Source organism: Pigmentiphaga sp. GD03639, from assembly GCF_029845405.1.
GTDB lineage: Bacteria > Pseudomonadota > Gammaproteobacteria > Burkholderiales > Burkholderiaceae_B > Pigmentiphaga > Pigmentiphaga daeguensis.
The window spans coordinates 166,223-220,646 of the sequence record NZ_JAOCLR010000002.1 but is presented as its reverse complement, the minus strand read 5'-3'; the positions used below and the strand labels follow the sequence as shown (position 1 = coordinate 220,646).

The 54,424-nt window shown below is 66.6% G+C and carries 62 protein-coding genes; 14 read left to right on the top strand and 48 right to left on the bottom strand.

Features of this window, described 5'->3' with window-relative positions:
* Positions 1-37: 37 nt before the first annotated feature.
* The 4 genes from N5K27_RS03050 to N5K27_RS03035 form a co-directional block, all read right to left on the bottom strand.
* Entirely contained in the window at positions 38-1,510 is a 1,473-nt protein-coding gene (locus tag N5K27_RS03050; RefSeq protein WP_279814598.1) for an aldehyde dehydrogenase family protein, read from the bottom strand.
* A 90-nt stretch (positions 1,511-1,600) separates the two neighbouring features.
* Positions 1,601-2,596: a TRAP transporter substrate-binding protein gene (locus tag N5K27_RS03045; protein WP_087838283.1), complete on the bottom strand. Its 996-nt coding sequence runs from the start codon at positions 2,594-2,596 to the stop codon at positions 1,601-1,603.
* Between the two features lie 38 nt (positions 2,597-2,634).
* Entirely contained in the window at positions 2,635-3,912 is a 1,278-nt protein-coding gene (locus N5K27_RS03040; protein WP_130356806.1) for a TRAP transporter large permease, read from the bottom strand.
* The gene (locus N5K27_RS03035; RefSeq protein ID WP_279814593.1) at positions 3,909-4,460 is read right to left on the bottom strand and encodes a TRAP transporter small permease subunit; all 552 of its coding nucleotides are present in this window, start codon (positions 4,458-4,460) and stop codon (positions 3,909-3,911) included. Before N5K27_RS03035 ends, N5K27_RS03040 begins: the two co-directional genes overlap by 4 nt.
* A gap of 111 nt (positions 4,461-4,571) precedes the next feature.
* On the opposite strand from N5K27_RS03035, the gene N5K27_RS03030 reads away from it, so the two are divergent.
* Complete coding sequence (locus N5K27_RS03030) at positions 4,572-5,519, top strand: LysR family transcriptional regulator (protein ID WP_279814591.1); 948 nt, start codon at positions 4,572-4,574, stop codon at positions 5,517-5,519.
* Positions 5,520-5,706: 187 nt separating this feature from the next.
* Positions 5,707-6,189 (top strand): cupin domain-containing protein, encoded by a 483-nt coding sequence (locus tag N5K27_RS03025; RefSeq protein ID WP_242621428.1) that lies wholly within the window; start codon positions 5,707-5,709, stop codon positions 6,187-6,189.
* On the opposite strand, the gene N5K27_RS03020 is transcribed toward N5K27_RS03025, so the two are convergent.
* The 4 genes from N5K27_RS03020 to N5K27_RS03005 form a co-directional block, all read right to left on the bottom strand.
* A complete protein-coding gene (locus tag N5K27_RS03020; protein ID WP_130356802.1) occupies positions 6,186-7,112 on the bottom strand; it encodes a LysR substrate-binding domain-containing protein in 927 nt (308 codons plus the stop codon). The two genes, N5K27_RS03025 and N5K27_RS03020, sit on opposite strands and share 4 nt — an antisense overlap.
* The gene (locus N5K27_RS03015; RefSeq protein WP_132979133.1) at positions 7,112-8,104 is read right to left on the bottom strand and encodes a tripartite tricarboxylate transporter substrate binding protein; all 993 of its coding nucleotides are present in this window, start codon (positions 8,102-8,104) and stop codon (positions 7,112-7,114) included. Before N5K27_RS03015 ends, N5K27_RS03020 begins: the two co-directional genes overlap by 1 nt.
* A gap of 121 nt (positions 8,105-8,225) precedes the next feature.
* Positions 8,226-9,806: a hydantoinase B/oxoprolinase family protein gene (locus N5K27_RS03010; protein WP_279814587.1), complete on the bottom strand. Its 1,581-nt coding sequence runs from the start codon at positions 9,804-9,806 to the stop codon at positions 8,226-8,228.
* Positions 9,806-11,896 (bottom strand): hydantoinase/oxoprolinase family protein, encoded by a 2,091-nt coding sequence (locus tag N5K27_RS03005; RefSeq protein ID WP_132979134.1) that lies wholly within the window; start codon positions 11,894-11,896, stop codon positions 9,806-9,808. Before N5K27_RS03005 ends, N5K27_RS03010 begins: the two co-directional genes overlap by 1 nt.
* A 104-nt stretch (positions 11,897-12,000) precedes the next feature.
* On the opposite strand from N5K27_RS03005, the gene N5K27_RS03000 reads away from it, so the two are divergent.
* The 3 genes from N5K27_RS03000 (at position 12,001) to N5K27_RS02990 (ending at position 15,277) form a co-directional block, all read left to right on the top strand.
* Positions 12,001-12,930 (top strand): LysR family transcriptional regulator, encoded by a 930-nt coding sequence (locus N5K27_RS03000; protein WP_132979135.1) that lies wholly within the window; start codon positions 12,001-12,003, stop codon positions 12,928-12,930.
* A gap of 90 nt (positions 12,931-13,020) precedes the next feature.
* Entirely contained in the window at positions 13,021-14,211 is a 1,191-nt protein-coding gene (locus N5K27_RS02995) for an aminotransferase class V-fold PLP-dependent enzyme (RefSeq protein ID WP_132979136.1), read from the top strand.
* The gene (locus N5K27_RS02990; protein ID WP_279814580.1) at positions 14,189-15,277 is read left to right on the top strand and encodes a GntG family PLP-dependent aldolase; all 1,089 of its coding nucleotides are present in this window, start codon (positions 14,189-14,191) and stop codon (positions 15,275-15,277) included. The genes N5K27_RS02995 and N5K27_RS02990 overlap by 23 nt, the downstream gene beginning before the upstream one ends.
* Here the strand turns inward: N5K27_RS02990 and N5K27_RS02985 are convergent.
* Positions 15,274-16,242 (bottom strand): LysR family transcriptional regulator, encoded by a 969-nt coding sequence (locus N5K27_RS02985; protein WP_279814579.1) that lies wholly within the window; start codon positions 16,240-16,242, stop codon positions 15,274-15,276. The two genes, N5K27_RS02990 and N5K27_RS02985, sit on opposite strands and share 4 nt — an antisense overlap.
* Before the next feature lie 125 nt (positions 16,243-16,367).
* Here N5K27_RS02985 and N5K27_RS02980 point away from each other — a divergent pair, with 125 nt between their 5' ends.
* The 6 genes from N5K27_RS02980 to N5K27_RS02955 are packed head-to-tail and all read left to right on the top strand — an operon-like array spanning position 16,368 to position 23,032.
* Positions 16,368-17,876: an FAD-dependent monooxygenase gene (locus N5K27_RS02980; RefSeq protein ID WP_279814577.1), complete on the top strand. Its 1,509-nt coding sequence runs from the start codon at positions 16,368-16,370 to the stop codon at positions 17,874-17,876.
* Complete coding sequence (locus N5K27_RS02975; protein WP_087838289.1) at positions 17,873-19,210, top strand: amidohydrolase family protein; 1,338 nt, start codon at positions 17,873-17,875, stop codon at positions 19,208-19,210. Before N5K27_RS02980 ends, N5K27_RS02975 begins: the two co-directional genes overlap by 4 nt.
* Positions 19,207-20,214: an alpha/beta hydrolase gene (locus N5K27_RS02970; protein WP_087838290.1), complete on the top strand. Its 1,008-nt coding sequence runs from the start codon at positions 19,207-19,209 to the stop codon at positions 20,212-20,214. The genes N5K27_RS02975 and N5K27_RS02970 overlap by 4 nt, the downstream gene beginning before the upstream one ends.
* Positions 20,211-21,194 (top strand): tripartite tricarboxylate transporter substrate binding protein, encoded by a 984-nt coding sequence (locus N5K27_RS02965; protein WP_087838291.1) that lies wholly within the window; start codon positions 20,211-20,213, stop codon positions 21,192-21,194. Before N5K27_RS02970 ends, N5K27_RS02965 begins: the two co-directional genes overlap by 4 nt.
* A gap of 10 nt (positions 21,195-21,204) precedes the next feature.
* Positions 21,205-22,158, top strand: a complete 954-nt coding sequence (locus tag N5K27_RS02960) for a VOC family protein (RefSeq protein ID WP_087838292.1) — start codon at positions 21,205-21,207, stop codon at positions 22,156-22,158.
* Positions 22,159-22,177: 19 nt separating this feature from the next.
* Entirely contained in the window at positions 22,178-23,032 is an 855-nt protein-coding gene (locus tag N5K27_RS02955) for a fumarylacetoacetate hydrolase family protein (protein ID WP_087838293.1), read from the top strand.
* Positions 23,033-23,063: 31 nt separating this feature from the next.
* Here the strand turns inward: N5K27_RS02955 and yghX are convergent, their stop codons facing one another.
* The 20 genes from yghX to N5K27_RS02855 all read right to left on the bottom strand — a co-directional run bounded on the left by yghX (position 23,064) and on the right by N5K27_RS02855 (position 34,703).
* The gene (gene yghX, locus N5K27_RS02950) at positions 23,064-23,951 is read right to left on the bottom strand and encodes a YghX family hydrolase (protein ID WP_087838294.1); all 888 of its coding nucleotides are present in this window, start codon (positions 23,949-23,951) and stop codon (positions 23,064-23,066) included.
* A gap of 127 nt (positions 23,952-24,078) precedes the next feature.
* Positions 24,079-24,465: a 50S ribosomal protein L17 gene (gene rplQ, locus N5K27_RS02945; RefSeq protein ID WP_087838295.1), complete on the bottom strand. Its 387-nt coding sequence runs from the start codon at positions 24,463-24,465 to the stop codon at positions 24,079-24,081.
* Between the two features lie 206 nt (positions 24,466-24,671).
* On the bottom strand, positions 24,672-25,658 hold the full coding sequence (rpoA, locus tag N5K27_RS02940; protein ID WP_087838296.1) for a DNA-directed RNA polymerase subunit alpha: 987 nt from the start codon (positions 25,656-25,658) through the stop codon (positions 24,672-24,674).
* A 179-nt stretch (positions 25,659-25,837) separates the two neighbouring features.
* Entirely contained in the window at positions 25,838-26,461 is a 624-nt protein-coding gene (gene rpsD, locus N5K27_RS02935) for a 30S ribosomal protein S4 (RefSeq protein WP_087838297.1), read from the bottom strand.
* A gap of 321 nt (positions 26,462-26,782) precedes the next feature.
* Positions 26,783-27,184, bottom strand: a complete 402-nt coding sequence (gene rpsK / locus N5K27_RS02930) for a 30S ribosomal protein S11 (protein WP_087838298.1) — start codon at positions 27,182-27,184, stop codon at positions 26,783-26,785.
* 29 nt (positions 27,185-27,213) lie between these two features.
* Positions 27,214-27,579 carry a 30S ribosomal protein S13 gene (rpsM, locus tag N5K27_RS02925; RefSeq protein WP_087838299.1) on the bottom strand — a complete coding sequence of 122 codons (366 nt, stop codon included), beginning with the start codon at positions 27,577-27,579 and terminating at the stop codon, positions 27,214-27,216.
* Between the two features lie 42 nt (positions 27,580-27,621).
* Entirely contained in the window at positions 27,622-27,735 is a 114-nt protein-coding gene (rpmJ, locus tag N5K27_RS02920; RefSeq protein WP_087780027.1) for a 50S ribosomal protein L36, read from the bottom strand.
* A 36-nt stretch (positions 27,736-27,771) separates the two neighbouring features.
* The gene (infA, locus tag N5K27_RS02915) at positions 27,772-27,990 is read right to left on the bottom strand and encodes a translation initiation factor IF-1 (RefSeq protein ID WP_087780026.1); all 219 of its coding nucleotides are present in this window, start codon (positions 27,988-27,990) and stop codon (positions 27,772-27,774) included.
* 7 nt (positions 27,991-27,997) lie between these two features.
* Complete coding sequence (gene secY / locus N5K27_RS02910; RefSeq protein ID WP_087838300.1) at positions 27,998-29,323, bottom strand: preprotein translocase subunit SecY; 1,326 nt, start codon at positions 29,321-29,323, stop codon at positions 27,998-28,000.
* A gap of 17 nt (positions 29,324-29,340) precedes the next feature.
* The gene (gene rplO, locus N5K27_RS02905; RefSeq protein ID WP_087838301.1) at positions 29,341-29,772 is read right to left on the bottom strand and encodes a 50S ribosomal protein L15; all 432 of its coding nucleotides are present in this window, start codon (positions 29,770-29,772) and stop codon (positions 29,341-29,343) included.
* Between the two features lie 10 nt (positions 29,773-29,782).
* Entirely contained in the window at positions 29,783-29,971 is a 189-nt protein-coding gene (gene rpmD, locus N5K27_RS02900) for a 50S ribosomal protein L30 (RefSeq protein ID WP_087838302.1), read from the bottom strand.
* Positions 29,972-29,974: 3 nt separating this feature from the next.
* A complete protein-coding gene (gene rpsE, locus N5K27_RS02895) occupies positions 29,975-30,496 on the bottom strand; it encodes a 30S ribosomal protein S5 (protein WP_087838303.1) in 522 nt (173 codons plus the stop codon).
* Between the two features lie 11 nt (positions 30,497-30,507).
* Positions 30,508-30,873, bottom strand: coding sequence for a 50S ribosomal protein L18 (gene rplR / locus N5K27_RS02890; RefSeq protein ID WP_087838304.1), 366 nt, complete (start codon positions 30,871-30,873; stop codon positions 30,508-30,510).
* 18 nt (positions 30,874-30,891) lie between these two features.
* A complete protein-coding gene (gene rplF / locus N5K27_RS02885) occupies positions 30,892-31,425 on the bottom strand; it encodes a 50S ribosomal protein L6 (RefSeq protein WP_087838305.1) in 534 nt (177 codons plus the stop codon).
* Between the two features lie 9 nt (positions 31,426-31,434).
* On the bottom strand, positions 31,435-31,830 hold the full coding sequence (gene rpsH, locus N5K27_RS02880; protein ID WP_087838306.1) for a 30S ribosomal protein S8: 396 nt from the start codon (positions 31,828-31,830) through the stop codon (positions 31,435-31,437).
* A gap of 11 nt (positions 31,831-31,841) precedes the next feature.
* On the bottom strand, positions 31,842-32,147 hold the full coding sequence (gene rpsN / locus N5K27_RS02875; RefSeq protein WP_087838307.1) for a 30S ribosomal protein S14: 306 nt from the start codon (positions 32,145-32,147) through the stop codon (positions 31,842-31,844).
* 11 nt (positions 32,148-32,158) lie between these two features.
* Positions 32,159-32,698, bottom strand: a complete 540-nt coding sequence (rplE, locus tag N5K27_RS02870; protein WP_087838308.1) for a 50S ribosomal protein L5 — start codon at positions 32,696-32,698, stop codon at positions 32,159-32,161.
* Between the two features lie 15 nt (positions 32,699-32,713).
* Positions 32,714-33,031 carry a 50S ribosomal protein L24 gene (gene rplX / locus N5K27_RS02865; RefSeq protein ID WP_087838309.1) on the bottom strand — a complete coding sequence of 106 codons (318 nt, stop codon included), beginning with the start codon at positions 33,029-33,031 and terminating at the stop codon, positions 32,714-32,716.
* 10 nt (positions 33,032-33,041) lie between these two features.
* Positions 33,042-33,410: a 50S ribosomal protein L14 gene (gene rplN, locus N5K27_RS02860; protein WP_087780015.1), complete on the bottom strand. Its 369-nt coding sequence runs from the start codon at positions 33,408-33,410 to the stop codon at positions 33,042-33,044.
* A gap of 315 nt (positions 33,411-33,725) precedes the next feature.
* Entirely contained in the window at positions 33,726-34,703 is a 978-nt protein-coding gene (locus N5K27_RS02855; protein WP_279814768.1) for a LysR family transcriptional regulator, read from the bottom strand.
* Between the two features lie 115 nt (positions 34,704-34,818).
* Between N5K27_RS02855 and N5K27_RS02850 the strand changes: the two genes are divergently transcribed.
* Positions 34,819-36,000 carry an MFS transporter gene (locus N5K27_RS02850; protein ID WP_279814563.1) on the top strand — a complete coding sequence of 394 codons (1,182 nt, stop codon included), beginning with the start codon at positions 34,819-34,821 and terminating at the stop codon, positions 35,998-36,000.
* Positions 36,001-36,010: 10 nt separating this feature from the next.
* Here N5K27_RS02850 and N5K27_RS02845 read toward each other — a convergent pair whose 3' ends face one another.
* The gene (locus tag N5K27_RS02845) at positions 36,011-36,961 is read right to left on the bottom strand and encodes a dioxygenase (protein ID WP_087838311.1); all 951 of its coding nucleotides are present in this window, start codon (positions 36,959-36,961) and stop codon (positions 36,011-36,013) included.
* Between the two features lie 40 nt (positions 36,962-37,001).
* Entirely contained in the window at positions 37,002-38,534 is a 1,533-nt protein-coding gene (locus N5K27_RS02840) for a glucan biosynthesis protein G (protein WP_243724397.1), read from the bottom strand.
* A gap of 482 nt (positions 38,535-39,016) precedes the next feature.
* On the opposite strand from N5K27_RS02840, the gene bglX reads away from it, so the two are divergent.
* Positions 39,017-41,278 (top strand): beta-glucosidase BglX, encoded by a 2,262-nt coding sequence (bglX, locus tag N5K27_RS02835; RefSeq protein WP_279814766.1) that lies wholly within the window; start codon positions 39,017-39,019, stop codon positions 41,276-41,278.
* A 33-nt stretch (positions 41,279-41,311) separates the two neighbouring features.
* On the opposite strand, the gene N5K27_RS02830 is transcribed toward bglX, so the two are convergent.
* Positions 41,312-42,277: a tripartite tricarboxylate transporter substrate binding protein gene (locus tag N5K27_RS02830; RefSeq protein WP_087838313.1), complete on the bottom strand. Its 966-nt coding sequence runs from the start codon at positions 42,275-42,277 to the stop codon at positions 41,312-41,314.
* 56 nt (positions 42,278-42,333) lie between these two features.
* The gene (locus tag N5K27_RS02825) at positions 42,334-43,122 is read right to left on the bottom strand and encodes an RraA family protein (RefSeq protein WP_087838314.1); all 789 of its coding nucleotides are present in this window, start codon (positions 43,120-43,122) and stop codon (positions 42,334-42,336) included.
* Positions 43,123-43,265: 143 nt separating this feature from the next.
* Between N5K27_RS02825 and N5K27_RS02820 the strand changes: the two genes are divergently transcribed.
* Positions 43,266-44,135, top strand: coding sequence for an IclR family transcriptional regulator C-terminal domain-containing protein (locus tag N5K27_RS02820; RefSeq protein WP_279814560.1), 870 nt, complete (start codon positions 43,266-43,268; stop codon positions 44,133-44,135).
* Positions 44,136-44,243: 108 nt separating this feature from the next.
* Here N5K27_RS02820 and rpsQ read toward each other — a convergent pair whose 3' ends face one another.
* The 15 genes from rpsQ to rpsL form a co-directional block, all read right to left on the bottom strand.
* On the bottom strand, positions 44,244-44,507 hold the full coding sequence (gene rpsQ, locus N5K27_RS02815) for a 30S ribosomal protein S17 (RefSeq protein ID WP_087838316.1): 264 nt from the start codon (positions 44,505-44,507) through the stop codon (positions 44,244-44,246).
* A 2-nt stretch (positions 44,508-44,509) separates the two neighbouring features.
* Complete coding sequence (gene rpmC / locus N5K27_RS02810) at positions 44,510-44,701, bottom strand: 50S ribosomal protein L29 (protein WP_087838317.1); 192 nt, start codon at positions 44,699-44,701, stop codon at positions 44,510-44,512.
* A 10-nt stretch (positions 44,702-44,711) separates the two neighbouring features.
* The gene (gene rplP / locus N5K27_RS02805) at positions 44,712-45,128 is read right to left on the bottom strand and encodes a 50S ribosomal protein L16 (protein ID WP_087780002.1); all 417 of its coding nucleotides are present in this window, start codon (positions 45,126-45,128) and stop codon (positions 44,712-44,714) included.
* A gap of 2 nt (positions 45,129-45,130) precedes the next feature.
* Positions 45,131-45,985 (bottom strand): 30S ribosomal protein S3, encoded by an 855-nt coding sequence (rpsC, locus tag N5K27_RS02800; protein ID WP_087838318.1) that lies wholly within the window; start codon positions 45,983-45,985, stop codon positions 45,131-45,133.
* 9 nt (positions 45,986-45,994) lie between these two features.
* Complete coding sequence (gene rplV / locus N5K27_RS02795) at positions 45,995-46,324, bottom strand: 50S ribosomal protein L22 (protein ID WP_087838319.1); 330 nt, start codon at positions 46,322-46,324, stop codon at positions 45,995-45,997.
* 5 nt (positions 46,325-46,329) lie between these two features.
* The gene (gene rpsS / locus N5K27_RS02790) at positions 46,330-46,605 is read right to left on the bottom strand and encodes a 30S ribosomal protein S19 (RefSeq protein WP_087838320.1); all 276 of its coding nucleotides are present in this window, start codon (positions 46,603-46,605) and stop codon (positions 46,330-46,332) included.
* Positions 46,606-46,617: 12 nt separating this feature from the next.
* Positions 46,618-47,445, bottom strand: a complete 828-nt coding sequence (rplB, locus tag N5K27_RS02785) for a 50S ribosomal protein L2 (RefSeq protein WP_279814552.1) — start codon at positions 47,443-47,445, stop codon at positions 46,618-46,620.
* Positions 47,446-47,745: a 50S ribosomal protein L23 gene (gene rplW, locus N5K27_RS02780; RefSeq protein ID WP_087779997.1), complete on the bottom strand. Its 300-nt coding sequence runs from the start codon at positions 47,743-47,745 to the stop codon at positions 47,446-47,448.
* Entirely contained in the window at positions 47,742-48,365 is a 624-nt protein-coding gene (rplD, locus tag N5K27_RS02775; protein ID WP_087838322.1) for a 50S ribosomal protein L4, read from the bottom strand. Before rplD ends, rplW begins: the two co-directional genes overlap by 4 nt.
* A 2-nt stretch (positions 48,366-48,367) precedes the next feature.
* On the bottom strand, positions 48,368-49,060 hold the full coding sequence (gene rplC, locus N5K27_RS02770) for a 50S ribosomal protein L3 (protein ID WP_087838323.1): 693 nt from the start codon (positions 49,058-49,060) through the stop codon (positions 48,368-48,370).
* A 258-nt stretch (positions 49,061-49,318) separates the two neighbouring features.
* On the bottom strand, positions 49,319-49,630 hold the full coding sequence (gene rpsJ / locus N5K27_RS02765; RefSeq protein ID WP_087779994.1) for a 30S ribosomal protein S10: 312 nt from the start codon (positions 49,628-49,630) through the stop codon (positions 49,319-49,321).
* A gap of 139 nt (positions 49,631-49,769) precedes the next feature.
* On the bottom strand, positions 49,770-50,960 hold the full coding sequence (tuf, locus tag N5K27_RS02760; RefSeq protein WP_087838324.1) for an elongation factor Tu: 1,191 nt from the start codon (positions 50,958-50,960) through the stop codon (positions 49,770-49,772).
* A 55-nt stretch (positions 50,961-51,015) separates the two neighbouring features.
* On the bottom strand, positions 51,016-53,118 hold the full coding sequence (gene fusA / locus N5K27_RS02755) for an elongation factor G (protein WP_087838325.1): 2,103 nt from the start codon (positions 53,116-53,118) through the stop codon (positions 51,016-51,018).
* 78 nt (positions 53,119-53,196) lie between these two features.
* Positions 53,197-53,667 (bottom strand): 30S ribosomal protein S7, encoded by a 471-nt coding sequence (gene rpsG / locus N5K27_RS02750; RefSeq protein WP_087838326.1) that lies wholly within the window; start codon positions 53,665-53,667, stop codon positions 53,197-53,199.
* Positions 53,668-53,819: 152 nt separating this feature from the next.
* The gene (rpsL, locus tag N5K27_RS02745) at positions 53,820-54,197 is read right to left on the bottom strand and encodes a 30S ribosomal protein S12 (protein ID WP_087838327.1); all 378 of its coding nucleotides are present in this window, start codon (positions 54,195-54,197) and stop codon (positions 53,820-53,822) included.
* Between the last annotated feature and the right edge of the window lie 227 nt (positions 54,198-54,424).

Here is a 54,424-nt window from a genome sequence, read left to right as displayed (position 1 = left end):
CGCCCCCCGGGGGGGCGCCCGAAGGGCGTAGGGGGGATTAATTCAGTTTCAGGTTGACGTTCTTGGTGTAGGTGAACTCCAGGAGCTCCTCGAAGCATTCCTCTCGGCCTATGCCCGATTGCTTCACGCCCCCGAACGGCGCGCCGATGAAGTGCTGGCTGGTGTTGTTGATCCAGACGTAGCCGGTATGGATGCGGCGAGCCGCCCGGTGCGCGGTGTCCAGGTCGCGGGTCCAGATCGAGCCAGTCAGGCCGAAGTCCACGGCATTGACGTCGGTCCACAATGCGTCCTCGTCGGACCAGCGGAACACCGACATGATGGGACCGAACACTTCCTCGCGCGCCAGCCGCATGTCGGGCCGCATGTCGGCGAAGATGGTGGGCTCGAAGAAGAAGCCGTCGCGCAGCGCGGGATCCTCGGGCTGCCGGCCGCCGGTCACCAGCCGTGCCCCCTCGTCCAGCGCGGATCGCACGAAGCCTTGCACCTTCTCGAGCTGCGCCCGGCTGACCAGCGATCCCATGGTCGTGGCGGGATCGGTCGGGATGCCCGGCCGGTGGCGCCTGGGCAGCAATTCCGCCACGCGCGCCAGGACCTCGTCGTGGATGCTTTCATGCAGGAACACGCGGCTGGTGGAGCCGCAGCTCTGGCCCGACCACGTGAAATTCATGCCGCCCACGATGCCGTCCACCAGCTTGTCGAGGTCCGCGTCCGGATAGGCCACCAGCGCATTCTTGCCTCCCAGCTCCAGCAGCACGGGCTTGAGCCCGTCGGCCGCGGTCTTCATGACCGACTTGCCGGTAGGCACGCCGCCGATCAACGTGATCTTGCGCACCAGCGGATGCTCGGCCAGGGCCTGCCCGCACTCGCGACTGCCGCACAGGAAGTTGACCACCCCCTTGGGAAACACGTGGCCGATCAGCTCGGCCAGCCGGATGATGGACAGCGGCGCCTGGTCCGGCGACTTGACCACCACCGTGTTGCCCGCCGCCAGCGGCGCCGCGAGGCGCATGGCGGCGAACATCAGCGGATGGTTGTAGGCGACGATGCGCCCCACGACCCCCAGCGGCTCGCGCACGGTGTAGTCCAGATAGCCGGGGCCCATCGGCAGGGTCTCGCCCTTGACCTCGGTCGCCAGGCCGGCGAAATACTCCAGGCTGTCGGCCGCGAAGTCCGCGTCCTTGGCCAGGATGGACACCGGATTGCCGTTGTTCAGCGCATCCAGCAGCGCCAGTTCCTGGGCATGGGCGCGCAGGATGTCCGCGGCCTGGCGCAGCATGCGGCCGCGCTCCCTGGGCGGCGTGGCCGCCCACGCGGGAAAGGCGACCTGGGCCGCCCGCACCGCGGCGTCGACGTCGCGCGCATCGGCGACCGGCGTATCGGCCAGGCGCTCGTCATACGCGGGATTGATGGTAGGCGCGTAGACGCCGGCCAGGGGTTCGTGCCAGGCTCCCCCATAGAAAAGCTGGCGGTGGGTCGGCAGGATGCCGGCGGGAATCTCGTGTGCGCGCATGGCGTCTCCGATAAGTCAGTACAGTCGGTTTTCATGGCCCTGTATCCCCGGGGCCGTCCCCTTGGGGGACGCCCGCAGGGCGTAGAGGGGTCAACTCCTGAGACGGACAGCGGCCGCTCGCAGCGCCTCGTAGTCCTTGCGAGCATCGGTCGACAGTTCCTTCATCGCGGCGGGGATCACCGCGTCCAGGTAGGCCTTGGCATCGGCCGGCGGCAGCTCGATCATCTCGCCGCCGCCCTTCTCCCAGATCGCGCGGGCCTCGGCCACGCGCGCATGCACGCGCGGACCGATCTCGGCGTCGGTCTTGCGGGCGGCCTGGCGCAGCGGCTGCTCCAGCGCACCTGCCGACTTCAGGAAGGTGGGGCTGACCAGCCCGACGATGGCGATATACGTGGACGGCAGCAGCGTCTGCGACTTGGCGACGTCGAAGTACTTCAGCGCCGAGGGAATGGGCGTGCCGGAATAGACGCCGTCCAGCGTCCCGTTCTGGAAGGCGGGCAGCACCTCGCCCAGCGACATCGACACCGGGTTGGCGCCCAGCTGCCGCAGCTGCGCGATCAGGATCGAAGAGCCGGGAACGCGGATCTTCTGCCCGGCCAGGTCCGACAGCTTGCGGATGGGCTTGCGCGAGACGATGCTGCACTGGGAATGCACCAGCGTGGTCAGCACCTCGACGCCCTTCTTCGAGGCGATGGACGCGAGCCTGGTCTTGACCTCGGGGTCGGCCAGCACCTTCATGCCATGGTCGATGCCGTCGAACAAGCCGGGCACGGCCAATGCGCCAAAGCGCGCGTCCAGGCCCTCGTACATGCCCGAGGCATTCAGCGCCATCTCGACGGTGCCCATGCTCACGCCCTCGATCGTGCGCTGCGCGGTGCCGAGCTGGCTGGCCGGGTACACCTGGCCCTTGACCTTGTTCTGCGTGGCCGCCTCCAGGTTGACCTTGTAGGCGTTCAGCCAGTCGACGCCCAGGTCGTCGGACGTGGTGGTGGTGAGCTTCATGACCAGGTTCTGCGCGCGGGCGACGGGCAGGAGCGCGAGCGCTCCCAGGCCGGCCAGATGCGCCAGGCATAGACGGCGATTCATGATGATGTCTCCAGTGGTGGGTGGCCGGCGGACGGCCTTCAGTTCAACAGCAAGCGCATGCCCCAGAGGGATATGTCCGGGATGTAGGTGATCAGCCCCAGCGCGATCAGGTAGATGACGACGAATGGCACGATCCCGCGGTAGATGCTTTCGAGCGGCAGCTTGAGCACGCTCTGCGCGACGAAGATGTTGATGCCGAAGGGCGGGTGGAACAGGCCAATGGACAGGTTCACCGTGATGATGATCCCGAAGTGCACCGGATCCACGCCGATGGCCGTGACCAGCGGCATCAGCAGCGGCGACAGCAGCAGGATGGCCGACAGCGGATCGATGAAGCAGCCCACCGCCAGCAGCAGCACGTTGATCGCCAGCAGCAGCGACCAGCCCGGCAGGTGCAGGTCGGTCAGCCACTGCACCAGCGCGGCGGGTACCTGGTGCACCGTCAGCAGCCAGCCGAACACGTTGGCGCAGGCCACGATGATCAGGATCTGCCCGGTGAACACCGCCGTCGTGCCGGCGCTAGCCAGGATGTCGCGCCAGGACAGCTCGCGGTAGAAGTAGCGCGCCACGACGATGGCGTACAGGCAGGCCACGGCGGCGGCCTCGGTGGGCGAGAACACGCCGCCGTAGATGCCGCCCAGGATGATCACGGGCGCGCCCAGCGCGCCCAGCCCGCGGGCCGCGGCGCGGCCGAAGGCCGCCCACGAAAAGCGCTCGCCGCCGCCGATGCGATGGCGCCGGGCATACCACATGACGTAGGCGCACAGCATGCCGGCCAGCAGCAGCCCGGGCAGCACGCCCGCGGCGTACAGCCGGGGAACCGACTGCTGCGCGGCCGCGCCATAGACGATCATCGGGATGCTGGGCGGGATGATGATGTCGATGGCCCCCACCGCCGTCAGCAACCCCGCCGAGAACTTCTCGGGATAGCCGTTGCGCCGCAGCGCGGGCAGCATCACCCGGCCGATGGTGGCGACGGTGGCCGCGCTCACGCCCGAGATCGCGCCGAACAGGGCCGAGGACCCGACGGTGGTCACCGCCAGGCTGCCGCGCACCGAGCCCACGCCCGCGTTGACGAAGCTCACCAGCCGGTCCGCCACCGATCCGCGGCCCATCAGTTCGCCGGCGAAGATGAAGAAGGGAATCGCCAGCAGCGCATAGGCGTCGATGGCGCCGAACAGGTTCTGGTGCAGGGCCGTGAGCGGCACGTCCATGAAGAACAGCAGCGCCACGCTGACCGACGCCAGCAGCACGAGGAAGATGGGAAAGCCCAGCAGGAGCAGGCCCAGGGGCAGGAAACCGAGCGCGAAACTCATGACAGCACCTCCTCGGCCTCGTCCACCGCCTCGGGCTGGCGCAGGCCGCTTCCGGCCACCCGCAACACCACGTCGAACAGGCCGACGACCACCATGGCGGCGAACGCCACCGCCACCAGTGAATGCGGGATCCACATCGGAATGTGGCCGTTCTCGCTCACGCTGCCGATCTGGTAGATGCGCCAGGCGTATTCCGACGAGATGAAACAGACGAAGCCGCACAGCACCACGGCCGCCAGCGCCTCCAGCGTCGACAGGAAGCGCCGCAATTCCATGGGAAAGTAGCGGTTCAGCACGTCCATGCGCAGATGCTGCCCGCGCACCGCCGCCACCGCCGAGCCGAAGAAGGCCAGCGCGGCCATCAGGTAGACCTGCAATTCGTCGGCGCCGGTGATCGAACGGCCGAACACATAGCGCGCCACCACATTGGCCACGTTGATCGCGACGGCCGCCAGCAGGGCGCTGGCCAGGGCCCGTTCGAGACTGGTGGCGGCGCCTTCCAGGCCGCGCAGGATGCGCCGCGCGCCGCCGGGCTGGGTACTGGACATGATGTCTCCTCTCGTTGTGGGGAGAGATCCTAGGTTGACGCCAACCATTCGTCTAATTCAAATATCTCCCTTATTGAATAGCCAATTGACTATGAATTGACGATCCCCCTCATGGCCCGCTTCGACCCCTACCTCACCTTGCAGAAACTCGAGGTCTTCTGCGTGGTGGCCGAACTGCAGAGCGTGACGCGTGCCGCGGACTACCTGTTCGTCACGCAACCCGTCGTCACCTCGCACATCCGCAGCCTGGAAGAAAAGCTGGGCACCACGCTGGTCCGCCGCGAAGGCCGGGGCATCGTGCTGACCGCCACCGGCCAGCGCGTCTACAAATGGGCGCAGGAGGTCGTCACCCGCACGCGCGAGCTGGAACGGGAACTGGGCGGCTCGACCGACCTCGCGCCGGGCCAGGCGGTGGTCGCCGCTTCAATGAGCGTGGGCACCTATCTGCTGAGCCAGTTAATCTGCGACTTCCAGGTACGGCGGCCCGACGGCCAGGTCCACGTATCGATCTCCAACCCGCAGGTGGCCCTGGAGGCCACGCGCGCAGGCGCCTGCGACTTCGCCGTCCTGATCATCGCGCCGACGCAGAACCTGGATGGCCTGGCGGTGCGCCCGCTGTGGGACGAGGACCTGCTGCTGGTCAGCGCTCCGGACAGCCGCTGGGTGGGCGACGAGGCGCGGCGCGAGGACATCTCGCGCCTGCCCTTCATCAGCACCGCCAACAGCACCGTCATGCAGCAGCTGGAGGAAGGGCAACTGCGCGCCAACGGCATCCCGTCCCGGCGCATCGTGCTCAACCTGGGCCACCCGGAAGCGCAGAAGGAAGCCGTGCGGCGCGACCTGGGCGTGTGCTTCTTCTCCAAGACCGCGGTGGAACGCGACCTGGCGCGCGGCGAGCTGCGCTGCGTACGGACACCCGGCCTCGCGCTGACATTGCCCCTTTACCTGGCCAGCCGCGAAGACAAGGAGTTCTCCGCCTTCCAACTGGCCCTGAAGCGGCACATCGAAGAAGCCCGACCGCCAGGACTCAAGCCTTTTCAGGGCAAGCCGGAACCTTAATTTGTTTTATATATAAGACGATGATTTATTAATGGAACATTTCTGATCCAGATCAAGGCACCGGCCGGCCGCCGCTCCTAGACTGGCAACTCCGTTTCCCACCATGCCGCAAGCAGGAGCTGCCATGAACGATCCCGTCGATACTCTGATCGATGCCGCCAAACCCACCCTCCGGCGCCCCGAGGGCATGAGCTTCGGCGACTGGATGAACTCGCGCTGCGTGCAGCGCTCCACCCGCAAGTACGACTGGAACGCCCTGAAGTTCCAGGCCGACCACGACCCCAAGTACGGCCGCGCCCAGATGCGCTATCTCGGCACCGGCGCCACCGGCGTCGCCAGCGATTCGAACACCGTGCCCGCCGTGCACTTCACCTTCTCGACCATGATCATCCCCGCCGGCCACGTCGGCCCGCTGCACCTGCACGAAGACACCGAGGAAGTCTTCTTCGTGCTGCGCGGCAAGGTCCGCATCATGTGCGAATCGAAGGAAGGCGAATACTGGGAGATCGAAGCCGGCGAACGCGACCTGATCTCGGTCCCGCCCGGCGTCTACCGGGGCGAGGTCAATATCGGCGACGAAGAGGCGCTGATGTGCGTGATGCTGGGCTCGCCCAAGCCGCAGACGCCGACCTACAAACCGGACGATCCGTTGTCGCGGATCAAGCGCTAGGAACGCGCCGGCCAAGCCGGCGCCACGCCCTCGACCCAGTCCAGGAACGCCTTGACGGCGGGTTTGCAATAGGCCCGCTCGGTGCACACCGCGTAGTAGTCCAGGCCATCGCGCGCCTCCCAGGACGTTGCGCGCACCAGACGGCCGATGGACTCGGCGTCGGCCACCAGCGATGAACGGCTGATGGCCACCCCCAGCGACGCCTCCGCGGCCGCGAGCATCGAGGCAGAGTCGTTGAAATCGATGCGCTGGTCGCCGTGCGGCAGTTCGTCCAGCCCCTCCACCCGCAGCGATGCGTCGTCCCGTTCGATATTGCGCAGCAGCGGTACGCGCGGGCGTGCCGCCGGATCGCGCAGTTGTTCGCGGATCGCGGACGTGCACACCGGTACGATGCAGTCCCGCGTCAGGCGCAGCGCGCGACAGTCCGGCCAATCGCCGCCCCCCAGCCGGACCGAGACGTCCACGCCCGAGCTGGCGATGTCGGCGAAATAGCGATGGATGTCCAGGCTCAGGTGAATGTGCGGATGGGCTTCGGTGAAACCCGCCAGGCGGGGAATCAGGACGCGCAGCGCAAAGCTGCGCGCCACCGAAAGCACCAGGGTCTGGCGCTCGGCCCGCAGCGTGAGCCGGCCTATGCCCGCGCCCAGCGTCTCGAAGCCGCGACGGGTGAAGTCATAAAGCAGCTCCCCTTCCTGCGTGAAACGCAGTCCGCGCGCGTGGCGCTCGAACAGGCGCACGCCCAGGTGGTCTTCCAGCGCGCGGATCTGGCGGCTCAGGGCCCCCTGCGTGATCCCGAGCTCCTCGGCCGCGCGCACCAGGTTCAGATGGCGCGCCGAGACGTCGAAGGCCAGCATGAGGCGCGTCGACGGCAGCCGTGCCAAGAGCGCGGAGGACGAGAGCGGGGAGGCGGAGCCGGAAGTCATCAGTGCAGCCGGATGTCGGCTTCCTTCAACAAGGTCTTGTACTTGGCGACTTCGCGGCCGACGAACTCCTTGGCCTGGGCCGGCGTCGTCTGCATGGGCACACCGGCCGTGTCGAGCAGTTTTTTGGCGATGTCCGGCTGCCGCATGGCCTGCTGGACCAGGGCGTTGACCTTCTGGATCACCGGCTCGGGCGTGCCGCTGGCGGCGAACATCCCGAACCAGCTTTCGACGTTGAACGACGACACCTCGGGAGCTTCGCGAATCGTGGGCACCTGCGGCAGCGGCGGATAGCGTTCGGGCAACGCCATGCCCAGCATCTTCAGTTCGCCGCGGTCGACGAAGCCGCGGATGGAGCCCGGACTGGCATAGGTCATGGTCACCCGTCCCGTCGCCACTTCCAGGGTGGCCTGCGGCGCGCCGCTGTAGGGCACGTGCCGGGCCTCGATGCCGGCCATCTTGTTGAAGACCTCGCCGGTCACGTGCTGGATGGTGCCCACGCCACTCGAGGAAAAGGTCAGTTCGCCCGGATGCTTGCGAGCGTAGGCAATCAACTCGGAGACGCTGTTCGCCGGAAAATCCCGCTTCACGACCAGCACGTTGGGCGCGGTGGTAACCATGCTGACGGGCGTCAGGTCCCGGCTGGTGTCGTAGTCGACTTCCTTGTTGATGACGGGATTGATCACGATCTCGCCTGCGGCACAGACCAGGAAGGTATAGCCATCGGCGGGAAAGCCCAGCACGTGCTTGATGGCGATGATGCCCCCCGCGCCCGGCTTGTTCTCGACCACGACCTGCTGGCCCAATTGCTCGGACACGTAGCGTCCGATCATGCGCGCGGCCACGTCCACCGCGCCGCCGGCGGCATAGGGAACGACAAAACGCAGCGGCCGGGTGGGATAGGCGTCCGCCGCCATCGAGGGGAAGGCCGCCAGCGCGATGGCCATGGCCGGCAGCCACCGCGCCAGCCGGTAAACAGTCTTGATCGGGTACATGAGGATTCCTCTGCCTTGTATGTATTGGAAAAACTCGCGGCAACCGCCGCGCTGCCTGACTGTGTCTCCCTGCTCTTCGATGCGCGGCCAAGGCCTCCAGAAGGCCCCGGCCGCGCCGGATTCACGCGAGCGTCCCGTAGCCGCCCGCTCCCGGCGTGCACACCCGCAGGACGTCGTTCCTGCGCAGCCGGATTTCCGCCGCCGCCGGCGGCAGGCGCCGCTCTCCGGACGTACCCGGATTCAGGATGAATTCCCCCAGGGCGCCGTCGGCCCCGCCGGCCATGCCGGCGGCCGGCACGTTCTGGCGCTCGGACGACAGGCTCAGCACCGTATCGTCACCCAGCGCGCGATAGTCGCGCACCACGCCCTGGCCGCCGCGGTGGCGTCCCGCGCCGCCCGAGCCCCTGCGCAGCGCATAGCGCTCGATCAGAAACGGGTAGGCGTGTTCCAGCGCCTCCACCGGCAGGTTGGACGAACCCGAGGCGTGCACCCGCACGGCGTCGACGCCCGGCTGGTAGGCCCGCGCGCCCATGGCGCCGGCGATGGTCTCGTAGTTCACGTAGTAGCCGCCGGTGCGCGGATCGGTACCCGCCAGGACGATCAACTGGTGCGGCCCGCAGCCGGCCAGGGCCCGCTCGGGCATGGCCTGCGACAGCGCGGCGGCGATCGCGTCACCGAGCACCGCGCATGAAATCGAACGCGCGCCGACCGCCGCCGGCGACACCGGGCCGACCACCGAGCCCGCCGGCGCGCTGATGTCCATGGTCCGGAAATAGCCGGAGTTGGCGGGTACGTCGGGATCGAGCAGGCTCTTGACCACGGTGTAGACCGTGGCCACCAGCGCCCGCAGCGGAATGTTGCGCGCCGCCGCCAGTTGCGGCGCGGACCCCGCGAAATCAAAGCCCAGCTTGCCTTCACCCACGGTCAGGACGAGGCGTATCGCGGACTTCTCTCCCTCTTCGACGCCGTCCAGATACTCGCAAGCCTCGTAGCGGCCGGGCGGCACCTTGGCGATTGCTGCGGCAAAGCGGCGTTCGGTGAAATCCAGATAGGCAGCCATGATGGCCTGCGTCTGCGCCACGCCGTAGCGCTCGAACAGTGTCTGCACGCTGCGCTGGCCTACCGTGTTGGCGGCGATCTGCGCACGCAGGTCGCCCGCCCGTTCATCCGGCGTGCGCGAATTCAGCATCAGGATGTCGAACACGTCACGGTTGACCTGGCCCGCGCTGACGATGCGCACGGGCGGAATGCGCAGTCCTTCCTGGAAGATGGACTGGCAGACCGCGGCCTCGGAACCCGGCACCATGCCGCCCACGTCCGCGTGGTGGGCGATGCAGGCCACATAGGCCACGATCTCCCCCTCGATGAAGACGGGCGAGATGACATTGATGTCGGGCAGGTGCGAACCGCCGCCGTTGTAGGGATCGTTGGCCAGGAACATGTCGCCCGGCCGGATCTCCTGACGGGGGAACCGTTCGAGCACGGCCTGTACCACGCCCACCATCGAGCCCAGGTGGATCGGCACGCGCTGGGGCAGCGCCACGACATTGCCGAGATGGTCGAACACCGCGGTCGAACAATCGCCGCGCTCCTTGATGTTGGGAGAGAACGCGGTGCGCATCAGCGCGGCGCTCATTTCCTCGGTCACGCCCAGCAGATAGCGGGCGACGACCTCGGCACGGATGGGATCGACGGAAATCATCAATGGGCTTCCTTGCCCGGTGCGCCGGGCGTGAGATCGATGTGCAGGCTGCCGTCCGCGCCGACGCGGGTCGACGAGCCGGGCGGAATGACCGTGGTGGTGTCCATCTGCTCGACGATGGCCGGCCCGTCCAGGCAGGCGCCGGCCAGCAGGTCGTCCCGCTGCAGCACGGGCGTGTCGACGAAGCCGGTCGCGGCGAACCACACGCGGCGCGTGGGCGCGCCGGCTACGGGATCGGTCCGCGCGTCGTGCCGGGCGATGGCCGCGACCTGCAGGCGTTCGCGGGCAATGACCACCGACACGCGCAGGTTGACGACTTCCACTCCTTGCGCACGCATGTCGTAGCCGTACAGATCCGCATGCCGGGCATGATAGGCGTCGACGGCACGGGCCAGCGCGGCCTCGTCCAGTTCGCCGGCGGCAATGTCCAGGATCAGTTCGGCGTTCTGGCCCAGGTAGCGCAGGTCGAGCTGCCAGAGCCGCGCGACGCCGGACATGTCATGGCCTACCCCCTCGGAGGCAAGCCAGTCGTCCGCGCGTCGCGCCAGTTCCCGCAGGCCCGCGTTCAGGGACGGCAGCCTGTCGGGCGTGGCCGGCACCAGACGGGTAAGAGAGAAATCGCCCTGTCTGTCGGACTGGAGCAGGCCCTGCGCCGACATCAGCCCGGGACGCGGCGGAACGATGACATGGCGCATGCCCGCCATCGCGGCGACGTCGGCCGCATGCAGCGGTCCGGCCCCGCCGAAGGCGACCAGCGCATAATCGCGCGGATCCTCGCCCTGCTCGACGGAAATCACGCGCACCGCGCCCGTCATGTTGGCGTTGGCGATCTCCAGTATGCCGATGGCGACTTCCTCCGCGCCGCGGCCCATGGCGGTGGCCACCTCATCGCGGATGGCCTGCGCCGCCAGTTCCGGATGCATGGACATGCGCCCTCCCAGCAGCGCGACCGGGCTCAGCCGGCCCAGCAGCACGTTGGCGTCGGTGACCGTGGGCCTGGTGCCGCCGCGTCCGTACGAGGCCGGACCCGGATAGGCGCTGGCGCTCTTGGGACCGACCTTGAGCAGCCCGCCCGCATCCAGCCAGGCCAGGCTGCCGCCGCCCGCCCCGATGGTATGGATGTCCAGGGTGCGGGTGCGCACGGGAAAGCCTCCCATGTCGCGCTCGCTCTTCATTGCCGGCCGGCCGTCGCGAATCAGGCAGACATCGGTGCTCGTGCCGCCCATGTCGAAGGTAATGAGGTTGCGCACGCCGCAGGCCTCGCCCAGCGCCGCCGTGCTGACGACGCCTCCCGCCGGGCCCGAGAAGAAAGTATTGATGGGACGCTGCCGCACGGTCTGCGTCGTGACCGCGCCGCCGTTCGATTGCATCACGTGGGGCGCCGAGCGCACGCCCAGGTCGCGCACGCCCATCTCGAAGCGTTGCAGGTAGTCGTCCATCACCGGCATCAGGCTCGCGTTGACGACGGTGGTGATGAAACGCTCGTACTCGCGGAACTCGGGCAGCACTTCGGACGAGACGCTCACGTATGCGTCGGGCCAATGCTGGGCGACCAACTGGCGCGCGCGCGCTTCGTGAGCGGCGTTCTGGTAGGCGTGCAAGAAGCAGATGGCAACCGTTTGCACGCCGCGGCCGCGCAGCTCGTCTATCGCGCGCAGTACCTCCTCGTCGCGCAACGGCGTGACGACCTCGCCGCCGGCGGCGATGCGCTCCGCCACTTCGGCGCGGCAGTCGTCGGGCACCGGTGGCGTCGGCTTGGGCACGTCCAGGTTGAAGTAGTGGGGGCGGCGCTGTCGCGCGAGGCTCAGTACGTCGCCGAAGCCTTGCGTGGTGATCAAACCCGTCCGCGCCCACTGTCCTTCCAGCACGGCATTGGTCGCCAGCGTGGTGCCCAGCACCAGGAATCCGACCTGCGCGGGGTCGACCGCCGCCAGGCTCATGATCTCGGCAATGCCGTTCAGTATCCCCTGCGCGGGATCCGCCGTCAGCGTGGGCACCTTGTGATAGTGCCAGCGGCCGCCGCCCGTATCGCCCAACACCAGGTCGGTGAATGTGCCGCCCGTGTCGATGCCTATCCAGTATTCGCTCATTCCTTCCTCGGCAAGGACCGCGGATCGGTCCTGTCGGCAGGACTATGAGCTTGCTAGACTATTACGACAATTGGATATTTATTTACCATTCATAGGCGATACGTATGAATTTCAAGCTGCGGCAACTCGAAGGTTTCGTGGCCGCCGCGGAGACCGGCGCGTTCAGCAAGGCCGCGGACCGGCTGGCCATGACCCAGCCCGCCTTCTCGCAACTCATACGCGAACTCGAGGCCATGGTGGGCGTGCGCCTGTTCGAGCGAACCACGCGGCGCATGGAGCTGACCGAAGGCGGGCGCCTGCTGCTGGCGCAGGTCAAGCGTCCGCTGGACGACCTGCAGCACGCCTATGCCAACCTGCGCGAGCTGGCCGGCGGCGAAAGCGGGACCGTGACCTTCGCCGTCCTGCCTTCGTCGGCATTCGGCCTCGGAACCCGCGCGATCGCCCAGTTGCGCGAGCGCTTTCCCAAGGTCCAGGTACGCCAGATCGAGGACCAGAACGACCTCCTGATCGACAAGGTGCTCCAGCGCGAAGTGGAGTTCGGCCTGGGCATGTACTCGCACGAGATTCCGGCGCTGCGGTTCGACTTCATGTTCACCGACGAACTGGTCGCCATCCTGCCCGCCGGCCATGCCCGCGCGCGCGCCCGCCAGATCGGCTGGCCCGAGCTTGCCGCGATGCCGCTGGTGCTGCTGCCCGCGCCGTCCAGCGTCAGGCGGCTGGTCGATGCGGGACTGGCGCAGGCCGGCAGCCATCGCGCGCCGGCCTTCGAGGTGGTGAACATGGTCACGGCCCTGAGCATGGTGCGCGAAGGCCTGGGCGTGACCGTGCTGCCCCGCGTCGGCCTGGAAGCCATGAACCTGGCCGGACTGGTGCACCGGCCCATCGGCCCGCCCAGGCCCCAGCGGCAGATGGGCATCCTGCGCCGGGTGGACCGCCCCCTGTCGGCCGCCGCCGAGACGCTGATCGGTTTCCTGCACGGGCAGGCCGGAGAGGTCGCCCGCGCCGCGGCGCGCGGCCAACGCGGTATGTCCTGAGGTCATGGCTCGCGCACCGAAAAATCGATAGGCGCGCAAAGTCGCGCTGACTATGCTGCCGGACATTCCCCGCATTTGTCCGAGCCCGCCATGACAACCGTTACCGACATGTCCCCCTTTGCCGCCCTGCGCGCCCGCTTCCCCGGCACCGCCCAGCGCGCCCACCTGGACGTGGCCAGCCGCAGCCTGATTCCCGCCAGCAGCCTGGATATCGCCCAGGCCCACCTGCTCGAACGCGTGAACGGCGTCATCGACAAGGACCGCTACTTCGGCCTGGTCGAGACGGTGCGCCAGTCCTTCGCGCGCCTGGTCAACGCCGATCCGATCGAGATCGCCATGACCAAGAACGTGTCCGAAGGCCTGAACATCGTCGCGGCCTCCATCGACTGGCGGCCCGGGGATGAAGTCATCCTGTGCTCCGACATCGAACACCCCAACAACCTCTATACCTGGCGCAACCAGGAACGGCTGGGCGTGGTGGTGCGCGACCTGCCGTCGCCCGACGGACTGTTCCCGCTGCAGGCCGCGCTCGATCGGCTGGGCGAGGGATCGCGCGTGCGCGTGGTGACCGTGTCCGCCACCTCGTTCAAGCCGGGGCTGCGCACCGACCTGCATGCGCTCGGCCGGGCCTGCCGCGCCGCCGGCGCGCACCTGGTCGTGGATGCGGCGCAGGCCGCCGGCATCACGCACCTGGACGTCGAGGCCATGGGCATCGACGCGCTGGCGGCCAGCACGCAGAAGGGACTGTGCTCGCTGTACGGCATGGGGCTGCTGTATGTGCGCCGCGCTTTTGCCGAGTCGTTGACGCCGCCCTACCTGGCGCGCTTCGGCGTCACCATCGCCGCGACCCACGAAGCCGATTACGACAAGGGTCCCATCCACTACAAGGCCGGCGCCCAGCGCTTCGATGTGGGCAACTACAACTTCCTGGCGTCGGCGCTCGTGGCCGATACCCTGTCCATGTTGCTCGCGTGCGGCACGCCCGCGATCGACCGACACGTCACGGCACTGGCCACCTCGCTCGCCGACGGCCTGACCGAGCGCGGCTGCGGCGTGGTGCGGCCCGCGGGCGCCATCATGGCCAACATGGTGTGCCTGCGCATCCCCGGCGGCGGCCCCGCGTCGGCCGAACTGCAACGCCATCTCCAGGAGCACCGGGTACAGGCCGCCGTCCGGCGCGACCTGCTGCGATTCTCCATCCATGCCTACAACGACCGGTCGGACATCGACCGCGCCGTGGCCGTGACCGCGCAGTGGCATGAGCGCCAGTCCCGCGTCTGATCGCGCGCCCGTCGCCGGGGCCGGACGCCCCATCGACCTGCGCAGCGATACCGTCACGGAGCCCACCGAGGCCATGCGCGAGGCGATGCGCATGGCCGTCGTCGGCGACGACGGGCTGGACGGCGACCCGACCGTGCGCGAACTGGAGGCGGTGGGCGCCGCAGCCATGGGCAAGGAAGACGCCCTGTTCGTGACCAGCGGCACCATGGGCAACCTGGTGGCGGCCCTGGTACACGCGGGCAGAGGGGGCGAGGCGCTGGTCGATGAACACGCGCACGTGGCCCGTTCCGAGGGAGGCGGCATCTCGCGCCTGGCCGGCCTGATGTGCACGGCGGTCCGATCGCGTGACGGCATGATGGACCTCGACGCGCTGGCGGCCTCGATGCGCGGCGACTATTCCCGCCACGGCGCGCCCACGGCGATGGTGGTGGTCGAAACGAGCCACAACCATGCGGGCGGCCGCGCCCTGCCCCTGCCCTACCTCGCCGCCGTGAGCGAACGCGCGCGGGCAGCCGGCGCGGCCGTCCATATCGACGGCGCGCGGATCTTCAATGCGGCGCTTGCGCAGGGCGTCCCGCCCGCGGCCATCGCCGCGTTCGGCGACACGGTGACGTTCTGCCTGTCCAAGGGCCTGAGCGCGCCCATGGGCTCGATCCTGGCGGGTTCCCGCGACTTCGTCGTCCGGGCGCGCAGCTATCGCCGCATGGTCGGCGGCGGCCTGCGCCAGGCCGGCTGTGTCGCCGCCGCGGGCCTGGTCGCCTTGCGCGACATGCTCGGACGGCTGGCCGACGACCACCGGCGGGCGCACGTCTTATGGGCGAGCCTGCGGACACCAACTCCGGCGCTGGTCGGAAATGCGCCGGACACGAACATCGTGCTCGTCCACCTGGGCGCCTCAAACCCTGGCGGGGCGACCGCCTGCGCCGCGCGGCTGTCCGCCCGGGGAATACTCGTACGCCCCCGCGATGCCGATACCCTGCGGATCGTGATCCATCGGCACATCGACGACGATGCGATTCGAGTCGCCGCAGCGGAGATCGCCCTCGCCACCAGGTCCGAACACTAGGCGCGCGCGCCTTCGCCCTGCCGGCGCCGCGGCGAAGCGCGTGGCACTTCGTCCAGCGCCGGCAAATCCGCCGCCGTGGCCCGCAACAACCCCCGCAGCCAGGAAATGGCCGGATCCCGCTCCTGATACTTATGCCATTGCAGATTCTCCGCAAAACGGGGAATCGCAATCGGACAAGGCACCACCCGCAGCGGAAAGCGCGCCGCCATGTGGCGCGCCAGCCGGGTCGGCAGGGTCGCGATGCGCGGCGTGCCTACCAGCAGTTCCGGCACCAGGGTGAAATTGGGGGCGATCACGTCCTGCCGGCGCTGGCGCCGGCCGCGCGACAGCATCTTCGCGTCATAGGTGATGCGCCGCCCGCCGCCCCATTCGACGCCCACATGCGTCGCGTCGAAATACGCCTCGCTCGACAAATCGAAGTCCGGCGCGAAACGCGCTTCACACAGCAGGCAGGAAAACGTGTCCTCGAACAGCGGTTCCGCCGGGTGCCCCCCCACGACCGCGAACTCCGGCGCGATCAGCAGCTCGATTCCGCCGCTGTCCAGGTGCTCGGGCGTCTGCGGGCTGATCGCCCGCAGGTCGAACTGCATCAGCGGCGCCAGCCTGGCCGCGCGCCGCACCACTTCGGCCAGCAGCACCGTGATGACGTAGTCCGAGGATTCGATCGTGAAGCGGCGCGTGGCCGTGGCCGGATCGAAGGTGGGCCGGGCACGCGTCACGGTCTGGATCTGCAGCAGCACGTCGCGCACGGGCTTGACCAGCTGCTCGGCCAGCGGGGTCGGCACCAGGGTCTTGCCCACCGGCACCAGCAGTTCGTCGTCGAAATACTCGCGCAGGCGCCCCAGCGCCAGGCTGGTCGCGGGCTGGCTCAGGAAGAGGCGCTCGGCGGCGCGGCTCACGCTGCGGGTGGCCAGCAGGGCGTCCAGCACCACCAGCAGGTTCAGGTCCAGCTTGTTGAAGCGCATGGCTCATCCATTTACCGAGCAAATGGTTCGAATTTAAACAATTAACTTTACGTCTGTCGACAGGGTCGCCACCATGCGAGGCATGCGGCTCGGAGCCGCCATGACGAGAAAGCTGGAGACGAGCAATGCAGTGGGATGTGATCGTGGTCGGTGGCGGCCCGTCGGGGTTGACCATGGCCGCCGAACTGGCCGGCTCGGGAGCGAGGACCCTGGTCCTGGAACGACGCACCGAAGGCGTGCAGTCGCGCGCCGGCACCCTGCTGCCGCGCGTGCTGGAACTGTTCGATGCGCGCGGCATCGCCGACCGCTTCATCCGGCGCACGCGCGACATCAGCCCCTACCCGTTCCGCCCTTCGCACATCTGGGCGGGTTTCCATCCCATCGAGTGGCATTACCTGGAGACCCGCTACGGTTTCACGCTGGGCCTGCCGCAGAACCTGACCGAGGAAATCCTGTGGACCTGGGCCGAGGAAAGCGGCGCCGAGATCCGGCGCGGCGTCGAAGCCCGGGTCGTGCGGCAATCCGCGGACGGAGTCGAGGTGGACGTCGGTGGCGGGGACGGCACGGCGACCACGTTGCGCGCCCGCTACCTGGTCGGCGCCGACGGCGGCCGCAGCGTCGTGCGCAGCCAGGCCGGGCTTCCCTTCGACGGCCGCGGCGGCTCGTTCCGCGGCATCGTGATCGATGCCGAACTGGACGCGCCCTGGCCCGGCGGCCGCATCAACGTCGACAACGAGATGGGCTGGGTGCGCGGCTACGCCTTCGGCGCCGGCATCACCCGCTTCAACATCGTGCACCGCGACCGGCGGCATGCGGCCAAGGACGAACCCGTCACCCTGGAAGAAGCCCTGCAATGCATACGCGACGTGCACGGCACCGACTATGGCATCCGCGGCCATCGCTGGGCGTCGCGCTTCGACGACCAGATGCGCGCCGTGCCCACGCTGCGCAGCGGCCGCGTATTCCTGGTGGGCGAATCGGCGCGCATCCACTACCCCGCCAGCGGCGTGGGCATGAATTTCTGCCTGCAGGACGCCTTCAACCTGGGCTGGAAGCTGGCCCACGTCGTGCAGGGCCACAGCGACGCCGCGATCCTGGACAGCTATGACGAGGAGCGCCTGCCGGTCATGCGCGACCTGCTCGACAGCGTCGCGACCCAGTGCGCGCTGCAATTCAATTTCGAGCCCGAGGGCGTGGCGCTGAAGCGGCGCATGCAGCGCGAGTACATTCCGCTGCCCGACGTGCAGCGCAAGCTGGTGCGCGAACTGTGCGGCCTGACCCGGCCCTATCCCGCGCCGCCGGGCAGCCATCCGCTGGCCGGGCAGCACGCGCCGGACATCGACCTGGTCGCGCTGGACGGCCAATCCGTGCGCCTGGCCGAGCTGCTGCGCGAACGGCGCTTCGTGCTGCTGGACCTGGAAGGCTACAGCAACCAGTATGCAAGCCTGCCGCTGGACGCACTGCCCGTGCGTTGCGTGCAGGCGCGCCTGGGCCGCGCGCCCGCCGCGCTGGCCGACGTCAAGGGAATGCTGGTGCGGCCGGACGGCTACATCGCCTGGGCCGGCACGTCCGTGCAACAGGCCGGCGATGTACGCGCCGAACTGGCCCGCTGGCTGCGCGGGGCCCGGGCATGACCCGCCGCACGCTCATCCGCCAGGGCTGGATCGTCAGCGTCGATCCCCAGGTGGGCGACCTGCGCCAGGGCGACTTGCTGATCGAGGACGGCCGCATCGCCGCGATCGCCCCGCAACTGACGGTGGAGGATGCCGAACAGCTCGACGCCCGGGGCATGATCGTCCTGCCCGGCTTCGTCGACACGCATCGCCATACCTGGCAGACCTGCGTGCGCCACCGCTACGCCGACATCGATCCGCAGATCTATTTCGCCGAGATGCTGGGCGCCAAGGGCGCGGCCTTCCGCGCCGAGGACGTCTATGCGGGCACGCTGCTGGGCGCGGTGTCGGCGCTGGACGGCGGCATCACGACCATGATGGACTGGTCGCACGTGCAGAACAGCCCCGAGCACAGCGACGCCGCCGTCCAGGCGCTGCGCGACGCCGGCCTGCGGGCCGTGTTCGGCCACGGCTGGCCGCTGGTCGAAGGCGCGAGCTGGATGTTCGACAGCCAGCGCGGCCATCCGCAGGACATTCGCCGGCTGCGCCGCGAATTCTTTTCCTCGGACGACCAGTTGCTGACGCTGGCCATGGCGGCGCGCGGCCCGGAGATGGCCCGCCGCGAAGTCTGGCTGGACGACCTGCGCCTGGCGCGCGAACTGGGCCTGCGCTCCAGCATCCACATGGGCGCCTACGCGCGCAACGCGCCGATACGCGCGATCGCGCAGATGCACGCCGAAGGCGCGCTGGGCCCGGACCTGACCTTCGTGCACTGCTGCTTCTGCGGCCGCGACGAGATCGCGATGATGGCCGATGCCGGGGTGACCGCCTCGCTGGGCGTGCATTGCGAGATGAACGCCCAGGGCATCGGCGACATTCCCTTCGACCGCCTGCTGGCCGCCGGCATCCGGCCCAGCCTGAGCGGCGATACCGAGACCAAATGCGCGGGCGACATGTTCACCCAGATGCGCCACGCCTTCGCCTACTACCGGTCGTGGATGGGCGGCGGCCACTCGCGCGTGCCCGATGCCCCCGCCACGCTCACGCTGCGCGACGTGCTGGAGTTCGCCACGCTGGCCGGCGCGCGCGCCACCGGCCTGGACCACAAGACCGGTTCGCTGACGCCCGGCAAGCAGGCCGACATCGTACTGATACGCGGCGACGATCTGAACTTGACGCCCGTATCGGACGCGGTAGGCGCCGTGGTGCTGGCCGCCCACCCCGGCAATGTCGACACCGTGTTCGTGGCCGGCCGCGCCGTCAAGCGCGCGGGGCGACTGCTGCATATCGACGTCGAGGCGCTGCGGCGGCGGGCACGGGCCTCGCAGGCCCACGTACTGGAGCTGCCGGCATGACGGCTGCGCCGGTCGTGCCGCTGGACGCGGACCTGGCCCGCATCGTGGCCGCCCTGCGCGCGCAGAATGCCCCGCCGCCCTTCGCCGGCAGCGCGCCCGAGGCTCGCCAGCGCATGGCGCGCGCCATCCTGGCCGCGCGCGAACGCCACGGCCTGCCCGAAGTGGGCGCCGTGCGCGACCTGGACGACGCCCCGGTTCCCGGCCGCGTCTATCGGCCTGCCACGGCGGGCCCGCACGCCACCGTGGTCTTCTTCCACGGCGGCGGCTTCGTGCTGGGCAGCGTCGAGCTGATGGACGACATCGCGCGCAAGCTGTGCCGCGACCTGGACGCGGTGGTCGTCTCGGTGGACTACCGGCTGGCGCCCGAGCATCCCTACCCGGCCGCGCACGACGATGCCCTGGCCGCCACCCGGTGGGTACAGGCGCATGTCCGCGAACTGGGCGGCGATCCGGCCCGCGTGGCCGTGGCCGGCGAAAGCGCGGGCGCCAACCTGGCCGCCAGCGCCGCCCTGCTGTGCCGCGACGCCGGCCGGCCTCTGGCGGCGCAGTTGCTGGTCGTGCCCGGGCTGGACATGGCCCGCGACACCCTGCGGCTGGAGGCGGACGGCCGCGACTATCCGATGTTGTCCCCCGCCGACCTGCGCGACATCGCCCGCCTGTACATGGGCGAACGCGCCGGGGAGGCCGCCGCGTTTCCGCCTTCGCCGCTGCGCGCCGCCAACCTGGGCGGGCTGCCTTCCACCGTCATCGCGGTGGCCGGGCACGACCCGCTGCAAGGCGAAGGCCTGGCCTACGCCGACCGGTTGCGCGGCGCCGGCGTGCCCGTCACGCTGCTGCGCCACGACGACATGTTCCACCCGTTCCTGGGCTTCTTCGAAGCCTCGGCCGCGGCACGCCGCGCCAACGACGATATCTGCCGGGCATTCCGCGCCTGCCTGGCATCCCTTTCCCAGGCCGGGGCCATGTCCCCCGGCCATGTAGCCCCCCAAGAGGACCCACGATGAGACACGCCAAGCAACTGATCGCCGGAGCGCTGGCCGCGCTGCTCGGCATGGCCTGCCCGCTGCAGGCGGGCGCGCAGCAGCCCTACCCCAACAAGCCCATCCACGTGGTGTTCCCCTATCCCACCGGATCGCCCATCGATGCCATCGGCCGCCTCATCGCCGATCGGGCCGGCAAGCTGCTGGGCCAGCCGCTGGTGTTCGAGAACCGCGGGGGCGCCAACGGCATCGTCGGCACCAGCTATGCGGCGCGCATGGCGCCCGACGGCTACAACATCCACCTGACCACCACCTCGGCCCTGCTGCTCAACAGCTACCTGCGCAAGGACCTGCCCTACGAGCCGCTCAAGAGCTTCACGCCCATCACCGCCGTGGCCGACCTGCCCGTCGCGCTGATGGTCAGCGCCAAGGTGCCGGCCAACACCACGCGTGAGTTCGTCGACTACCTGAAGCGCAATCCCGGCAAGCTCAATTTCGCCAGCGTCGGCAACGGCTCGTTCAACCATCTGTTGGGCGAACAGTTCAAGGCCGCCGCCGGGGTCGACATGCTGCACGTGCCCTACCAGGGCGCGGGCCAGATCGCCATGGAACTGCTGGCCGGCCGCCTCGACGCCACCATCCTGAGCGTGGGCAGCCTGCTCGGGCAGTGGAAGGCAGGACAGATCAAGGTGCTGGCCTTCATGACGCCCAAGCGCCATCCGCTGCACCCCGACGTGCCCGCCATCACCGAAGACTTTCCCGACTTCCGCCCCTTCGGCAACTGGATGGGATTCGTCGCGCCCGCGGGCACGCCCGCGCCCATCGTCGCCAAGCTGGCGGACACCTTCCGGGCCGTGGTCCAGCAGCCCGACGTGCGCGCCAAGATCGAGGAACAGCACTGGAGCGTGATCGGCAGCAGCCCCGAAGCCTTCGCCGCCTCGCTGCGCGACGACACCGCCATCCTGCGCGCGGCCGTCGACATGGCGGGCGTCAAGCCGGAATAGGAGCACGCCGATGCGCGCCTCTGCCTTGACGATCCATCTCGAACGCCGCGCCGCCGTGCATTCGGTGGACTGCTTCGTGTACTCGGTGCCCGACCTGGCCGAGGCCGAGCGCTTCTACCTGGCCTTCGGCCTGGACGTGCGGCGCCGGGCCGGCCATCTCGAGCTGCGCACGCACGGCCATCCCCACGTGTGGAGCCGCCTCCACGAAGGGAGCGCGACCAAGCGCCTGCAGTACGTGCGCTACGGCATCCACGCGCGGGACCTGGACGAGATGCGCACGCGCATCGAGGACGCCGGCCTGCGGACCGAGCCGCACGACTTGTCGGACGGCCAGGGCCTGTGGCTGCGCGATCCGGACGGCACGCCGCTGCAACTGGTGGTGGCGGACAAGGTCTCGCCCGCCGCCAAGAGCCCGCCCACCCCCGTCGCCCCGGTCCCGCCCGGCCAGGGCGCCGCGCCGGCCCGCAGCCGCGTGCAGCCGGTGCGGCCGCGCCACCTGTCGCACGTCCTGTTCTTCACGCCCGACGTCACGCGCATGGTGGACTTCTGCCGGACCATCCTGGGCCTGCGCGTGTCGGATCATTCCGGCGATCTCATCGCCTTCATGCACGGCATCCACGGCAGCGACCACCACCTCGTGGCCTTCGCCAAGTCGCACGCGCGCGGCCTGCATCACTCGAGCTGGGACGTCGGCAGCCTGGACGAGGTCGGGCGCGGCTCCGAACAGATGCGCATCGCCGGCTACCAACAGGGCTGGGGGGTCGGCCGGCACGTGCTGGGCTCGAATTACTTCTACTATGTACGCGACCCCTGGGGCAGCTGGGCCGAATACTCGTACGATATCGACTACGTTCCGGCCGGACTGGACTGGCCCGCCGCCGACCATCCGCCCGAGGACTCGCTCTACGTCTGGGGTCCGCCCCTGCCGGCCGACTTCATCACCAACCAGGAATACCCCGGCTGACGGGGCAACGAGACACACCATGAGACTGATCGCCTTCAAGAACCAGGCCGGAGCGCCCGCCCTGGGCGCCCGCATCGGCAACGACGTGGTCGACCTGACCGCGCGCGGCCTGCCCGCCACGCTGGACGAACTGCTGCGCGACCCCGGCGGCCTGGACGCCGCGCGCGCCGCCGCCAACGCCCCCGGCGAGCGCCTGGCCCTGGCCGGCCTCGCGCTGCTGCCGCCGCTGCAACACCCCGCCAAGGCCTTCGCCATCGGCCTGAACTACGTGGACCATGCCGCCGAAAGCAATTTCGCGCCGCCCGCGCATCCGGTGCTGTTCCAGCGCTTCCCCTCGTCCTGGGTGGCCCACGGCGAGGCCATCGAACGCCCCCGGGTATCCGAGCAGTTCGACTACGAGGCCGAGCTGGTCGCGGTCATCGGCAAGGGCGGCCGCTACATTCCCAAGGAACGCGCGCTCGAGCACGTGGCGGGCTATTCGCTGTTCAACGAAGGCTCGATCCGCGACTACCAGTTCCGCTCCAACCAGTGGCTGTGGGGCAAGAACTTCGACCGCAGCGGCGGCTTCGGCCCGGAATTCGTCACCGCCGACGAGTTGCCCGCGGGCGCCGCCGGCCTGCGGATCCAGTGCCGCCTGAACGGCCAGGTGATGCAGGACGCCAACACCCGCGACATGATCTTCGACGTCGCCACCCTGGTGGCTGCCTGCTCGGAAGGCATGGCGCTGCAACCGGGAGACATGATCATCACCGGCACCCCGTCGGGCGTGGGCCTGGCGCGCAAGCCGCCGGTGTGGCTCAAGCCCGGCGACGTGTGCGAGATCGAGATCGAAGGCGTGGGCGTGCTGCGCAACCCGGTGATCGACGAGGCATGAGGCCTGGCGGCCACCGGGCCAGCCCCGGCGACTAGGCCAGGTAGCGCTTGAACCAGGCGATCGTCCTGTCCCAGGCCAGCCTGGCCGCCGCCTCATCGTAGCGGGGCGTGGAATCGTTGTGGAAGCCGTGGTTCGTGCCCGGATAGACGTGAGCCTCGTAGGTCTTGCCGGCCGCCTTCAGGGCCGCCTCGTAGGCGGACCAACCGTCGTTGATGCCCTTGTCCAGTTCGGCATAGTGCAGCAGCAGCGGCGCCTTGATGCGCGGCACGTCCGCCGCGCTGGCCTGCCTGCCGTAGAAGGGTACCGCCGCGGCCAACTCGGGATACGCCACCGCGGCGGCATTGGCCACGCCGCCGCCGTAGCAGAAGCCGGTGATCCCCACCTTGCCGGTCGTCCTGTCGCCCTGCATCAGGAACTCGACCGCGGCGAAGAAATCGTTCATGAGCTTGGCCGGATCGACCTGCCGCTGCAGGTCCCGCCCCTTGTCGTCATTGCCCGGATACCCGCCCACCGAACTCAGGCCGTCGGGCGCCAGCGCCAAGAAGCCCGCCTTGGCCAGGCGGCGCGCGACGTCCTCGATATAGGGGTTCAGGCCACGGTTCTCGTGCACCACGACCACGCCCGGCACCTTGCCCGCGGCCTTCGCCGGCCGCACCAGGTAGCCGCGCACCGTGCCGTGGCCCTTGGGTGAGGGATAGCCGATGTATTCGGCAACGATGTCCGGATCGGTGAAGGACACCTGCTCGGCCAGCGCATAGTCCGGGCTGAGCGAAGCCAGCAGCCCGGCGGCGGTCAGCCCGCCCACCGCGAACCTGGCCGCCCGGTCCAGGAACTCCCGCCGGGATATCCTGCCGTGGACGTAATAGTCGTACAGCTCCAGCAGTCGAGGGTCGAAGTCCTGCGCAGTCAGACGAGCCATGGCATGCCCTTTTCGGTAAGGTCCGCGAGTGCGGACAACATACACCGGGCAAAAAAAAACTGCGAGACAAGCTCGCAGTTTTCATGAAACCAGACATCCGGCAGGGGCAAGCCCGGCTTGGCCTTGCTTACTCGGCGTCGGCGGCTTCGGCTTCCGGCGCGCGGTCGACCAGCTCCATGTAGGCCATGGGAGCGTTGTCGCCCTGGCGGAAACCCATCTTCAGGATGCGGGTGTAGCCACCGTTGCGCTCCTTGAAGCGGGGGCCGATCTCGGCGAACAGCTTGACGACCAGGTCGCGATCGCGCAGGCGGGCGAACGCCAGGCGCTTGTTGGCCAGGGTCGGTTCCTTGCCCAGGGTGATCAGCGGCTCGACGATGCGGCGCAGTTCCTTGGCCTTGGGCAGGGTGGTCTTGATGGCTTCGTGCGTAAGCAGCGAGACAGCCATGTTGCGGAACATGGCCAGACGGTGGCTGCTGGTGCGGTTCAGTTTACGGAGACCGTGACGGTGACGCATGATGACTTCCTTTATGAATCTAAGAGCGGCTTTGCCGCGAGGTTTCCAGCTCTTCTATCGGCAAAGCGCCGCGGGCCGGTGAAAAAATTCGGTACTGCTACTACTGCACGGAAGAAGCTCCGCTACCCAAGGCACAGCGGATCCGGCTCCGCCGGTCCGCCAGTGCCGCCCCCTGGGGGGCGCCCGTAGGGCGTAGGGGGGGACCTCTACGGCCGCTCGAGGCCGAGAGGCGGCCAGTTCTCGAGCTTCATGCCCAGGGTCAGGCCGCGTGCGGCCAGGACTTCCTTGATCTCGTTGAGCGACTTGCGGCCCAGGTTCGGGGTCTTCAGCAATTCGTTCTCGGTACGCTGGATCAGGTCGCCGATGTAGTAGATGTTCTCGGCCTTCAGGCAGTTGGCCGAACGAACGGTCAGTTCGAGGTCGTCCACCGGGCGCAGCAGGATCGGATCGATCTGCGGCGTGCCTCGGGCGGGCGCTTCGATGGTCTCGGTCGAGCCTTCCAGCGCGGCGAACACCGACAGCTGGTCCATCAGGATGCGGGCCGACTGGCGCACGGCTTCCTCCGGCGAGATCACGCCGTTGGTCTCGATGTCCAGGACCAGCTTGTCCAGGTCGGTACGCTGCTCGACGCGGGCGCTTTCGACGGTGTAGCTGACGCGGCGGATCGGGCTGTACGAAGCGTCCAGCACGATGCGGCCCACGGTGCGGGAATGATCATCGGCGAAGCTGCGCAGGTTGCCCGGCACGTAGCCGCGGCCCTTCTCCACCTTCAATTGCATTTCCAGGCGGCCGTTGTCCGTCAGGTTGGCAATGACGTGGTTGGGGTTGATGATCTCGACGTCGTGCGAGATCTCGATGTCGCCGGCGGTGACCACGCCGGGACCTTGCTTGCGCAGGGTCAGCACGACTTCGTCGCGGTTGTGCAGCTTGAACACCACACCCTTGAGGTTCAGCAGGATGTCGACCACGTCTTCGCGCACGCCATCGATGGCCGAATATTCGTGCACGACACCGGTGATCTGCACTTCGGTCGGCGCGTAGCCCGCCATCGACGACAGCAGGATGCGGCGCAGCGCGTTGCCCAGGGTATGACCGTAGCCGCGCTCGAACGGCTCCATGATCACCTTGGCATGATTCGAGCCGATGGTTTCGACGTCGATATTGCGCGGTTTCAGAAATGCGGCATTCGCCATGAATCTTCCTTATTCCTTATCAATACCCTCGGCTCGTTACACCGATAAGGCTGGGGGAAAAATAGGCCCACCCCTACGCGCTCCGCGCGCCCCTCAAGGGGCGGCACTGGCGGACCGGCAAAGCCGGATCCTCTGTGCCCAGGGATGGGAAAGCCGGCACCTAGAGCCGGCTTCAGTTATTACCGCGAATAGAGTTCCACGACCATGGATTCGTTGATGTCGCGGGCGACATCGGCACGATCCGGGGCCTGCTTGAACGTGCCCTCCAGCTTGGTCATGTCGACGCTGACCCACTGCGGCATGCCCTGGCTGGAGGCCAGTTGCAGCGCTTCCTGGATACGGGCCTGCTTCTTGGCCTTCTCGCGGACGGTGATCACGTCGCCAGCCTTGACGATGATGGACGGCACGTTGGCGGTGTGGCCATTCAGCATCAGCGCCTTGTGGCTGACCAGCTGGCGCGCTTCGGCGCGGGTCGAGCCGAAGCCCATGCGATAGACCACGTTGTCCAGGCGCGATTCGAGCAACTGGATCAGGTTTTCACCGGTGTTGCCCTTGCGGCGCTCGGCTTCTTCGAAGTACTTGCGGAACTGCTTTTCCAGAATGCCGTACATGCGCTTGAGCTTCTGCTTCTCGCGCAGCTGCAGACCGTAGTCCGAGGTACGGGCACCCGAGGTGCGGCCATGCTGGCCGGGCTTGCTCTCGAGCTTGCACTTGGAATCCAGCGAACGGCGGGCGCTCTTCAGGAAGAGGTCCGTGCCTTCGCGGCGGGAAAGCTTACATTTGGGGCCAATATAACGTGCCACGATGTATCCTTTTCTCTGTCAGGCCATGCACCAGACATGGCGAGGAGTTTGCCTTGGTCTATTACGTTCGATGAACCAGAACGCGGCAAACGGTGGTCTTACTCGGCGCGCCCGACCCATGCCAGCCGCGCCCCCAGAAAACAATAAAAACTACGTACTGCCAACAGCAAAGCCCACTATTCTACCGCGCTTTGCCCCAAACCCCCAGGCAACGTTGCCCAACGGGCAACGAGCCCACCGATCCAGGGCACCGCGGATCCGGCTCCGCCGGTCCGCCAGTGCCGCCCCCTGGGGGGCGCGCGAAGCGCGTAGGGGGGGGGCCTAGATCCTTCTGCGCTTCGGCGGACGGCAGCCGTTGTGCGGCACCGGCGTGATGTCGGCGATGCTGGAGATCTTGATGCCCAGGGCGTTCAGGGCGCGAACCGACGATTCGCGGCCGGGACCGGGGCCCTTGATACGCACTTCCAGCGTCTTGATGCCGTATTCCATCGCCACGCGACCGGCGGACTCCGCCGCGACCTGGGCCGCGAACGGGGTGGACTTGCGCGAGCCCTTGAAGCCGGCGCCGCCCGACGTCGCCCACGACAGGGCATTGCCCTGGCGATCGGTGATCGTGATGATGGTGTTGTTGAAGGACGCGTGAACGTGCGCGATGCCGTCCGAGACGTTCTTCTTGACTTTCTTGCGAACGCGCTGGGCGCCGCTGTTCGGGGATTTCGCCATTTCTGAATCCTTGACTGGCTGTCAGCCGATTACTTTTTGAGCGACGCAGCGGCGCGACGCGGACCCTTGCGGGTGCGGGCGTTCGTACGGGTACGCTGGCCACGCACGGGCAGACCGCGCTTGTGGCGGAAGCCACGATACGAGCCGAGGTCGATCAGACGCTTGATCGACAGTTGGATTTCACGACGCAGATCGCCTTCGACGGTGAAAGTGTTGATCTGTTCGCGAATCCGCTCGAGCTCGGCGTCGTTCAGATCCTTGACCTTCTTGTTGCTCGGCACGCCGGCCACTTCGCAAATCTTGCGAGCGCGCGAACGACCGATGCCGAAGATAGCCGTCAGACCGATTTCGGTGTGCTGATGCGGCGGAATGTTGATGCCAGCAATACGGGCCATAACGTTTCCTTGAATACCTGTAGCGTAGAACCGAGCCTAGGCTCAGCCCTGACGTTGCTTGTGGCGCGGGTCGGTGCAGATAATCCGCACCACGCCCTTGCGCTTGATGACCTTGCAGTTCCGGCAAATTGCTTTGACCGATGCCATTACTTTCATGATTGACTCCTAATTCTTACCCGGTAAGCCCCAGGCTTACTTCGAGCGGAACACGATTCTTGCTCGCGATAGATCGTATGGCGTCAGTTCGACCGTCACACGATCCCCCGGCAGGATGCGGATGTAGTTCATCCGCATTTTTCCCGAGATATGTCCCAGCACGACATGGCCATTCTCGAGCTTGACACGAAACGTCGCATTGGGCAGGTTCTCCAGGACCTCGCCCTGCATCTGGATAACGTCGTCTTTGGACATTTTCTCGTTACCGCACCGGTAGATTTCCGCCCTTGAAGTTCGCCTTCTTGAGCAGAGAATCATATTGGTGCGACATCACGTATGCCTGCACCTGGGCCATGAAATCCATCGTGACCACAACGATAATCAGCAAAGACGTACCACCGAAGTAGAACGGCACGTTCCACCGCAAGACCAGGAACTCCGGCAGCAGGCACACCAACGTGATGTAGATGGCGCCGCTGAAAGTCAGGCGCATCAGGATCTTGTCGATGTACCGCGCGGTCTGCTCGCCCGGACGGATACCCGGAACGAACGCGCCGCTCTTCTTCAGGTTGTCGGCGGTCTCGCGGCTGTTGAACACGAGCGCCGTGTAGAAGAAGCAGAAGAACACGATTGCAATGGCATACAGCGTGATGTACAGCGGCTGCCCGGGCGACAACGCGGCGGCCAGGTCCTTCAGCCAGCGCAGGCCGTCACCACTCGAGAACCAGCTGACCACCGTGGCCGGGAACAGGATGATCGACGACGCGAAGATCGGCGGAATCACCCCGGCCATGTTCAGCTTCAACGGCAGGTGCGAGCTTTGTCCGCCATACACCCGGTTGCCCACCTGGCGCTTGGCGTAGTTGACGACGATCTTGCGCTGCCCGCGTTCCACGAACACCACGAAAGCCGTCACCAGCACCACCAGCACGACGATGAACAGCGCCGTCAGGACAGCCATCGCTCCGGTATTGACCAGCTCGAACAGCCCAGCCAATGCGTGCGGCAGGCCGGCCGCGATACCCGAGAAGATCAGGATCGAGATGCCGTTGCCCAGGCCCCGCTCGGTGATCTGCTCACCCAGCCACATCAGGAACATCGTTCCCGTGACGAGCGAGATCATCGTGGTGGCCCGGAACATCAGGCCAGGATCGATGACCAGCCCGGGCTGCGACTCCAGCGCGACCGAGATGCCCACCGACTGCACCAGCGCGAGCGCCAGCGTACCGTAGCGCGTGTACTGCGTAATCTTGCGCCGCCCGGCCTCGCCTTCCTTCTTGATCGCTTCCAACGACGGCACGATGACCGTCATCAGCTGCATGATGATCGACGCCGAGATGTACGGCATGATCCCCAATGCAAAGATCGAGAAACGCGAAAGCGCACCGCCCGAGAACATGTTGAACAGGCCCAGAATCCCGCCCTGGTTCTGATGGAACAGGGAGGTCAGCTGGACCGGATCGATCCCGGGAACAGGGATGTGCGTACCGATCCGGTACACCACCAGGGCGAGCAACAGGAAGACCAGCCGGCGCTTCAGGTCGCCGTACTTGCTGCCGGTCTTGCCCAGTGCGTTCGCATTAGCCAAAGCTCAGTCCTCGGTTATCAGACCAGGGAGCCGCCGGCGGCTTCGATCGCCGCCTTGGCACCGGCCGTCGCCGTCATGCCCTTGAGCACCACCTTGCGGGTGAGCTCGCCGGTCTTGATGACCTTGACGTAGCGGACTTGCTGGCCGACCACGCCGGCCTGCTTGAGCGCCTGCACGTCGATTTCGTCGACCGGCAGCGCTTGCAGTTCGGACAGGCGGACCTGCGCGTACAGGTGCTGGCCCAGCGACTTGAAGCCACGCTTGGGCAGCCGGCGCTGCAGCGGCATCTGGCCGCCTTCGAAACCGACCTTGTGGAAGCCACCCGAACGGGACTTCTGACCCTTGTGGCCGCGGCCGGCGGTCTTACCGAGGCCGGAGCCGATACCACGACCGACACGGCGCTTGGCGTGCTTGGCGCCTTCGGCGGGCTTGAGCGTATTGAGTTGCATGCTAGACCTCTCAGGCTTCCGACACGGTGACCAGATACGACACCTTGCGGATCATGCCGCGCACTTCGGGCGTGTCGACCAGGACGCGCGAGCTGTTCAGCCGGCGCAGTCCCAGGCCACGAATCGTGGCGCGGTGCGATTCGGGCGTCCCGATGGGGGAACGCACGAGCGTCACTTTGACGTTTTTCTTCGTCGTCATGGCTTATCCCAGGATCTCTTCGACCGACTTGCCGCGCTTGGCGGCGACGTCGGCCGGAGTCGAGCTTGCGCTCAGACCGTTGAGCGTAGCGCGCACGAGGTTGTACGGGTTGGTCGAGCCGAGGCTCTTGGCCACCACGTTACGAACGCCGAGCACATCGAAAATCGCGCGCATCGGGCCGCCGGCGATCACGCCGGTACCTTCGACGGCGGGCGAGATCAGAACGGTCGAGGCGCCGTGCTTGCCGACCACGTTGTGGTACAGGGTGCCGTTCTTCAGGGGCACCTTGACCATCTTGCGGCGGGCTTCTTCCATGGCTTTCTGGACGGCGACCGGGACTTCCCGGGCCTTGCCCTTGCCCATGCCGACGCGACCGTCGCCATCGCCGACCACCGTCAGCGCCGCGAAACCGAGGATACGACCGCCCTTCACGACTTTCGTGACGCGGTTGACGGCAATCATCTTCTCGCGAAGACCGTCGTCGCGTTCCTCAGCCGCTGCATTCTTACCTTGCATCTTGGCCATGTAATCCTCGCTTAAAACTTCAGGCCGGCTTCACGCGCGGCATCAGCCAGGGCCTTGACGCGGCCGTGGTAGCGGAAACCGCTGCGATCGAACGCGACGGATTCGATACCGGCAGCCTTGGCCTTCTCGGCCACGCGCTTGCCCACCAGGGTTGCTGCGGCCACGTTGCCGCCCTTGCCCGAATCGCCAGCCAGTTGCTGACGAACCTCGGGTTCGACGGTCGAGGCACTGACCAGCACCTTATCGCCTTCAGGCGAAATGATGTTTGCGTAGATGTGCAGGTTGGTGCGGAACACCGACAGGCGATGCACGCGCAACTCGGCGATCTTCCGGCGGGTAGGTACCGCGCGACGCAAACGAGCTTGCTTCTTGTCCATGATTCGTCCTTGCCCGCCTTATTTCTTCTTGGTCTCTTTGATGATGACCCGTTCGTCCGCATAGCGCACGCCCTTGCCCTTGTAGGGCTCGGGGGAGCGGTAGGCGCGGATTTCGGCGGCCACCTGACCAACCTGCTGCTTGTTGGCGCCCTTGATGACCACTTCGGTCTGCGAGGGGCACTCGACCTTCACGCCGGCAGGCATCTGATGCACGACATCGTGCGAGAAACCGAGCTGCAGCTTGACGGAATCGCCTTGCGCCTGGGCACGGTAGCCCACGCCGACCAGGGTCAGCTTGCGCTCGAAGCCCTTGCTCACGCCGGTCACCATGTTGTTGACCAGGGCCCGGACGGTACCGGACATGGCCTTGGCTTCGCGGCTGTCGTTGGCGGCGGCGAAAGTCAGCTTGCCGGCGTCTTGCGCGATCGTGACCTGGCCGGTCAGGGCCTGGACCAGCGTGCCAAGGGGACCCTTGACGGTGATCTGGTCGGCAGCGATCGTGGCTTCGACGCCCTTGGGCAGCTCGACGGGATATTTAGCTATACGCGACATGTCGGCTCCTTACGCCACGTAGCAGAGGACCTCGCCGCCCACGCCGTTGGCGCGCGCCTTGCGATCGGTCATCACGCCACGAGAGGTGGACACGATGGTCACGCCCAGGCCGTTCATGACCTGGGGAATGGAATGACGGCCCTTGTAGATGCGCAGGCCGGGCTTCGAGACGCGTTCGATGCGCTCGATGACCGGACGGCCGGCGTAGTACTTCAGGGAAATTTCGAGTTCGGGTTTGCCATCGTTGGCCTTGACCTCGAAACCGTCGATATAGCCCTCGTCCTTCAGCACGGTGGCAATCGCCACCTTCAGCTTCGAGGAGGGCATGGACACGGACGCCTTATCTACGCGCTGCGCATTGCGGATGCGCGTCAGCATATCGGCGATCGGATCGCTCATGCTCATGAATGACTCTCCTACCAGCTGGCCTTGGTCATGCCCGGAACTTCGCCGCGCATAGCCATCTCGCGCAGTTTGTTACGGGCCAGACCGAACTTGCGAAACACGCCACGGGGGCGACCGGTCACCGCGCAACGGTTGCGCTGGCGGGTGGGGTTGGCGTTACGGGGCAGCTGCTGAATCTTCAGGCGAGCCTGGTAACGTTCTTCGTCCGACTTGGACGCATCGTCGACGATAGCCTGGAGCGCGGCGCGCTTGGCGGCATACTTGGCCGCCAGCTTGGCACGCTTGATATCGCGGTTGATGAGTGAAAGCTTAGCCACTATTTCACCCCTTAATTACGGAACGGGAAGCGGAAGGCCGACAGCAGCGCCTTGGCTTCTTCATCGGTCTTGGCCGTGGTCGTGATGCTGATGTTCAGCCCACGAAGCGTGTCGATCTTGTCGTACTCGATCTCGGGGAAGATGATCTGTTCTTTCACACCGATGTTGTAGTTGCCGCGACCGTCGAAAGCACGGCCGGACACGCCACGGAAATCGCGCACGCGCGGCAGCGCGACGCTGATCAGGCGATCGAGGAATTCGTACATGCGGGCGCCACGCAGGGTCACCATGCAGCCGATCGGGTAGTTCTCGCGGATCTTGAAACCGGCGATGGCCTTGCGCGACTTGGTCACGACGGGCTTCTGGCCGGCGATCTTGGTCAGGTCGCCGGTGGCGTGCTCGATGACTTTCTTGTCAGCGACCGCTTCCGAGACACCCATGTTCAGGGTGATCTTGGTGATGCGGGGCACTTCCATCACGGATTTGTACGAGAACTGCTTGGTCAGGTCGGCAACGACCTTCTCGCGGTAATAGTCTTGAAGACGGGCCATTGTGTTTGCTCCCGCTTACGCTTTCGTCGCAATGGCTTCGCCATTGGAACGGAAGACGCGCACATTCTTGCCGTCGACTTTCTTCACGCCCACGCGATCGGCCTTGCCGGTGGCGGGGTTGAAAATCGCCACGTTGGAGACGTGGATGGGCATGGTCTTGTCGATGATGCCGCCGGGCTGGTTGGCCATCGGATTCGGCTTCACATTCTTCTTGACGACGTTGATGCCCTCGACCACGACGCGGTCTTCGGCAACGCTCAGCACGACGCCGCGCTTGGCCTTGTCCTTGCCGGTCAGGACGATGACTTCGTCACCTTTGCGAATCTTGTTCATCGCGGTCCCTTTACAGCACTTCGGGCGCCAGCGACACGATCTTCATGAAACGCTCGGTACGCAGTTCACGCGTAACGGGTCCGAAGATGCGAGTGCCGATGGGCTCGAGCTTGGCGTTGAGCAACACGGCGGCATTGCCACCGAAACGGATCAGCGAACCGTCCTTGCGACGGACGCCCTTGGCGGTACGAACCACCACGGCGTTGTAGATTTCGCCCTTTTTCACGCGACCGCGGGGGGCCGCATCCTTGACGCTCACTTTGATGACGTCGCCGATGCCGGCATAGCGGCGCTTGGAGCCGCCGAGCACCTTGATGCACATAACCGAGCGCGCACCGGTGTTGTCGGCCACGTCCAACGTGGTCTGCATTTGAATCATGGTTTACCCTGTTCCAACTTAACCCGAAATGCCCGGCACCACCTTTTCAGTGAACGCCAAGCCTTCCGATCAGTTTTGGTCCCGTCAGGCGGCAATGCGACTTGCGCACCCTGGGTTGAAATTCTGAAGCGGACACCGCAAGAACGCGATGCCAGGCCAGTTACTACCCACCCCGGACTCCCCCTTCCCGCCACGCGCGATAGCCGCGAACTACACTGGCAAAAAGGCAAGAACCCATAGGTAAGCCTGCCATCATACCCGGCAAACTGCCACATAGCAAGCCTTTTGTCGGGATATCCCCCACAGCCGGCGCCCTCATCCGCCGGCCGGCCCGGGCGTGTGCTCGGCGTATCGCAGGTCGACGTTGGCCTGGAGGAAATCCAGCACCGCCCGGGTGCGGGGCGGCAGCCGGCCGGGCTTGCCCACGTAGACCGCGTGGATGGGCTCGAGGTCGCCGGTATTGTAGGGCTCCAGCACCGGCACCAGGCGGCCTGCCAGCAGGTCGTCCCAGGCGTGATACACCGACAGCCGGGCCAGTCCAGCGCCGTTCAGGGCAAGGCGGCGCATCACCTCGCCGTCGTTCACCCGGACGATCTCGCCGATGTCGACCTCGATCCGGCGCCCCGCCACCTCGAAAGGCCAGCGCGGGACTTCGCGCCGGTAGTTCCAGCCCAGGCGCAGGTGGGCGCCCAGGTCGCCGGGATGGACGGGCGTGCCGTGGACGGCGAGGTATTCAGGGCTGCCGACGACGACCTGGCGCGTGCGGCCCAGGAGCCGAGCCACCACATCCGAGGCGGGCAGCCGCCCCCAGCGGATCGCGATATCGACCCCCGCTTCCAACAGGTCCACGACCTGGTCGGTGAAGCTGAGGTCCAGCCGCAAGCCGGGGTGCGCCGTCAGCAGCCGCGGGATGAGCGGCCCCAGCAGGGTCTGTCCGGTCGACGTGCTGGCAGTGATGCGAACCAGTCCGCGGGGCTCGGCCTGCCCTGCGACCGAGGTCTCCAGTTCGTCCAGGTCGGCCAGCACGCGCTTGCCCTGCTCATAGTATTGGGCGCCTTCCGCGGTCAGCAGCACCCGGCGGGTGCTGCGCTGCAACAACTGCACGCCCAGCCGCGCCTCCAGGCGCGACATGACCTTGCTCACGGCCGAGGGCGACACGCCCAGCCGACGGGCCGCGGCCGACAGGCTGCCCCGCTCGGCCACCAGCACGAAGGTCTCCAGCTCGCCCGACCGGTTGGCATCGGCGGGCGCAGGAGCCCGTGCGGCACGGGTCGGGGCGGTCTTGGCGGAGATCGGCACGGTTTTTCCTTGATGGAACAGATGTCATTCCATTATTCCATCTACACAAAGGTCGCGCCCGCCTCCACAGTGTCGCTATCGACTGCAATCCACTCACAGGACCCCGACCATGCCACTCTCTCTCCTGGCGCTGGCCGCCGGTGCCTTCGGCATCGGCACCACGGAATTCATCATCATGGGCTTGCTGACGCAGGTCAGCACGGACCTGGGCATCTCCCTGCCCACGGCGGGCACGCTGATTTCGGGCTACGCGATCGGCGTCGCGGTGGGCGCGCCCGTGCTGACGCTGCTGACCCGGACCTGGCCGCGCAAGCGCCTGCTGCTGTCCCTGATGCTCATCTTCATCGCCGGCAACGTCGCAGCCGCGGCGGCGCCCGGCTACGGGTGGCTGATGGCCGCCCGCATGCTGACCTCGCTCACGCACGGCACCTTCTTCGGCGTGGGCGCCGTGGTCGCGACGGGCCTGGTCCCGCCCCACAAGCGCGCCTCGGCGATCGCGCTGATGTTCTCGGGGCTGACGCTGGCCACGCTGCTGGGCGTGCCCGCCGGCGCCTGGATCGGCCAGCATTTCGGCTGGCGTTCGGCCTTCGCCGCGGTGGCCATGGTGGGCGTGGCCGCCTACGTCATCCTTGCCTGGTTCGTGCCGCGCGACCAGGGTCGCCCGCAACTCGCGCCGCTGGGCCAGGAGCTGGCCGTGCTCGGCCGCATCCAGGTCTGGGCCGGTCTGGGCATCACCGTATTCGGGTTCGCCGGGGTGTTCGCGCTCTATACCTACATCGAGCCGCTGCTCAAACAGGTCACCGCGATGAGCGACAACCTGGTCGCGGTCACCCTGCTGCTGTTCGGCGCCGGCCTTGCGGCCGGCAACCTGCTGGGCGGGCGCATGGCCGACCGCGGCGTCATGCAGGCGCTGCTGCTGACCACCGCGGCACTGATGGCGGCCCTGGCACTGGGCCCCTGGGCCTTCGGCCAGCCGTTGGCGGCCATGGCGTACACCATCGTTCTCGGCACGGTGGCGTTCGCCACCGTCGCTCCCATGCAGATGCGCGTGCTGCAACAGGCCGGCCCCGCCGGCGCCACGCTGGTCTCCAGCCTGAACATCGCCGCCTTCAACCTGGGTAATGCCCTGGGGGCGTGGGTGGGCGGCCTGGCCCTGTCGGGCCTGGGCCTGGTGTCGGTGGGTTGGGCCGGCGCCGCCCTCACGGGCGTGGGCCTGCTGCTGGCGCTGTGGAGCGCAAGGATGTCGCCGGCCTCGGCGCCCGCCATCGGCCAGCCCCGGCAGTGCGCGTGACCGATGCCCGTCAGGGGCGCCGCGCCAGCACCGTCAGGACGGGCCGCTCGCCGTCCGCCTTGCCGGTGATGGGCGGCCGGGGCAGCCGGGCCTCGCCGGGCTCGATCACGAAGTGGTGGTCCATCGAGTACCACTTGCCCCGCAGATCGGGGTCGGGCGCGGGCTCGGTCGCGCTGTCGTGCAGCACGTACTGCCCCACCAGCGCCTGCGTGACGCCGAACTGCACGTCGGTCTCCAGGTTGGGATCGTCGCTGGAATAGACCTGCGAGAACTGGGTCTTGAAGCCCGGCTTGTAAATCATGAAATGGATGTGGGCCGGGCGCATGTTGTGCCGGCCCTGGGCCTGGATCAGTTCGCCCACGGGGCCGGTCACCGGGATCGGATAGCCGGCCGGCTTGATGCTGCGGAACGCGACGCGGCCATCGCCGTCGGTAACGAACTTGCCACGCAGGTTCATGTCGCCCTGCGCCGGATCCTGGTTCTCGTAGAAGCCCTCGGTCGAACTGTGCCAGACGTCGACTTCCGCGCCCTCGACCGGCCGCCCCTCGCGGTCGCGCACCCAGGCCTGGACGAACACCGGGTCGCCCGGCGTGGGAGAACGCACGATGGACCCGCCGTTGGGCGTCTCGGGCGAGCCCATCCGCCAGAACGGTCCCATCAGGTTGGCGGTGGTCTCGGTCTGGCCGTTGTCGCCGTTGTTGAGCAGGCAGACCAGCGCGGACAGGCCCAGCGAGCCGGCGGCCAGCACCACCTCGTTGTGCGAGGCGGTGGTCGCCTGGCCTAGCCGCGCGATCGCGCCGCACAACTGGTGGAACTCCGCCTCGGTCAGCCGCGCCTCGCGCGCGAAGGCATGCAGGTGGCGGATGCCCGCCGACAGGATTTCGCGAAAGCGCGCATCGGGCGCGCGGGCGGCCTCGGCCAGCACCGCGCGGGTAACGTCTTCCTGGTTCTTGATGATCATGGTGGGTCCGTCTGGAAACTCGGCTTGCGGACCCTCCAGATTACCGCGCTGGCAGCTGGTAGCTCCAGGTCTCGGTCAACGCGCGCTTGCCCTCGACCAGCGCGGCCCGCATCTCGACCGGCCGTTTCGGGTCCTTGACCTTGACTCGCAGCGTCAGGCGCCAGCCCTGGATGGCGGGATTGCGCTGCAGGACATTCTCGATCAGCTCGGCGTTGTCGCCCACGCTGACCTCGGCGCCCACCGTGGCATCGGGCGAGAGCCGCGCCAGGACCGGTCCTTCGAAATCCACGATCAGGGCCGTGCTGCCGTCCAGGTGGCGGATCAGGTTGGCCTGGCGGATCTCGCCGTCGGTCCGCAGCGTCTGCTTGACCCAACCCACGTCCTTCTCGATCAGCGCGGGTTCGTTCATCGTCCAATGGATGCGGTAGTCGTGGCGCATGGGCTGGCCCTTGGGCGGCACCACGTCCGGCGTCCAGAACGCGACGATGTTGTCATTGGTCTCGTCCGCCGTCGGGATCTCGACCAGCTCCACCTTGCCCGGCCCCCAGTTGCCCTTGGGCTCGATCCACGCGCTGGGGCGCAGGTCGTAGCGGTCGGCCAGGTCCTCGTAGCGGGAGAACTCGTGCCCCCGCTGCAGCAGGCCGAACCCCTTGGGATCGGTCACCTGGAATGAGCTGACCGACAGCGTGGGCGGGTTGTTCAGGGGCCGCCACAGCCATTCCCCGCTGCCGGTGTGGATGGCCAGGCCGTTGGAATCATGCAGCGCCGGACGGAAGTTGTTGCCCCGCACGCCCTGGTTCGGCCCGTACAGGAACATGCTCGTCAGCGGCGCAACGCCCAGTTTGTTGATCTGGCCGCGCAGGAACACGCGCGACTCGACGTCCAGCACGGCGTCCTCGCCCGGCCGCAGCACGAAGCGGTAGGCGCCGGTGGCGCGCGGCGAATCCATCAAGGCGTAGATCACCAGGAAGCGGTCCTGGGGCTTGGGCCGTTCGATCCAGAACTCGCGAAAGCGCGGGAACTCCTCGGCCATGCCGTCCTTCCACGCGGTGTCCAGGGCCAGGCCCCGCGCCGACAGGCCGTAAACCTGGCCCTTGCCGATCACGCGGAAATAGCTCGCGCCCAGCATGCTCATGATTTCGTCGTGCACGCCATCGCGATTGATGGGATAGAGCACGCGAAAGCCCGCGTAGCCCAGGTTGCGCGTCGTGTTCGCATCGAAGGACATGCCGCCGAAGTCGAACTTGGCGGGGTCGTACTTGATCTCGTGGACCTGGCCGTCGACCACCTCGTTGATGCCGACCGGCGTGGAGAAATGCATGCCCTGGTGGTAGAACGCCAGCCTGAACGGCGTATCGCGGTCGTGCCACTCGAACTGGTCGCGGCGTGGCTGGATGCGCAGGTAATCGGCGAACTGCATCTTGCTGAAGGCCGGCGGCAGGTTGCTGACCGGGGCCTGGTAGGCCCGGTCGGCAAGCGTCCTGGCCCGCGCCGTCACGTCGTCGAGCGTAAAGGCGCTTGCCGTGGCCGCGCCCAGCAAGGACAACAAGACCGTGGCGATCCCGAGCGACACAGGCGCGAACCTGTTGCGCGCGAAGCTGGCTACGTCTGCAAAACCCACTAGTTTCTCCCTGGAACGATGTGGACGGTGGAACCCCGAGTCGGGTTACGACCGCCGCAAGGCACGATGATTCCTCGATCCGGGGGCCCCGGACCGTCGCGGTTGTAACAAGCCGTCTGGCGCGCCAACGCCCGCGCGCCCTGCCGCCACGCGGCCCGGGCGAAACGGAAAGTATCACAGCCGGACGCCGCGCCAGGGCGCACGAGGGCAGAATCGCGCCGTGCACCCGTACAATCGGGCGACCTTCCGCGGCGCCGCGTCCCGCGTCGCCGCTCCCCAGGCCCGCCCCCATGGAGGACGACCACTTGGCGCCAAGTTCATCCCATCGATTCCGCCTTCTCCCCCATCCTCCCCTGGCCCGCCCTTCGCGCGGGACGGCCGGCGCCGCTGGCCGGTCGGTGGCGAAGCGGCTCGCCCTGGGCCTGTGCGCCTTCCTGCTCGCTTCCGGCGGCGCCCGCGCCGCGGCCAACCCCGCGCTGCTGAACGACAAGGATGCCTTCATCGCCGACCTGATGTCGCAGATGACGCTGGACGAGAAGATCGGCCAGCTGCGCCTGATCAGCATCGGCCCGGACATGCCGCGCGAGAAGATCGCCAAGGAGATCGCGGCCGGCCGCATAGGCGGCACGTTCAACTCGGTCATCCACGTCGACAACCGCATGATGCAGGATGCCGCCGCCAGGAAGAGCCGCCTCCGCATCCCGCTGTTCTTCGCCTATGACGTCGTGCACGGCCACCGGACCATCTTCCCCATCGGCCTGGGCCTGGCGTCGAGCTGGGACATGGGCGCGATCGAACGCGCCGCGCGCGTGTCCGCCATCGAGGCCGCCGCCGACAGCCTGGACATGACCTTCGCCCCCATGGTGGACATCTCGCGCGATCCGCGCTGGGGCCGCACCTCGGAAGGGTTCGGCGAAGACCCCTATCTGGTTTCGCGCATCGCGCGGGCCACCGTCAAGGGCTACCAGGGCCCGTCACCGGCGCGGGCCGACAGCATCATGGCCAGCGTCAAGCATTTCGCGCTGTACGGCGCGGTCGAAGGCGGCCGCGACTACAACGTCGTCGACATGAGCCCCCTGCGCATGTACCAGGACTACCTGCCCCCTTACCGCGCGGCCATCGACGCCGGGGCTGGCGGCGTGATGGTGGCGCTGAACTCCATCAACGGCATCCCCGCCAGCGCCAACACCTGGCTGCTGCAGGACCTGCTGCGCAAGGACTGGGGGTTCCGGGGCATCGCCATCAGCGACCATGGCGCCATCACCGAGCTGGTCCGCCACGGCGTGGCGCGCGACGACCGCGAGGCCGCGCGGCTTGCCATCAAGGCGGGCGTGGACATGAGCATGGCCGACACGCTGTACCTGCAGGAGCTGCCCGGCCTGGTCAAGTCGGGCGAAGTCACCGTCGCGGAGATCGACCGCTCGGTGCGCAACGTACTGGGCGCCAAGTACGACATGGGCTTGTTCCACGACCCCTACCTGCGCATCGGCGCCGCGGCCGACGATCCGCCCGACCTTTATGCCGAAAGCCGCATGCACCGCGCCGACGCGCGCGAGCTGGCGCGCAAGTCGCTGGTCCTGCTGGAGAACCGCAACCAGACCCTTCCCCTGGCCAGGACGGCCACCGTCGCGCTGGTCGGTCCGCTGGCCGATTCGCCGCTGGACATGATGGGCAGCTGGTCGGCGGCCGGCAAGAGCGAATCCTCGATCACGCTGCGGCAAGGCATGGAAGAAGCCATGCGCGGCCAGGGCCGCCTGCTCTACGCGCGAGGGGCCAACGTCACCGATGATGCGCGCATCGTCGACTACCTGAACTTCCTGAACTGGGACAACAAGGAAGTCTTCCAGGACCCGCGGCCGCCCGCCGACATGATCGCCGAAGCCGTCGGCATCGCCAGGCAGGCCGACGTCATCGTCGCCGCGGTGGGCGAATCGCGCGGCATGTCGCATGAATCCTCCAGCCGCACCCGGCTGGACATTCCCGCCAGCCAGCGCGCGCTGCTGCATGCGCTCAAGGCCACGGGCAAGCCGCTGGTGCTGGTGCTGATGAACGGCCGGCCGCTGGACCTGCAATGGGAGAGCGCCAACGCCGATGCCATGCTCGAGACCTGGTACAGCGGCACCGAGGGCGGCCATGCGATCGCCGACGTCGTGTTCGGCGACTACAATCCCGCCGGCAAGCTGCCCATCTCCTTCCCCCGCTCGATCGGCCAGATTCCGACCTACTACAACCATCCCCGAGTGGGCCGGCCCTTCGTCGAAGGCAAGCCGGGCAACTATACCTCGCAGTACTTCGAGGAAAAGAACGGGCCGCTTTATCCGTTCGGGTACGGCTTGAGCTATACCGGCTTCAGCCTGTCGGACGTCGTGCTGGACAGCGCCACGATGGCCCGGGGCGGCAAGCTCGGGGCCCAGGTCAACCTGAAGAACACCGGCACGCGGCGCGGCGAGACGGTGGTGCAGCTATACATCCACGATGCCGCCGCCTCGGTCGTGCGGCCGGTGAAGGAGCTGCGGGGCTTCCAGCGCATCGCGCTGGAACCGGGCGAGACACGCACCGTGCGCTTCGAGATCGACGAGAACGACCTGAAGTTCTTCGATGCCCGCCTCCAGCACGTGGCGGAACCCGGAGACTTCGAGGTCCAGATCGGGCTGGATTCCCTGGACGTCAAGCGCGCCAGCTTCACGCTGCGCTGACCGCGGCGGGCCGCCCGCCGGGGCGGCCCGCTGCTAGTCGGGCTTGATCTGGTGGGCGTCGATAACCTGCTTCCACTTGGCGCGCTCCTTCGCGGCATAGGCGCCGAAGGCGTCGCCCGACAGCTCCAGCGGCGCGCCGCCCAGGGCCTTGATCCGCTCGTCCACCTCCGGATCCTTCAGCGCCGCGGCGACGGCCGCGGCCAGCCGGTCCACCACCGGTCGCGGCGTGGCGGCCGGCGCGAACAGGCCGAACCAGCCGGTGGCCTCGAAACCCGCGATGCCGCTCTCGGCCACGGTCGGCACATCGGGCACCAGGCTGCTGCGCGTGGCACCCGTGACCGCGAGCGGCTTGAGCCGACCGCCCTGGATCATGGGCAGCAAGGTATTGATGTCGCCTGACATGAATTGCACCACCCCGCTGGCGACGTCGTTCATCGCTGGCGAAGCGCCCTTGTAGGGAATGTGGACCATCTCCACCTTCGCCATCGTCTTGAGCAGTTCCCCTACCAGGTGGTTGGTGGTGCCCGTGCCGGGAGAAGCGAAATTGATGGCGCCAGGCTTGCGCCGGGCCAGTTCCACCAGCCCCTTCACATCATTGGCCGGCAGGTTGCGGTTCGCCACCAGCATGAACGGCACCGAGGCCACGGCAGCGACCGGCCGCAGGTCCCGGGCAGGGTCGTAAAGGAGCTTGGGATCAAGGCTGGGGCTGATGGCGATCGGGCCATTGCTGCCCAGCAAGAGGGTATAGCCGTCGGCCGGCGCCCGCACCACGGCCAGCGACCCCAGCGCCCCGGCCGCTCCCGGCCGATTCTCGACGATGACCGACTGCCCCAGTTGCTTGCCCAGCGACTGCGCCACGGCGCGCGCCACGGCGTCCGTCCCGCCCGCGGGCGCGAACGGCACCACCAGCTTGACCGGGGCCGAGGGAAAAGGTTGGGCCAGCGCCATGGGCAACGGCGCCGCCAGCAGCAACGACGCAAAAATGCCGAAGCGATGCATGAAAGTCTCCTGATCTTGTCGCGGGACGGCCCGCGCGGCCGTCCCCATGTCCGGTGTCAGTCGTAGCGCTTGCGGAAAAGGGGGCGCAATTCGGAAATGGGCGCCTTGGATACGATCAGTTCCCGCATCTTGTCCTCGGCACCGCCGACCTTCTCGGCCTCGTCGATCAAAGGCTCGATGAACTCGGCCGGGACCACGCAGATGCCTGAATCGTCAGCCACGATGAGGTCACCCGGATAGACCACGATGTCGTGCACGCGCACCGGTCCGTTGATCTCCATGGCCTCCATCCGGAACTTGCCGGTGATGGGGGTCACGCCCGCGGCCCAGACCGGATAGTCGATCTCGCGAATGGCCGGCAGGTCGCGCACCGCGCCGTTGACGATCGCCCCGGCGAACCCGTGGGTCTTGGCCACCAGCGCCGATTGCCCGCCCATGTTCGAGACGTTCAGGTCGCCGCCGAAGTCGGCCACCAGCACGTCGCCCGGCTCGGACAGATAGTAGATCTCGCGCGTGGACATCTTGATGGGCTCCTTGTCCAGGTAGCCCTGCGTGGGCGTCTTGCGCTCGGGCATGGAGCGCAGGGTGACGGCATGGCCCACGATCTTCCTGCCGCTTTGCAGCGGCTTGATGTGCGAAGCGGCGACCACCCCGCACACGCCGAAGCCGTCCAGCAGGTCGGACACGGTGGTGGTCAGGTCGGGCAGCGCCAGGTAACGCTCCACGACCGCCCGCGAGACACGGGGAAACTTGATGCGAGTGATGCGTTCTACCGGCACTTGCCCCCAGATCCGGCCCTGTTCCCGATATTCCTCGTAGTCCTTCAGCACTTCCTCTCGGCGCATGATCCTTCCTTTGTTGGATAAAATTTTTCCCATATTAGGAGAAATAAATTTTTCCGTCAAAAAGAGAATTTTTATTATTCCCACAATTACGAAGAAGTGCGATGTTGTGCGATCATAGGAAAATCCTGATCCCGCCGCCGCCGATGCCCGTCCGTTCCCCTTCTCCCGCAGCGCTCCCTCCCATCCCGACCGACGCCACGCCGCCGCCAGCCACAGGCGAAAGCGCGGTCGGCCGGCTGCTGACCATCCTGGATCTCTTCACCGCCGACAACCTGCAGATCCAGGTGGACGAAGTTGCCGCCCGGCTGGGCGTGGGCCGCTCCACCTGTTATCGCTACCTGCAGGAACTGAGCGATCGCGGGCTGCTGGCGCAGCGGGGCAAGGGCCGCTATTCGCTGGGCTCGCGCATCGTCGAACTCGAAAGGCTGCTGCAGCAATCGGATCCGCTGCTCAACGCCGGCAAGTCGGTCATGGCAGGTATGGCCGACATCTGCGACAACCGGGCGCTGCTGCTATGCACCCTGTACAACGATCGCGTCCTGTGTACCCATCAGGTGGGCTCCAGCCACATCATCCACGAAGGGGAGCGCATGCCGCTGTATCGTGGCCGTGGATCCGCCTTCCCCCTGTTCCAGGGCGCCGGCTCGCAAGCCATCCTGGCCAACCTGGCTCCGCATCAGATTCGGGCCCTGTACCTGGCGAAGCAGGCCGAGATCGCCGAGTCGGGACTGGGCCAGGACTGGCAGGAATTCCGCAGCGCCCTCGCGACCATCCGCAAGCAGGGTTACGTGGCTACGGTGGGCAAGCGCAATCCCCGCATCCTGGCACTGGCCGTTCCGGTACGCCATGTCGACGGGCAAGTCATGGGCAGCTTGCTGCTGCTGACCGCCCACACCGAGGCGGAACGCGCCCAGGCTCTGGCTCTCGTTCCCCGCCTGCAGGCGGAAGCGGCGCGGATAGGCGAGTTCGAGCAACGCCTGTCGAGCGGCGACACGGTTCCACCGGCCAACTGAAGACGGGGCTCTGCGCCCGTGGCGGCGGGCACCCAAAACAAAAGGCCGTGGAGTTGCCTCCACGGCCTTGCGCCGGACATCTCGCGATGCCCGTTCAGCCTGCGGGGATCAGATGATCCGCGCGGCTTCGACCAGACGGACCACCGACCAGGCCTTGGTCTTGGAAACCGGACGGGTTTCCGAGATCTCGACCAGATCACCGGTCTTGTACTGGTTGGTTTCGTCGTGAGCGTGGTACTTGGCGGACCGGACGACGATCTTGCCGTACAGCGGGTGCTTGACCCGGCGTTCGACCATCACGGTTACCGTCTTGTCCATCTTGTCGCTGACCACACGACCGGTCAGCGTACGCTTCAGCTTGGTTTCGCTCATGTTTACTTCCCGGCTTTCTCGCGCAGCACGGTACGGACACGCGCGATGTCGCGGCGCACCTTGCCAAGCTGGCTGGTGTTGGAAAGCTGCTGGGTAGCCAGCTGCATGCGCAGACTGAACTGAGCCCTAAGCAGACCCTCGAGCTCCTTGCCGAGCTCGCCGGCGTCCTTCGAACGGAGTTCGCTTGCCTTCATTGCTATCTCCTTACGTTCCGAGATGACGCGTCACGAAGACGGTCGAGATCGGAAGCTTGGCAGCCGCCAGGCGGAACGCCTCGCGCGCCAGTTCTTCGTTGACGCCTTCCATTTCATACAGCACCTTGCCGGGCTGGATCTCGGCGACCCAGTACTCCGGGTTGCCCTTGCCGTTACCCATCCGGACTTCGGCGGGTTTTTGCGAGATCGGCTTGTCCGGGAAGACGCGGATCCAGATACGGCCGCCACGCTTGATGTGGCGGGTGATGGCACGACGGGCCGACTCGATCTGGCGAGCGGTCAGGCGGCCACGACCCGTGGCCTTCAGACCGAATTCGCCGAACGAGACATTGGCGCCGCGCGTGGCCAGGCCGGTATTGCGGCCCTTTTGTTCCTTGCGGTATTTCCTGCGCGATGGCTGCAGCATGCTTATTCTCCGTCTTTGGCAGGCGCGGCCGCGTCAGCAGCCGGCTTGCGCGGCGCACGCCGGGCACCACCCTCGGGCGCGGCAGCAGCAGCTGCCTCGCCTTCGGGCCGGCGGCCGCCGCGACCACGACCAGCGCCGGGGCGGTTGCCCGGACGGTCGTTACGCGGGCCGCGGCGCGGCTTGCGCTCTTCGTCCTTGGTTGCTTCAGGGGCGGCGGCCAGCTCGGCCGAGCCCAGCGTGTCGCCCTTGTAGACCCACACCTTGATGCCGATCAGACCATAGGTCGTACCGGCTTCGGACGTGCCGTAGTCGATGTTGGCGCGCAGGGTGTGCAGCGGCACACGGCCTTCGCGGTACCATTCGGTACGGGCGATCTCGATGCCGTTCAGGCGACCGGCGCTCATGATCTTGATGCCCTGGGCACCCAGGCGCATGGCGTTCTGCATGGCGCGCTTCATCGCCCGGCGGAACATGATGCGCTTTTCGAGCTGCTGGGCGATCGAGTCGGCGATCAGCTGGGCGTCGATTTCCGGCTTGCGGATCTCTTCGATGTTGACGTGCACGGGCACGCCCATCAGACGCTGCAGATCGGCCTTCAGGATCTCGATGTCCTCGCCCTTCTTGCCGATCACGACGCCCGGACGAGCCGAGTAGACCGTGACGCGCGCGTTCTTGGCAGGACGCTCGATGACCACGCGACCCACGGAAGCGCCTTTCAGCTTCTTCTTCAGGTACTCGCGGACCTTGATGTCTTCCGCCAGCATGCCGGCGTAGGCGCTACCGCTGGCGTACCAGCGGGAGGACCAGTTACGGCTGACCGAGAGACGGAACCCGGTCGGGTGAATTTTCTGTCCCATCGTGGCTCCTTAGCTGCCGACCTTGACCACGATGTGGCAAGTCTGCTTCTCGATCTTGACGCCGCGGCCTTTGGCGCGGGCGTCGAAACGCTTGAGCGACGCACCCTTGTCGACGTAGATGGTTTTCACCTTCAGTTCGTCGATGTCGGCACCGTCGTTGTGCTCGGCATTCGCGATGGCGGATTCGACCGCCTTCTTGATGATGCCGGCGGACTTCTTGGGCGTGAACGTAAGAATGTTGATGGCCTGGGCCACCGACTTGCCGCGGATCATATCCGCGACCAGACGGGCCTTCTGGGCCGACACGCGTACGCCACGAACAATCGCAGTGGTTTCCATCGCGCTTACCTCTTGGCCTTCTTGTCCGCAGCGTGACCCTTGAACGTACGGGTCAGCGCGAACTCGCCGAGTTTGTGACCGACCATGTTCTCGTTGACATACACGGGAACATGCTGGCGACCATTGTGAACCGCGATCGTCAGACCGATGAACTCGGGCAGGATCGTGGAACGACGCGACCAGGTCTTGATCGGGCGCTTGTCTTTGCCGGCCGTGGCCGACTCAACCTTCTTCAGAAGGTGCAGGTCGACAAACGGGCCTTTTTTAATCGAACGTGACATGGCTCGCCTCGCTTACTTCTTCTTGCGCCGCTGGACGATCATATTGCTCGTCCGCTTGTTGCGGCGGGTCTTGAAACCCTTGGACGGAGTGCCCCAGGGGCTGACCGGCTCACGGGCTTCGCCAGTACGGCCTTCACCACCACCGTGCGGGTGGTCGATCGGGTTCATGGCAACACCGCGAACGGTGGGGCGAATGCCGCGCCAACGAGTGGCACCGGCCTTGCCGATCTGGCGCAGGCCATGCTCTTCGTTGCTGACTTCGCCGATGGTCGCACGGCACTCGATGTGCACCTTGCGGACTTCGCCCGAACGCAGGCGAACCTGGGCATAGGTACCTTCACGAGCCAGCAGCACGGCCGATCCGCCTGCCGAACGCACCATCTGGGCGCCCTTGCCGGGGATCATTTCCACGCAGTGGATGGTGCTACCGACCGGGATGTTGCGGATCGGCAGGGCATTGCCAGCGCGGATGGGCGCTTCGCTACCGGACACCAGCGTGGCGCCGACTTCAAGACCGCGCGGGGCGATGATGTAGCGACGTTCGCCGTCGGCATAGCACAACAGAGCGATGTGCGCCGTACGGTTGGGGTCGTATTCGATGCGCTCGACCTTGGCCGGGATGCCGTCCTTGGTGCGCTTGAAATCGACCACACGATAATGTTGCTTGTGACCACCGCCGCGATGACGCGTGGTGATATGGCCGTTGTTGTTGCGGCCGGCATTCTGCATCTGCTTTTCAAGCAGACTGTCGAGCGGGCGACCTTTGTGCAGGTGGGGGTGAACCACCTTCACCATCGCGCGGCGACCGGCGGAAGTCGGCTTCAGCTTGACGAGGGGCATTTACTTCACCTCCTGCGCAAAGTCGATTTCCTGACCCGGCTTCAGCGACACGTACGCCTTGCGCTCGTTGCGGCGGCGACCGATGAAGCGGCCAAAGCGCTTGACTTTGCCCTTGGTATTGAGAACCTGCACGGACTCGACCTGCACCTTGAAGAGCAGTTCGACGGCAGCCTTGATTTCCGGCTTGGTGGCGTCTTGCAGGACGCGGAAAGCCACTTGCTGGTTCTTGTCGGCGATGAACGTGCTCTTTTCAGAGACGATCGGAGCCAGCAGAACCTGGAGCAGACGGTCGTTGCTCATCCCAGCATCTCCTCGAGCTGAGCGATCGCGGGCTTGGTGATCAACACTTTGTTGTAGTGGATCAGCGACAGCGGATCGGCATAACGGGACTCGACCACCGCCACGTGCGGCAGGTTGCGCGTGGCCAGATAGAGGTTTTCGTCAACCGTATCGGTAATGATGAGGACCGAGTTCAAGCCCAGGCTCTTGAGCTTGTCGGCGGCCACCTTGGTCTTGGGCGAATCGACCACGAAGTTCTCGACGATCGCGATCCGGTCTTCGCGGGCCAGTTGCGACAGAATCGACCGCACACCGGCGCGGTACATCTTCTTGTTCACTTTCTGGCTGAAGTTTTCTTCAGGCGAATTCGGGAAAATGCGACCACCCCCACGCCACAGCGGCGACGAGGTCATACCGGCGCGAGCGCGGCCGGTACCCTTCTGGCGCCAGGGCTTCTTGGTGGAGTGCTTGACTTCCGTGCGGTCCTTCTGGGCGCGGTTGCCGCTGCGGGCGTTGGCCTGGTAGGCGACAACGACCTGGTGCACCAGCGCTTCGTTGAATTCGCGGCCGAAGACCGTATCGGGGGCGCTGACGGTCGCAGCGACCTGGCCCTGGTCATTCAGGAGCTTGAGATCTGCCATGTTCAGGCTCCTTTCACAGCGGGACGAACGACGATGTTCGCGCCGGCATGGCCCGGGACGGCGCCACGGACCAGCAGCAGGCCGCGCTCGGCGTCCACGCGGATCACGTCGAGGTTCTGCACGGTGCGGGTGACGTCGCCATAGTGGCCGGCCATCTTCTTGCCCGGGAACACGCGGCCCGGATCCTGCGCCATACCGATGGAGCCGGCCGAGTTGTGCGACACCGAGTTACCGTGCGAAGCGCGGTTCGACGAGAAGTTGTGACGCTTGATCGCGCCCGAGAAGCCCTTACCGATGGTCGTGCCCGTCACGTCGACCTTCTGGCCGACCGTGAAGACGGATTCCACGGTGATGACTGCGCCCGGAGCGAACTCGGCCGCTTTGGCCGGATCAAGGCGGAATTCTTTGAGCACGCTGCCCGCTTCGGCACCCGCTTTCGCGAAATGGCCGGTAAGAGGCTTGGTGACGCGCGAAGCACGGCGCGTACCGAACGTGACCTGAACGGCGGCGTAACCGTCCGTTTGCGGGGATTTGACCTGGGTCACACGGTTGTTCGACACGTCCAGCACGGTCACGGGGATGGACTCGCCATCGTCCGTGAAAATGCGGGTCATGCCAACCTTGCGACCCACCAGGCCGAGCCGGAATGCGGCTGGCGTGGAGGCCGTCGATTGGGTCGACATCGTTTTCTCCATTCCCGACTACGATTGGCCGGGGCTAAAAATGGCGTCGCACCGAAGTGCGGCACCGGACAGCAACGCCAAGGGCGCTGCGCCTACATTGATGCGATAGTGATTGCTGGCGGCACGACCCGGGAAAAATGCCGGGGAAACCCCGCCGGATCAATACGTGCCAAAAATACGTGCCAAAAGCCCATGGGCTCACCCACGGGCTAGCCGGCTAGTATAGCCTGCGCCCGGCGGCCTTTTCAAGCCCCGGGCGCAAATACCACGTCACTGCAAAGCGATTTCCACATCCACGCCAGCCGGCAGGTCCAGGCGCATCAGCGCGTCCACGGTCTTGTCGGTGGGATCCACGATGTCCATCAGGCGCTGATGGGTGCGGATCTCGAACTGGTCGCGCGACGTCTTGTTGACGTGCGGCGAACGCAGCAGATCGTAGCGGCGGATACGGGTCGGCAGGGGAACCGGACCACGAACCACGGCACCCGTGCGCTTGGCGGTTTCGACGATCTCAGCGGCCGACTGGTCGATGAGCTTGTAATCGAACGCCTTGAGGCGGATGCGAATCTTCTGCTTTTTCATGAAACTGTCCTAAAGAGCGAGGTTGGACCCCCCCTACGCGCTTACGCGCGCCCCCCAGGGGGGGCGACGCTGGCGGACCGGCAGAGCCGGATCCGCGGCGTCCTGGGTGGGGCCGTTTTTTTAAGGGAGACCCTTAAAATCAAGCAATAATTTTGGCGACGACGCCGGCGCCGACGGTACGACCGCCTTCACGGATGGCGAAGCGCAGGCCTTCTTCCATGGCGATCGGCGCCAGCAGCTTGACCGTGATCGACACGTTGTCGCCCGGCAGCACCATCTCCTTGTCCTTGGGCAGCTCGATCGTGCCCGTCACGTCCGTCGTACGGAAGTAGAACTGGGGACGATAGCCGTTGAAGAACGGCGTATGACGGCCGCCCTCTTCCTTCGACAGCACGTACACCTCGGCCGAGAACTCCGTGTGCGGCGTGATCGAACCCGGCTTGGCCAGAACCTGGCCACGCTCGACGTCTTCACGCTTGGTGCCGCGCAGCAGGATACCCACGTTGTCACCGGCCTGGCCCTGGTCCAGCAGCTTGCGGAACATTTCCACGCCCGTGCACGTCGTCTTGACCGTGTCCTTGATACCGACGATCTCGATTTCCTCGCCGACCTTGATCACGCCACGCTCGATACGCCCCGTCACCACCGTGCCACGACCCGAGATCGAGAACACGTCTTCCACCGGCATCAGGAACGCACCGTCGACCGCACGCTCGGGCGTCGGGATGTACGAGTCCAACGCCGCCGCCAGTTGCAGGATCGCCTGCTCGCCCAGCTCGCCCTTGTCGCCTTCCAGCGCCATGCGGGCCGAGCCCTTCACGATCGGCGTATCGTCGCCCGGGAAGTCGTACTTCGACAGCAGTTCCCGGACTTCCATTTCCACCAGCTCCAGCAGCTCGGCGTCGTCAACCAGGTCCGCCTTGTTCAGGAACACGATGATGTACGGCACGCCAACCTGGCGCGACAGCAGGATGTGCTCGCGCGTCTGCGGCATCGGGCCGTCAGCGGCCGACACCACCAGGATCGCGCCGTCCATCTGCGCCGCGCCCGTGATCATGTTCTTCACGTAGTCCGCGTGCCCCGGGCAGTCAACGTGCGCGTAGTGACGGGTCTCCGTCTCGTATTCCACGTGTGCCGTGTTGATCGTGATCCCACGCGCCTTCTCTTCCGGCGCCGCGTCGATCTGGTCGTACGCCTTGGCCTCGCCGCCGAACTGCTTCGACAGCACCGTCGTGATCGCCGCCGTCAGCGTCGTCTTGCCGTGGTCAACGTGACCGATCGTGCCCACGTTCACGTGCGGCTTGGTACGCTCAAACTTGCCTTTTGCCATGTTCTCTCTTCCTGCAGTTTGCCTGGAGATTTAACGATTACTTGCCTGTCGCCAATTACTTGGCGCGGGCGCTGATGATTGCGTCGGCGACGTTCTTCGGCGCTTCCGCGTAGTGCTTGAACTCCATCGTGTACGTCGCGCGACCCTGGGTCGCGGAACGCAGCGCGGTGGAATAACCGAACATCTCGGCCAGGGGAACCTCGGCCTTGATGATCTTGCCGCCGCCGACCATGTCGTCCATGCCCTGGACCATGCCGCGCCGCGAGGACAGGTCGCCCATCACGGTACCGGCGTAGTCTTCCGGCGTCTCGACTTCCACGGCCATCATGGGCTCGAGCAGCACAGGGTTGGCCTTGCGCATGCCTTCCTTGAAGGCCATCGAGGCGGCCATCTTGAACGCGTTTTCGTTCGAGTCCACGTCGTGGTACGAACCGAAGAACAGCGTCACCTTGACGTCCACCACCGGGTAGCCGGCCATCACGCCAGCCTGCAGGGTGTCGATACAACCCTTTTCCACGGCCGGAATGAATTCACGGGGCACCACGCCGCCCTTGATGGCGTCGACGAACTCGAAGCCCTTGCCGGCTTCCTGGGGCTCGACCTTCAGCACCACGTGACCGTACTGGCCGCGGCCGCCCGACTGCTTGACGAACTTGCCTTCGGACTCTTCGCAGGTCTTGCGGATGGTTTCGCGGTAGGCCACCTGGGGCTTGCCCACGTTGGCTTCCACGCCGAATTCGCGCTTCATGCGGTCGACCAGGATTTCCAGGTGGAGCTCGCCCATGCCCGAAATGATGGTCTGGCCCGACTCTTCGTCGGTACGCACGCGGAACGACGGATCCTCGGCGGCCAGGCGGTTCAGGGCGATGCCCATCTTCTCCTGGTCGGCCTTGGTCTTGGGTTCGACGGCCTGCGCGATCACGGGCTCGGGGAACTCCATCTTTTCCAGCGTGACGATCGATTCCGGATCGCACAGCGTTTCGCCGGTCGTGACGTCCTTCAGGCCCACGGCCGCGGCGATGTCGCCCGCCAGAACTTCCTTGATTTCCTCACGCTGGTTGGCGTGCATCTGCAGGATACGGCCGACGCGCTCTTTCTTGCCCTTGATCGCGTTGTAGACGGTGTCGCCGGAAGCCAGCACGCCCGAGTACACGCGGATGAAGGTCAGCTGGCCGACGAACGGGTCCGTCATCAGCTTGAACGCCAGCGCCGAGAACTTTTCCTTGTCGTCGGCCTTGCGGACCACGGGCTGGTCGTTCTCGTCGGTGCCGTCGACCGGGGGGATGTCGATCGGCGAAGGCAGGTAGTCGATGACCGCGTCCAGCATGGCCTGCACGCCCTTGTTCTTGAAGGCGGTGCCGCACAGCATGGGCTGGATCTCGCCGGCGATGGTGCGCTGGCGGATGGCGGACTTGATCTCGGCTTCCGACAGTTCGCCGGATTCCAGATACTTGTTCATCAGCTCTTCGGACGACTCGGCGGCCGCCTCGACCAGCTTCTCGTGCCATTCGTTGCAGGTGTCGACCAGCTCGGCGGGGATGTCGCCGTATTCGAACTTGGTGCCCTGGCTGGCGTCATCCCACAGGATGGCCTTCATCTTGACCAGGTCGACCACGCCCTTGAACGAATCCTCGGCGCCGATCGGCACTTGCAGCGGGATCGGGTTGGCCTTCAGGCGCAGACGCATCTGCTCGTAGACCTTGAAGAAGTTCGCGCCGGTACGGTCCATCTTGTTGACGAACGCGAGACGGGGCACGCCGTACTTGTTGGCCTGGCGCCAGACGGTTTCCGACTGGGGCTGCACGCCGCCCACGGCGCAATACACCATGCAGGCGCCGTCCAGCACGCGCATGGAGCGCTCGACTTCAATCGTGAAGTCCACGTGCCCCGGGGTGTCGATGATGTTGAAGCGATGCTCGGGATAGTTGCCCGCCATGCCCTTCCAGAAGCAGGTGGTGGCAGCCGAGGTGATCGTGATGCCGCGTTCCTGCTCCTGCTCCATCCAGTCCATCGTGGCGGCGCCGTCGTGCACTTCGCCGAGCTTGTGGTTGACGCCCGTATAGAACAGGATACGTTCGGTGGTGGTGGTCTTCCCTGCGTCGATGTGCGCAGAGATGCCGATGTTGCGGTAGCGCTCGATCGGGGTCTTGCGGGCCATGATCGGATTTCCTTGGTGACTGGACTGGTTGGCCCGCGGCGATCGGCCGCGGGCCATTTGAGAAACGAAGAGTGCTGCTTACCAGCGGAAGTGGCTGAATGCCTTGTTGGCCTCGGCCATCTTGTGCGTGTCGTCGCGCTTCTTGACCGCGCCGCCGCGGCCCTCGGACGCATCCATCAGCTCGCCGGCCAGGCGCAGGTCCATGGACTTCTCGCCACGCTTCTTGGCGGCCTCGCGAACCCAACGCATGGCCAAGGCCAGGCGGCGCACGGGGCGCACTTCAACCGGCACTTGGTAGTTGGCGCCGCCAACCCGGCGGCTCTTGACCTCGACGATGGGCTTGACGTTGCCGATCGCCTGACCGAACACCTCGATGGGGTCCTTGCCGGTCTTGGTCTGGATTTGTTCGAGGGCGCCGTAAACGATCCGCTCTGCGACGGCCTTCTTGCCGGAGAGCATGACGACGTTCATGAATTTGGCGAGTTCAACGCTGCCGAACTTGGGATCGGGCAGGATTTCACGCTTGGGTACTTCGCGACGACGAGGCATTTCTACTTCCTATGTCTTCAGTTGAACCGCGGGGTTTCGCCTGCGGCCGTGGCCTGTCACGTTGGGCTTGCGCCCCGACGGGCCCCTTACTCGTGCCGCTCCTGCAATCCAGGATGCGGCGACGCAACGGGTAAAGCTGCGAGACCTGGGGATCAGGCCTTCTTGGGGCGCTTGGCGCCGTACTTCGAGCGGGCCTGCTTGCGATCCTTCACGCCTTGCAGGTCCAGCGAGCCGCGGACGATGTGGTAGCGCACACCCGGGAGATCCTTCACCCGGCCGCCACGCACCAGAACCACCGAGTGCTCCTGCAGGTTGTGGCCTTCGCCGCCGATGTACGAAATGACTTCGTAACCGTTGGTCAGGCGCACCTTCGCAACCTTACGCAGAGCCGAGTTCGGCTTCTTGGGGGTCGTGGTGTAGACACGGGTGCAGACGCCGCGACGCTGCGGGCTGCATTCAAGAGCGGGCGACTTGCTCTTGGCGTGGCTGGATTCGCGCGGCTTGCGCACGAGTTGGCTGATAGTTGGCATAAGCCCTCTTCCGTAACCTTTTGGGGTCTTTTGGTTAGGTCTGGGGCCTACGTCACAAGGCCCAGACATCTACAACAAGCCATCCGGCAGCGCGGCCCCGAGCAGGAAGCCGCAACCGGGGCGAACCGGAAGAGGAACATGCACGGGCCGCACGATCGTGCGGCATGAAAACCTGCTGGGGGAGGAACGCCGCGACGCGGCTCTTGAGAAAGGCAGTGTTTGCGGGA

What these genes read in the sequence shown, in the direction of transcription:
- rpmD (WP_087838302.1), bottom strand. Translation starts at nt 29,971, where the DNA reads ATGACGACGAAGAAAAACGTCAAAGTGACGCTCGTGCGTTCCCCCATC.
- N5K27_RS02970 (WP_087838290.1), top strand. Translation starts at nt 19,207, where the DNA reads ATGACGGCTGCGCCGGTCGTGCCGCTGGACGCGGACCTGGCCCGCATC.
- N5K27_RS02850 (WP_279814563.1), top strand. Translation starts at nt 34,819, where the DNA reads ATGCCACTCTCTCTCCTGGCGCTGGCCGCCGGTGCCTTCGGCATCGGC.
- N5K27_RS02955 (WP_087838293.1), top strand. Translation starts at nt 22,178, where the DNA reads ATGAGACTGATCGCCTTCAAGAACCAGGCCGGAGCGCCCGCCCTGGGC.
- rplB (WP_279814552.1), bottom strand. Translation starts at nt 47,445, where the DNA reads ATGCCCCTCGTCAAGCTGAAGCCGACTTCCGCCGGTCGCCGCGCGATG.
- N5K27_RS03045 (WP_087838283.1), bottom strand. Translation starts at nt 2,596, where the DNA reads ATGAATCGCCGTCTATGCCTGGCGCATCTGGCCGGCCTGGGAGCGCTC.
- rpsL (WP_087838327.1), bottom strand. Translation starts at nt 54,197, where the DNA reads ATGCCAACTATCAGCCAACTCGTGCGCAAGCCGCGCGAATCCAGCCAC.
- N5K27_RS02990 (WP_279814580.1), top strand. Translation starts at nt 14,189, where the DNA reads ATGAGCGCCAGTCCCGCGTCTGATCGCGCGCCCGTCGCCGGGGCCGGA.
- N5K27_RS03005 (WP_132979134.1), bottom strand. Translation starts at nt 11,896, where the DNA reads ATGAGCGAATACTGGATAGGCATCGACACGGGCGGCACATTCACCGAC.
- N5K27_RS02980 (WP_279814577.1), top strand. Translation starts at nt 16,368, where the DNA reads ATGCAGTGGGATGTGATCGTGGTCGGTGGCGGCCCGTCGGGGTTGACC.
- N5K27_RS02985 (WP_279814579.1), bottom strand. Translation starts at nt 16,242, where the DNA reads ATGCGCTTCAACAAGCTGGACCTGAACCTGCTGGTGGTGCTGGACGCC.
- N5K27_RS02975 (WP_087838289.1), top strand. Translation starts at nt 17,873, where the DNA reads ATGACCCGCCGCACGCTCATCCGCCAGGGCTGGATCGTCAGCGTCGAT.
- N5K27_RS03050 (WP_279814598.1), bottom strand. Translation starts at nt 1,510, where the DNA reads ATGCGCGCACACGAGATTCCCGCCGGCATCCTGCCGACCCACCGCCAG.
- N5K27_RS03020 (WP_130356802.1), bottom strand. Translation starts at nt 7,112, where the DNA reads ATGACTTCCGGCTCCGCCTCCCCGCTCTCGTCCTCCGCGCTCTTGGCA.
- N5K27_RS03010 (WP_279814587.1), bottom strand. Translation starts at nt 9,806, where the DNA reads ATGATTTCCGTCGATCCCATCCGTGCCGAGGTCGTCGCCCGCTATCTG.
- N5K27_RS03025 (WP_242621428.1), top strand. Translation starts at nt 5,707, where the DNA reads ATGAGCTTCGGCGACTGGATGAACTCGCGCTGCGTGCAGCGCTCCACC.
- rplV (WP_087838319.1), bottom strand. Translation starts at nt 46,324, where the DNA reads ATGGAAACCACTGCGATTGTTCGTGGCGTACGCGTGTCGGCCCAGAAG.
- rplP (WP_087780002.1), bottom strand. Translation starts at nt 45,128, where the DNA reads ATGCTGCAGCCATCGCGCAGGAAATACCGCAAGGAACAAAAGGGCCGC.
- rplD (WP_087838322.1), bottom strand. Translation starts at nt 48,365, where the DNA reads ATGGCAGATCTCAAGCTCCTGAATGACCAGGGCCAGGTCGCTGCGACC.
- N5K27_RS02820 (WP_279814560.1), top strand. Translation starts at nt 43,266, where the DNA reads ATGCCCGTCCGTTCCCCTTCTCCCGCAGCGCTCCCTCCCATCCCGACC.
- rplF (WP_087838305.1), bottom strand. Translation starts at nt 31,425, where the DNA reads ATGTCGCGTATAGCTAAATATCCCGTCGAGCTGCCCAAGGGCGTCGAA.
- rpsE (WP_087838303.1), bottom strand. Translation starts at nt 30,496, where the DNA reads ATGGCCAAGATGCAAGGTAAGAATGCAGCGGCTGAGGAACGCGACGAC.
- fusA (WP_087838325.1), bottom strand. Translation starts at nt 53,118, where the DNA reads ATGGCCCGCAAGACCCCGATCGAGCGCTACCGCAACATCGGCATCTCT.
- rpsK (WP_087838298.1), bottom strand. Translation starts at nt 27,184, where the DNA reads ATGGCGAAATCCCCGAACAGCGGCGCCCAGCGCGTTCGCAAGAAAGTC.
- rpsM (WP_087838299.1), bottom strand. Translation starts at nt 27,579, where the DNA reads ATGGCCCGTATTGCTGGCATCAACATTCCGCCGCATCAGCACACCGAA.
- rplQ (WP_087838295.1), bottom strand. Translation starts at nt 24,465, where the DNA reads ATGCGTCACCGTCACGGTCTCCGTAAACTGAACCGCACCAGCAGCCAC.
- rpoA (WP_087838296.1), bottom strand. Translation starts at nt 25,658, where the DNA reads ATGGCGAATGCCGCATTTCTGAAACCGCGCAATATCGACGTCGAAACC.
- infA (WP_087780026.1), bottom strand. Translation starts at nt 27,990, where the DNA reads ATGTCCAAAGACGACGTTATCCAGATGCAGGGCGAGGTCCTGGAGAAC.
- N5K27_RS03015 (WP_132979133.1), bottom strand. Translation starts at nt 8,104, where the DNA reads ATGTACCCGATCAAGACTGTTTACCGGCTGGCGCGGTGGCTGCCGGCC.
- rplE (WP_087838308.1), bottom strand. Translation starts at nt 32,698, where the DNA reads ATGGCCCGTCTTCAAGACTATTACCGCGAGAAGGTCGTTGCCGACCTG.
- yghX (WP_087838294.1), bottom strand. Translation starts at nt 23,951, where the DNA reads ATGGCTCGTCTGACTGCGCAGGACTTCGACCCTCGACTGCTGGAGCTG.
- N5K27_RS02830 (WP_087838313.1), bottom strand. Translation starts at nt 42,277, where the DNA reads ATGCATCGCTTCGGCATTTTTGCGTCGTTGCTGCTGGCGGCGCCGTTG.
- rpsJ (WP_087779994.1), bottom strand. Translation starts at nt 49,630, where the DNA reads ATGAAAAAGCAGAAGATTCGCATCCGCCTCAAGGCGTTCGATTACAAG.
- rpsS (WP_087838320.1), bottom strand. Translation starts at nt 46,605, where the DNA reads ATGTCACGTTCGATTAAAAAAGGCCCGTTTGTCGACCTGCACCTTCTG.
- rpsQ (WP_087838316.1), bottom strand. Translation starts at nt 44,507, where the DNA reads ATGAGCGAAACCAAGCTGAAGCGTACGCTGACCGGTCGTGTGGTCAGC.
- tuf (WP_087838324.1), bottom strand. Translation starts at nt 50,960, where the DNA reads ATGGCAAAAGGCAAGTTTGAGCGTACCAAGCCGCACGTGAACGTGGGC.
- rplW (WP_087779997.1), bottom strand. Translation starts at nt 47,745, where the DNA reads ATGAGCAACGACCGTCTGCTCCAGGTTCTGCTGGCTCCGATCGTCTCT.
- N5K27_RS02825 (WP_087838314.1), bottom strand. Translation starts at nt 43,122, where the DNA reads ATGCGCCGAGAGGAAGTGCTGAAGGACTACGAGGAATATCGGGAACAG.
- rplR (WP_087838304.1), bottom strand. Translation starts at nt 30,873, where the DNA reads ATGGACAAGAAGCAAGCTCGTTTGCGTCGCGCGGTACCTACCCGCCGG.
- N5K27_RS03040 (WP_130356806.1), bottom strand. Translation starts at nt 3,912, where the DNA reads ATGAGTTTCGCGCTCGGTTTCCTGCCCCTGGGCCTGCTCCTGCTGGGC.
- rplX (WP_087838309.1), bottom strand. Translation starts at nt 33,031, where the DNA reads ATGAACAAGATTCGCAAAGGTGACGAAGTCATCGTCCTGACCGGCAAG.
- rplN (WP_087780015.1), bottom strand. Translation starts at nt 33,410, where the DNA reads ATGATTCAAATGCAGACCACGTTGGACGTGGCCGACAACACCGGTGCG.
- N5K27_RS03030 (WP_279814591.1), top strand. Translation starts at nt 4,572, where the DNA reads ATGGCCCGCTTCGACCCCTACCTCACCTTGCAGAAACTCGAGGTCTTC.
- N5K27_RS03000 (WP_132979135.1), top strand. Translation starts at nt 12,001, where the DNA reads ATGAATTTCAAGCTGCGGCAACTCGAAGGTTTCGTGGCCGCCGCGGAG.
- rpsG (WP_087838326.1), bottom strand. Translation starts at nt 53,667, where the DNA reads ATGCCTCGTCGTCGCGAAGTACCCAAGCGTGAAATCCTGCCCGATCCC.
- rplC (WP_087838323.1), bottom strand. Translation starts at nt 49,060, where the DNA reads ATGGAGAAAACGATGTCGACCCAATCGACGGCCTCCACGCCAGCCGCA.
- rpsH (WP_087838306.1), bottom strand. Translation starts at nt 31,830, where the DNA reads ATGAGCATGAGCGATCCGATCGCCGATATGCTGACGCGCATCCGCAAT.
- rpsC (WP_087838318.1), bottom strand. Translation starts at nt 45,985, where the DNA reads ATGGGACAGAAAATTCACCCGACCGGGTTCCGTCTCTCGGTCAGCCGT.
- N5K27_RS03035 (WP_279814593.1), bottom strand. Translation starts at nt 4,460, where the DNA reads ATGTCCAGTACCCAGCCCGGCGGCGCGCGGCGCATCCTGCGCGGCCTG.
- N5K27_RS02995 (WP_132979136.1), top strand. Translation starts at nt 13,021, where the DNA reads ATGACAACCGTTACCGACATGTCCCCCTTTGCCGCCCTGCGCGCCCGC.
- rplO (WP_087838301.1), bottom strand. Translation starts at nt 29,772, where the DNA reads ATGCAACTCAATACGCTCAAGCCCGCCGAAGGCGCCAAGCACGCCAAG.
- rpmC (WP_087838317.1), bottom strand. Translation starts at nt 44,701, where the DNA reads ATGAAGGCAAGCGAACTCCGTTCGAAGGACGCCGGCGAGCTCGGCAAG.
- N5K27_RS02845 (WP_087838311.1), bottom strand. Translation starts at nt 36,961, where the DNA reads ATGATCATCAAGAACCAGGAAGACGTTACCCGCGCGGTGCTGGCCGAG.
- N5K27_RS02960 (WP_087838292.1), top strand. Translation starts at nt 21,205, where the DNA reads ATGCGCGCCTCTGCCTTGACGATCCATCTCGAACGCCGCGCCGCCGTG.
- rpmJ (WP_087780027.1), bottom strand. Translation starts at nt 27,735, where the DNA reads ATGAAAGTAATGGCATCGGTCAAAGCAATTTGCCGGAACTGCAAGGTC.
- N5K27_RS02965 (WP_087838291.1), top strand. Translation starts at nt 20,211, where the DNA reads ATGAGACACGCCAAGCAACTGATCGCCGGAGCGCTGGCCGCGCTGCTC.